Genomic DNA, 57,671 nt, shown 5'->3' on the forward strand with positions numbered 1-57,671 from the left:
ACTTCAGGATACGTCCCTAAAGACAAATCATTGCGTTTACCAATATAAGGGCGGGTATAATTAAATATCCAGTATTTGCTACCGCTAGAATCAATACGTAAGTAAAGATTACCCCCATCAGGAAGCTTATACATTTTATCAGGATTAGCTTTTGCTTTTTTAACCTGTAAAGCGGTCAGTTTATTGATTCCACGTGAAGTCATAACGCTATAAACAAAAAAAATGCAGCAAGAGATTATCTTACTGCATTTTTTACTACTTTATAACCGCTCATTGACGTACTGTGTCATAGCTTGCTATATCGTTTGCTTCTGACTTTAACCTTATAAGTCAATAACTTATACAGCGTTAAACAGTGTCAGAAACTTCAATGTGGCGGAAGCGGTGAGATTCGAACTCACGGAGGACTCACACCCTCGTCGGTTTTCAAGACCGGTGCATTAAACCGCTCTGCCACGCTTCCATGTGCGTAAGAATACAAAGCTTATTCATTTTATTCAAGAAAAATATCATCGCTTTGTGTTCAAGTGCGTATTGTTTCATCAAATATTACAATCGAGCAGCTAATTCTGCTCCTTCTTTGATCGCACGCTTCGCATCTAGCTCCGCTGCGAGCTTTGCACCACCAATAATGTAGTAGTTCGCTATAGTCGACTCACCTTCTTTTGGCATCAAGTCTTTTACCGACTCTTGACCTGCACACACCACAATCGTATCGACACGTAAAAGCTGGTCTTGACCATTGTGCTCAATCCAAAGCCCTTCATCAGTGACTGCTTTATATTGCACACCACGGAGCATACGCACGCCATGCTTTTTAAGCTGTGCGCGATGTACCCAACCTGAAGTTTTACCAAGGCCAATACCTAGAGGTGTTGTCTTACGTTGCAGTAAATAAATCTGGCGAACTGGAAGTTCAACTACTGGTGGTTGCATACCACCTTCAGAAATATAGTTTGGATCTGGGTCTACGCCCCATTCACGTTGCCACTCGGCTAAAGGTTGAGGCTGTGGTTGATGTGGAGGTTTAAGTAAAAACTCTGACACATCAAAACCAATACCACCCGCACCAATCACTGCAACTTTTTGCCCAACTTCTGCACCTTTTAAAACCTGAGCATAAGAAAGAACTTGTGGTGCGTTGCTACCTTCAATTTTTAATGCGCGAGGGATTACACCAGTTGCAACAATCACTTCATCAAAACCTTCACGTTCAAGCTGCTCACGGTTCACGCGAGTATTTAAACGTACATCCACCCCAGTTTTTTCGAGTTGGACTTTAAAGTAGCGAATCGTTTCGTGAAACTCTTCTTTACCCGGCACCACTTTGGCAAAGTTAAACTGACCACCCACATCTGAAGTCGCTTCAAACAAAGTGACCGCATGACCACGGCTTGCTGCAACGGTTGCTGCCGACATTCCTGCCACTCCACCACCTACTACCGCAATACGTTTAGGCTGCTTGGTTTTTAAATAGACCAGTTCAGTTTCATGACCTGCACGCGGGTTCACTAAACAAGACACTCGCTTATTTTTAAAAGCATGGTCTAAACAGGCTTGGTTACAAGCAATACAGGTATTAATTTCATCAACACGGTTAGTCGCTGTTTTATTTACCCAAAAAGCATCGGCCAATAATGGACGTGCCATTTGAACCATATCAGCTTTCCCTGTTGCCAAAATTTCTTCGGCAGTTTCAGGCATGTTAATACGGTTTGAAGCAATAATCGGAATAGAAATATGTTGTTTTACATGAGCCGTGTAATCGACAAAAGCAGCACGAGGTACAGACGTTACAATGGTTGGTACACGTGCCTCATGCCAACCAATGCCCGTATTTAATAACGTTACGCCTGCCTTTTCTAAAGCTTTGGCAACAATCACGACTTCTTGCATGGTGTTACCGTCATGAACTAAATCGAGTAAAGACAAGCGGAAACAAATAATAAATTTCTCGCCGACTTTGGCACGAATCGCTTTAACAATCTCGACCGGAAAACGCATACGGTTTTCAATGTCACCGCCCCAACGGTCAGTACGCTGGTTCACGTGACTACTTAAAAACTGGTTAATTAAATAACCTTCAGAACCCATAATTTCGACACCGTCATAGCCAGCTTTTTTGGCAATGTCAGCACACTGTGCATAATCTTCAATTGTGCTGAGAATATTTTTTTCAGAAAGCTGGCGTGGTTTAAACGGCGAAATTGGAGATTTAATGGCGGTTGAAGACACAACAAACGGTTGATAACCATATCTGCCCGCATGCAAGATTTGCATTAAGATTTTAGAGCCATGTTTATGAACAGCATGAGTTACCAGACGGTGCTGAGGAACATCAAATAGACTGTTCATGGTTCCGCCAGCAGGTGCTAACCACCCTTGACGGTTCGGTGAAATACCGCCAGTCACAATCAGGCCAACCCCACCTTTGGCACGCTCTTCAAAATAAGCAGCCAATTTTGGGTAATTATAGAAACGGTCTTCTAAGCCCGTATGCATGGATCCCATCACCACACGGTTTTTAATAGTGGTAAAGCCTAAATGTAATGGTTTTAATAGATTGGCGTAACTTGTCATGCTGCGTCCCAATAGTTTTTGCAACTTGTTGCATAGTACTTTAATACTTTTTTTTCGCTTTTGGATGACCCAGTAAAGAAATTTATTGGAGCTTATGGTCAATCCATCAAAACCAATCGTATTACTTTTATTTAATTACACTAATGAAATCTGGTTCTTTCTCCAATTTACATAATAAAAACTGCATAATCACCCCAAGAATGATGACACTTCATATTCATCCTATTTTCTTTTTAAGTCATTAAAAGTCTTTTCTTATTTGGACAACAATACTTTGTTCAACTCTTATCATTCTATAAATACGCTTAGATTTTTTATCAAATTAAAACTTCAAATCAGAACAAGTGAATTAATGCTTTTTTTGCCAAAAAAAGCACCATGAATAGTGCTACAATAGCCGCCATTCAGAATTCTCGAGACCACCTACACGGGGTCTTTTTTATAAATGTTAGGATTAGCAATGACTGATAATGCAACTATCTTGCAGCATGTACCAGTAGGCAAAAAAGTTGGGATTGCCTTCTCCGGAGGCCTAGACACTTCAGCTGCTCTATTGTGGATGAAACAAAAAGGCGCAGAGCCTTATGCATACACTGCAAACTTAGGCCAGCCCGATGAAGATGACTACGATGCAATTCCAAAGAAAGCAGAACAATACGGCGCTGTAAAAGCTCGCTTAATTGACTGCCGCTTACAACTTGCGCTCGAAGGTATTGCTGCAATTCAGTGTGGTGCATTCCATATCAGTACAGGTGGTGTTCCTTATTTCAATACGACTCCATTAGGTCGTGCAGTAACAGGTACAATGTTAGTTACTGCAATGAAAGAAGATGACGTAAACATCTGGGGTGACGGTTCAACTTATAAAGGTAACGATATTGAACGTTTCTATCGTTATGGTTTGTTGACCAACCCGAATCTTAAAATTTACAAGCCTTGGTTAGATCAAAACTTCATCGATGAACTCGGTGGCCGTGCTGAAATGTCACAGTTCCTGATCGACAACGGTTTTGACTACAAAATGTCAAAAGAAAAAGCGTATTCAACTGACTCAAACATGTTGGGTGCAACTCACGAAGCAAAAGATCTTGAATACTTAAATGCTGGTATCAAAATCGTTGACCCAATTATGGGCGTTGCTTTCTGGAAAGACGAAGTTGAAATCAAACCAGAAGAAGTGACTGTACGCTTTGAAGAAGGTGTACCTGTTGCATTGAACGGTCAAACTTTTAACAATCCAGTTGAACTTATTCTTGAAGCAAACCGTATTGGCGGTCGTCATGGTTTAGGTATGTCTGACCAAATCGAAAACCGTATTATCGAAGCGAAATCTCGTGGTATCTATGAAGCACCGGGTATGGCCCTTCTTCATATTGCTTACGAGCGTTTGGTTACTGGTATTCACAACGAAGATACGATCGAACAATACCGCATTAACGGTTTACGTTTAGGTCGTTTACTTTACCAAGGTCGTTGGTTCGACTCTCAAGCACTAATGTTGCGTGAAACTGCACAGCGTTGGGTTGCTAAAGCTATTACTGGTGAAGTTACGCTTGAACTTCGTCGTGGTAATGACTACACCATCATGAACACTGAATCTCCGAATTTAACGTACGAAGCTGAACGTTTAACAATGGAAAAAGGCGATTCAATGTTCTCGCCAATGGACCGTATTGGTCAGTTGACTATGCGTAACCTCGACATTACCGATACACGTGCAAAACTTGGTATCTATACAGATGCTGGTTTACTTTCAATCGGTCAAGGTTCTGCTATTCCTCAATTAGACAGTAAGAAAAAATAATTTTCTTATAGCGTCAAAAAAGGCCACCTATTAAGGTGGCCTTTTTATTTTTTAAAATTCATTCAGGCAATTTCGGCGACTTGTAAAGGCTGATAATAAATCTGGTTACGTCCAAGCTGCTTAGCCCGATATAAAGCTTGATCGGCAGCATGAATTAAATTTTCTTGAGTTACTCTTAAGCCTTCTGTGTAAACAGTAAAACCTAGACTAATGGTCACATGCTTAGAAACTAATGATGCAGCATGAGGAATCGCTTGACGTTCTATAGCTTTATAAATATTGGCTGCCACCGCATATGCACCTTGAGCCGGTGTTTTTGGTAAAAGAACGACAAATTCCTCTCCACCATAACGGGCAACAAAATCAACATGACGAATAGAATTTTTAATTGCAGAGGCAATAGACGAGATGACCTTGTCTCCCATCTGGTGTCCATAACAATCGTTATAGTTTTTAAAAAAATCGATATCAATAAATAAAACTGCCAATGGACGTTGTTCTTGCTTTGCCCGATAGTAAAAAAAGTCGAACATCTCATCGAAAGTACGTCGATTAGAAATTTTAGTGAGCGCATCTTGCTGACTTAAATGAAGCAACTCAGATGCCTCAATACGTAAAATCTGTTCGTTAAGCTCAGCAAGCTCATTATTTAAAAAAAGGCTTCTTTCTCTAGACGTGAGCATCGTACTAATTGAAAAACCCAAAATACAGCTACCAAACAGCGCCCTTCCCAAAGCGATATAGTCACAATTTGCTTGCAATAAAATCAATAGAGAAAAAACACAAATTGCTGCGATCAAACCGACATAAAGCATATGTAAAGGCTTTATACCGCTCAAGATAAAGCCGAGCATATATAAAAAAGAAAGTAGTAACATCGACTGATTTTTAAGAGCGATATTTCCTACACTAAGAAGCAACATTGCATTGACAATAATGGTAAAAAATACAATCCCGCATGCAGCAATATAAAAATATTCAGAGAGTTTTTTAAACTTGGCAAATACCCAAAATAACAGTAGCGCACCCGCAATATTAATTGCACTTAATATGCAGTAAATAAAATCCCAAGTTATGTAAGGTACACCTATCACCAAATAGTCTGTGGGTAGCACTAGCAAAATAAAAATGAGATAGGTTAGAACACCACTTGCTAAAAATTTTGAGATATTTTGTTTTGTTCGCTCAAGATTTAAGCACCAGAATTTTTTTTCTAATTGATGAGGCAAAGGTGTATTGGCATAACGATGAGTATGTAAAGTTACCAGATATTCTATTTCTTCTTTTGCTTTGAGTAATTCATGTACATTTCCCCTATTTACCACTACCCGTTTCCTGCCTCTTACACATTAACAAAATATAACATTATTTTTTAACGCCTCTTGCGCTTTATTTTGCCATTTGTCCGTAATTCTCGTTACCATTTTCACACTTTATCGATTATCATTTGTTTTATTTCGAAGTTTGAACTGCCTTGGACTCTATTACCCTGCTCCAGCCAGATGATTGGCATGCACATTTACGTGATGGTTTAGCATTAAAACGTACCGTACCTGATTTGGCTAAACAGTTTGCTCGTGCGATCTGTATGCCAAACCTTGTTCCGCCAGTAAAAACTGTGGAAGAAGCATTAGCTTACCGTGAACGTATTCTTGCTCATGTTCCAGAGGGTCTCAATTTTGACCCACGTATGGTGCTTTATTTTACTGACTTCACCTCACCAGACGAAGTTCGTAAAATTAAAGAATCTGGGCATGTAAATGCAATTAAACTTTACCCAGCTGGCGCGACCACCAACTCTGATAACGGTGTAAGTGACATTCGTAAAGTCTATGCAGTTATTGAGCAATTAGAAGAGCATCAAGTTCCGTTATTACTTCATGGTGAAGTAACTCATAACCACGTCGATATTTTTGACCGTGAAAAACGTTTCCTTGACGAAGTACTCAACCCGCTTTTAAAACAGTTTCCAAAACTTAAAGTGGTGCTTGAGCACATCACCACAAGCGATGCGGCTCATTTTGTTTTAGAACATGACCGTAATGTTGCTGCAACAATCACGCCTCAGCATTTATTATTTAACCGTAATGACATGCTGGTTGGTGGTATTAAACCGCATTTCTATTGTTTACCAATTTTAAAGCGCCAAACACACCAAACAACTTTGCTTGAAGTTGCAACGAGTGGTAATCCTAAATTTTTCTTAGGTACAGACAGTGCGCCGCACTCGCAAGATGCAAAAGAAAATGCGTGTGGCTGTGCGGGCTGTTATAGTGCACCTAATGCAATTGAGCTTTATGCCCAAGCATTTGACCAAGTGGGTAAATTAGAACGCCTAGAAGGCTTTGCAAGCCATTTTGGCGCAGACTTCTACGGTCTACCACGTAATACTTCTACTATTACTTTGGTAAAAGAAGATAATCTTGTACCAGAATCTTTTGATTATTTAGATGATCAAAAAATTATCCCGCTGCATGCCGGGAAAACGCTGCAATGGAGAAAAGTGTGACACAAGAAACCTCTGTCCCGGTCATTGGCCAACGTTTTCGTGGCTTCTTACCTGTTGTTGTTGACGTTGAAACGGCAGGTTTTAATGCCCAGACAGATGCATTGCTAGAAATTGCGTGCATTCCAATTGTGTATGATGCTCAGGGGCAATTTGTCCCTGGTCCAGCATTTCATGCGCATATTAACCCGTTCGAAGGGGCGAACCTCGACCGCCGTTCGCTAGACTTTATTGGTATTGATCCATTCAATCCAATGCGTATGGCAATGGCTGAAGATGAACGAACTGCATTACGCCGTATTTTTAAATCAGTAAATGAAGTTCGTAAACAACAACATTGTACCCATGCAGTGTTGGTTGGTCATAACGCCCATTTTGATCTTGGTTTTGTTCAAGCAGCGATTGCACGTACAAGCACAAAAAACCAGAACCCATTTCATAGCTTTTCAGTGATGGATACGGTTACTTTAAGTGCTGTTATGTTTGGACAAACTGTCCTTGCCAAAGCCTGTATTCAAGCTGGAATTGAGTTCGATGGTAAAGAAGCACACTCTGCTTTATACGATACTCAGAAAACTGCTGAACTGTTTTGCTATATTTTGAACAAACTGTCTCCTTACCTACTTGACAGTTTGGTGGCGGCTTCTTAAGATACCGCCATCCTCAACGTCCCTATCGTCTAGAGGCCTAGGACATCGCCCTTTCACGGCGGTAACCGGGGTTCGAATCCCCGTAGGGACGCCATTATTCTATTCTTATAAAATTTCTTTCTATTTTCTTAACATTCTATTTGTTTTTCACCTTCCTTATTTCCAAATAAAATACATTTGTATTTAAATATCACTGATTCGGTATTTTCTTTACATAGTTTTACAATATAATAATTCTTATTTTTATACTGATATTTATTATCAAATAGGTTTTAAATGGATCTTAAGCTTAGCCTCCTCTCCCTGAGCATTGCTCAATTCTGCTGTTTATCAACTGCTTTTGCAGAAACAGATAGTTCTTCAACGACTCTTGCGACGATTAAAATTAAAGCCCAACAGACATCTGACCAAACTTATAAAGTCGATAGCTCGAGTAGCGCAACACGTAGTGAAATCGCATTAAAGGACACACCGCAATCGGTCAGTGTTGTAACCCAAAAAGTAATTGAAGATATCGGTGCAACGCGTCTTATTGAAGCTCTTGATTTAGCAGGTGGCATTGGACGAGCGAATAACTTTGGCGGTCAAGGCTTAACTGGTTTTAACCTTCGTGGCTTCACTAGTGGCGAATTTTATCGTAACGGATTCCCAATTAACCGTGGTTATCCAAATGCACCAGATAGCAACACAATTGAACGTATAGACGTTTTACGTGGCCCCTCTTCCAGCTTATATGGTCGTGGTGACCCAGGTGGTACGTTTAACTTAATTTCTAAAACACCGAAGTCTGAGCAACAAACCACTCTAGGTGCTCAGCTTAACAGTGAAGGTTTATACCGTACCACTGTAGACACCACAGGCACTATTCCAAATGCAGAGAATATCGGTTATCGCCTAAATGTGATTGCAGAAGGTGGTGATAGTTATCGAGACAATGTCGAATCTAAACGATATGGGATTGCTCCTGTCATTCAATGGCAAGCTTCTGACGCCACTAAAGTCACTTTTGAGGCCGATATTTTACGGAATCAACATCCGCTTGACCGTGGGCATACTCGTTATCCTACACAAAAGTCTTTTAATATTTCACCAGAAACCTATTTGTGGGAAACAGGTAAATATAACAACCGACTCTACAATGATAACAATATGACTCAATTACGAGTCGAACATGACCTTGGAAATGACTGGAAGCTTAATGCGGGTGTGCAATACTTAAATGGCAAATTATATGGCTATGCAGTAGAAGCAAATGGCATTCAAAATGACGGCGAAACTTTAGGCCGAAATTACAACTACCGTGAATTAAAATGGCAAGATACCGATGCCCAAATTAACCTAACAGGTAATTTCCAGCTTTTAGGGTTAGCACATACTTTAGTGACTGGGCTTGAATATGAAAACTATGATTACAAGTCATATATTATTCGCTCAAGTGGAGATATCGGTAGCTACCCTATTAATATTAATGATCCTGTTTTAGGACAAGCTCTACCTGAACTTAATCGTGTGACTACCCATGACCGTGAAAATTTAAAAACCACGGCCGTTTTTGTACAAGACCAAATCGATTTAAATGAACGTTTAAGTGCTTTATTAGGTTTACGCTTTGAGCACTATGAGCATGACTATAAGAATCTATTACCGAATACTACAAATTGGAATACCAGTCATGATGCCTTTATTCCTCGTTTAGGGTTAGTTTTTAAAGCCCGTGATGATCTTTCAATCTACAGTAATGCTGCAAAATCATTTAAACCAAACACGGGCGCTAATCGCAATGGAGAAGGTTTTGACCCTGAAGAAGGCATCGCTTACGAGTTAGGTTTTAAATGGCAAGCGCTAGACAATATGTTGTCGGTTGACTCTGCTATCTTTTATGCAGAAAAAGAAAATGTATTAACTATCGATCCTATTGATTCAGCCTATAAGGTTTCTGCTGGTGAAGTTCGTAGTCGTGGTATTGAGCTAAATATTGCAGGTCAGATTACGCCTGCTTGGAAAATTATTGGTGGATACGCATATACAGATGCTGAAGTGACTAAAGACAACACTTTGCAAAAAGGAACCGCTTTAGCCAATATTCCAAAGAATAGTTTTAACCTTTTAAATATTTATGAATTTCAGGGTGGAGCTTTACAAGGTTTAGGTCTAGGGTTTAATCAAAAATATATTGATAAGCGCGCAGGACAAACAGCTAATAGTACTTACACTATGAAAGGTTATGCAGTTACTGATTTGGTTTCTTATTATCAAGCAACACCAAAACTTCGTCTTAACTTAGACTTGAAGAATATTTTTGATAGAACTTATGATGAAAGTGCCTTTAATTTATATGCTTATCCGGGCGAACCACGTACCGTTCAGTTTGGTATGAGCTATACGTTCTAACTTGAAAAAAGTGCCATTTCACCCGTTGAAATGGCACTTCAGATTTATGCAGATTTACGTGAATTCACGCGACCTTTTACCACAGCTTTAATATTGCCTTTGGCATAATTAAAAAAGACGACTAGTGGTGAAAGTTTTGGATTTGGCTTTTTGCCTTTACCAATTGTTTTAAATTGAGCGGCATACCAAATAATTTCCATGATTGCCATTTTGTCGACAAAAGGTAGGCCTGTTTTAATTGGTTTTACTGCATAGCGTACGTCCTGCCCTGCAATTAAACGGTCTGTTAAATCAGTCTCAACTGCAAGCGGACGCGCAATACCAATAAAATCACAAGCCCCACTTGCGAGTGCTGCATTCATTCCTTCTACAGTACGGAATCCACCAGTCACCATGAGTTTACATTTAACATGTTGGCGGATCTTTTCAGCAAAATCTAAGAAATAAGCTTCACGCGCAATTGTACTTGTCTTGCGCTTGTCAGCTTTAGCCCCAGCCATGGCAGGTGCTTCATAGGTGCCGCCTGAAATCTCAATCAAATCAATACCAGCTTCATCGATCGCTTTAAATACGGAAATCACATCTTCTTCAGTAATTCCACCACGTTGGAAATCAGCAGAGTTCAGTTTGACTGAAATAATAAAATTCTCGGAAGTTGCTTCGCGAACAGCCTTATAAACTTCTAATAAAAAGCGTGTACGGTTTTCAACTGAACCACCCCACTGGTCTGTGCGCTTATTCGTTAAAGGTGATAAGAACTGACTAATTAAATACCCATGCGCACCGTGTAATTGCACCCCTTCAAAACCTGCTTTTTCACAAATACGAGCAGCGGTTGCAAATCGATTAATGATATCTAGAATTTCATCATGAGTCAGTTCACGTGGCGTTCCAAACATAGTCGCTAAAGCTGGGCTAAATGGTACTGCTGACGGCGCGACAGTCTCTTTATTTAATCCTTTTGGACACTGACGCCCAGGGTGGGACAATTGGATTAACTGCACCATTCCATATTTTTTACCTAATGCTGCCCACTCTTTTAAACGCTCTAAATCCCGTTCGGTTTCAATAACAACAACACCGGGTTCATTTTTTGCGCCCACATTGACCATGACGTTGCCTGTGATTGCACAGCCAAGCCCACCTTTTGCCCACGCCCCATATAAGCCTAAATGCAAGTCATTTGGTTGACCTTCATAATTTGCAAGCGCCTCACTCATTGCACCTTTAATAATTCGGTTTTTGAATGTGGTATTGCGAATTGTGATGGGTTGAGCAATCTGGTTCATGGTTAACCTCTTTTTAGTTTTTAGAGTAATTACTCTAATTTAGACGAGTTATAGGGCATGTCAAGTCATAATCAATAGCTGACAATAGCATATGTCAATTTTAAAGAATATAAAAATATGCAACTTTTTGCATAAAATTAAAAAACAAACTATTCCATTTAAAAACAATTGTTTAATAATTTATTTTAAAAATTTGCTTTAATTAATTGTCTTGTATATTCAGTTTTAGGCTTAGAAAACAACAGTTCGGTTTTCTGATATTCAATAACTTGTGCACGGCGCAATACCATGACTTTATGGCACAACGATTTGACTATATTTAGATCATGGCTAATAAAGATATAGCTCAAATGTTCAGTTTTCTGTAATTGTCGTAAAAGCTTAATGATGGCTTTTTGTGTAGTTCGGTCTAATGCAGAAGTCGGTTCATCCAAAATTAAAAGTTTAGGCTGAACCACTAAAGCTCTTGCCAAAGCAACCCGTTGACGTTGGCCACCTGAAAGTTCATGTGGATAACGATGTTGAAAATCTTCAGGCAGTTCAACCTTATTAAGCACAGATTTAATTTGATCTTGAATTTGACTGTTCAATACTTCTTTTACTTTTAAACCTTCAGCGATAATCTGCCCAACCGTCATTCGGGGGTTCAAGCTACCAAACGGATCTTGGAATACAAGTTGAAAATCAGATCTCGCCAAACGTAAAGCTTTGGGCCTCAACTGATTCAAATCTTGTCCTAAAAAATTAATCTGCCCTTCACTGTTAATGAGCCGCACTAAAGCCAGAGCCAAGGATGACTTTCCAGCGCCACTTTCCCCAACGACCCCAAGTGATTCACCTTGAGCAAGATCAAAACTTAAACCTTCTATTGCAGTCACATAGCCCTGAACGCGATTGAAAATACCTTTTCTAATTGGGAAGTGCACACTGAGTTGTTGAACGGACAAAACATTCTTTTCTATTTCAAGAGATGCTGCATTTCCAAAATCATGTTCTAATAATTGCTGTGTATAAGCGGTTTTAGGATTTTCAAAAATCTGGCTAAGCTCACCTTGCTCTACAACACGCCCACGTTGCAATACAACCAGTTCATCGGCATATTGACGTACCAAATTTAGGTCATGGCTAATTAAAATAAGTGCCATTCCATATTTTGATTGTAAAGATTTTAAGAGTTCTAAAATCTGGATCTGTAAAATTACATCAAGTGCTGTAGTCGGCTCATCAGCAATCAAAATTTTGGGTTGTAGTGCCAATGTCATGGCAATCATGACACGTTGCCTTTGACCGCCAGAAAGCTCATGTGGATAGCGTTTTAAAATCTTTTCTGGCTCACCAATTCCTACATCTGTGAGTAAATCGATAACTTGTTGTCGAACATCTTGTTTACTTAAACCTAATAAAACAAGGTTTTCACCTACAATCTTTTCAACCTGATGTAGCGGATTTAACGCAGTAGCAGGTTCTTGAAAAATCATGGCAATTTGTCGGCCACGTACATTGGATTGAGCTCTTTCATCTATCTCAAGAATATTTTGGGAACCAATCCAAACGTGACCTGTTATTTCTAATTTTTTTTGTAGTAACCCCATGATTGCTAAACAGCTAAGTGATTTACCTGAACCACTTTCGCCCACAATAGCCAGTGTTTCACTTTCATTAAGCTGCACATTAAGGTCTTCTAACAAAATCTTTTGATCTTTAGTTTGAATCGAAAGATGTTCAACCTCCAACAATGCAGGAGTAACATTTGTATTATTTTCTTGGGTCAAAAGCATCACGAGCAGCCTCCCCAATATAAATTAAAAGTGAAAGAACAATAGCCAGACTAAAAAAACCTGAAATCGCTAGCCATGGTGCATCTAAATTATTTTTACCTTGTAGCAATAACTCCCCTAACGATGCTGCATCGGGTGGTAAGCCATAGCCTAAAAAATCAAGAGCAGTTAAGGCACTAATATTAGTTGTTAAAATGAATGGTAATTGGGACAAGCTCGAACTGATTGCATTCGGCAAAATATGCTTAAAAATAATAACGCGATCAGTCACTCCTAACACTTGAGCAGCACGAACATAATCAAGCTGGCGAGCTTTTAAAAACTCTGCTCTGACAATTCCCACTAAAACTGTCCAGCCAAAAAACAACATAATGAAAAATAGCCAATATACGTTTGGAACAAACATGCTGACCAAAATCATGACCATAAATAACATGGGTAAGCCATTCCAGACTTCAACCAAACGTTGTCCCAATAAATCTACCCAACCGCCATAGTAACCTTGAATGGCACCCACAGTAATGCCAAACAAAGCGGAACAAAAGGTTAAGGCCAAACCAAAAAGTAAAGATACTCTTAAACCATAAAGAATACGGGCAAAAACATCTCTTCCCTGATCATCAGTTCCTAACCAATTCTGCTTAGAGGGTGGTGATGGCACAGGAACTGCTAAATCTAAATTGGGAGTTTGATATGAAAATTTAATAAGTGGCCAGACTGCCCATCCTTGAGCATGAATAAGTTCTTGCACAGCCGGATCTTTATAATCTGCTTCTGTTTCAAACACGCCACCAAACGTCGTTTCTGGATATGTCTTAAACACAGGCAAATAGTAAGAATCCTCATACTTCACTAGTAAGGGCTTATCGTTAGCAATCAACTCCGCAGCTAATGACAAAATCAAAATTAGACTAAATAAAATAAAGCTGGCCCAACCTAATTTATGTTGTCTAAAACGTTGTAATCGTGTCCGCACAATCAAAGACATTATTTGCCTCCTTGTGCGTCAAAGTGAATCCGAGGATCAATCCATTGGTACAACACATCACAAATGAGACGTAAGATTAGACTAAATAAAGTAAAGAAAAATAAGACGCCAAAAATAACAGGATAGTCCCGCTGGACAATGGCTTCAAAGCCCAACAGCCCCACACCATCTAAATGAAAAATAATTTCTACAAAGAGATTACCCACAAAGAAAATACCCGCTAGCACTTCTGGCAACCCTGCGAGTACGACTAAAATAGCATTACGAAATACATGCTTATATAAGACTTGCTGGCTATTCAATCCTTTTGCATAAGCAGCTAAAACATAGGATTTATTGAGTTCTTCTAAAAACGAATATTTGGTTAAATACGTTAAACTGGCAAAACCGCCTAATACCATCGTAATAAGTGGCAAAGTCATATGCCATAAATAGTCGGTAACTTTGCCCCAAAGACTGAGTTGATGAAAATTATCTGACACAAGATTTTGTAATGGAAACCATTGAAAATAAGAGCCACCTGCAAAAAAAACCACAAGCAAAATAGCGAATACAAAACTTGGTACAGCATACCCCACCACAAGTACTAACGAAGTGGAGCGATCAAACCATGAACCTTGCTGTCTGGCTTTCTTAATACCGAGCGGAATAGAAATTAAATAAATCAGAAAAGTACTTACCAGCCCAAGTGAAATAGAAACAGGCATTTTGTCCCATAACAATTGCACGACAGGTTTATCTTTAAAAAAACTCTGTCCAAAATCTAAAGTTAAATAGCCTTTTAACATTAGAAAAAAACGTTCTGGAGCAGATCGATCAAAGCCATATTGTGCCTTAATTTGTTCAACCATTTCAGGGCTTAAACCTTGAGCACCTTGATAATAAGTGTCTGCACTTAATGCACGTCCAATTCCCAAATCACCTTCAGCTTGATGTATTGCTTGCTCAACTGGCCCACCCGGTGCAATTTGCACAACCACAAAGTTAATCAATAAAATGACAAACAATGTGGGAATCATTAAAAGAAGTCGCTTGAGAATATATGAACCCATATAACAGGATTTCCTTTATGGCAGGTGCTTTTTATTGTTGATGTAAATATTTAGCAACTTTTTTGGCTTTGTTTGCATCACTCCACCAATAATCTATTCCAGACGAAAGTGCTGGTTTAATTTTAGGTTGTTGATACATATTCCAATAAGCATACCAGTTTTCACCTTTACCATAGGTCGGAATTTGATAATAACCAGCCCTTAGTAATCGATCGAGAATACGAGTAAAAATAATCTGTTGGTCACGGCTCTTACTCGCAACAAGTTTTGAAATCACTTGATCAATTACGGGGTTGCGAATACCCGCATAATTGTAATTTCCATCCTGCGCTGCGGCGATGCTCCCCCAAAACTGAGTCTGCTCATTGCCTGGATTAAGAGATTGCGGCAAATTCATGGTGGTCATATCAAAGTCATAACGGCGGGTGCGCTCTAAATATTGCGGAGCGTCGACTTGACGTAAATTAACCTGAACACCGAGTTTTTTAAGGTTACGGACAAAGGGCATTAATGTTCGTTGTTTGCCATCTTGTTGAATTAAAAACTCAAGCTGAACTTTTTTACCTTCAGGCGTCAACAACTGCCCATCTTTAACTTTATAACCAGCCTGTATAAGCAGCTGCCGCGCAATTAATAAATTTTGACGGTTAAATCCACTCGCATCCGACACTGGGTATTTCCAATCTGCTAAGACACCCTTTTGCATTATTGGAGATAACTTAGGCAGCAATGGTTTCAATATTGCTAATTCAGTTTTCGAAGGCTGACCCGTTGCAGCCAATTCGCTATTTTCAAAATAACTTTGAAGGCGTTGATATTGACCATAAAACAAAGCTTTATTCTGCCATTCAAAGTCATAGGCATAGGTTAAGGCTTGTCTAAAACGAATATCATTTAAGGGTTTTCGTCGTGTGTTAAAGACATAACTTTCAGTGGTGATGGGATTATGGTGACGGAACTTATATTGAGTAACTAACCCTGCTTTTACTGCCGGAAAACGATAATCTGTTACCCATTTTTTGGGGTTAGTTTCTTCATGCAAGGTGTATTGCCCAGATTTAAACCCTTCAAAAACAATATCCCAATTTCGATAATAGACATATTTTAAACGATCAAAATTATAGCGCCCCTTATTAATAGGCAAATCTTTTGCCCAGTAATTCGGATTTCTTTTATAACTAATGCTTCTACCTGCATCAACTCGTTCAACCACATAAGGTCCCGAGCCAATAATAGGTTGTAGAGTAATTCGGCTAAAATCTCTTTTTTGCCAATCTATTTTTGAATAAATCGGTAAGGTTGCCAAAATAAAAGGCATTTTAGGATTATGCGTAGACTTAAAACTAAACTTTACTTGATAGGCATTTATTACTTCTGTTTTTGCCAAATCAGCAAGGTACATCTGCAAACCTAAATTGGACTTAGTCTGATATGCATCAAAACTAAATTTAACATCTGCCGCAGTGACTGGCTGTCCATTACTAAAACGCGCCTTAGGGCTTAAATAGAAAGTAACAGACTGCGTTTTTTCTGGATCATAAGTAACTTTCTCTGCCAAAAGAGGATATAAAACCCCGACCTCATCTAGCGATTGGGTCATTAAAGTATCAAAAAGATAATTAACGCCTTCTGTAGCATTCCCCTTACCATTCATACTATTGAGGTTATCAAAAGTTCCTTGAGCCGCCTGACTTAACAAGCCACCTTTAGGTGCATTAGGGTTTGCATATGGCATAGCCAGCATTCCTAAATATTTAGGCTTGGAATGAATCGCTATATATGAGGTAGTTTGCTGTGCAGAAAAAACAGCATGAGAAACGACACTGAGCCCGACTAGCAGGCTCAGTTGAAAATATGATTTATGCATAAGTTACTAATTATTTTATAAATTAGGCACTTTAATGACATCGCCAATGCGAAGCTGAGTAGAAGGTGTCAAATTATTCAGCTCAGCCAAGAAATTGGTTTCTAAACCATATTTGCTTGCAAGGCCAATTAATGTATCGCCACGCTTCACTTTGTATTCCACAACAGTTTTTGGAATCACAATATTTTGACCGCGCTGTAAATTAGCACTCGCTTTTAATGCATTCATTTCAGCAAGTTCACGCACTGAAATACCCGCACGGCTCGCAATACTATTTAAAGACTCACCAGATTTAACAGTATATCTTTCAGTGTTTTTACCAGCCGCAACTATTTTAGTTGAAGACTTGGTATCAGCTTTAGCTGTCTCTACTGTAGGCACATCACCTGTTAGCTTTAAACGTTGCCCTACACGAACGCTACTGGTACGTGAAAGACCATTCAATGCAGCAAGATAATCCAACTGTAAGTGGTAACGGTTAGCAATATTACCTAAGCTATCACCAGATTTGACTGTGTAGATCTCAGGTGTTTCTTCTTTAGCATTTTTAGAAGGTTTACTTGGTGCTTCTTCAACTGTACCTGTGAGTTTTAAACGTTGGCCCGCACGTAAACCTGCTGTACGAGACATACCATTTAAGTCAGCTAAATAGCTTGTTTGTAAGTTATATTTACTAGCAATAGCATTTAAGCTATCACCCGACTGTACAACGTATTGTTCTGGAACAGTATTAGTAGCAGGAACTTTTAAAGTTTGCCCAAGCTGTACATGACTACTCGCTTTTAAGTTATTTAACTCGGCTAATTCAGCTAGGCTAATTTTTGATTTAGTTGCAATACTCGATAAAGTATCACCACGCTGTACTTTATAGCCTTCTGTTTTATAAGAAACACTTAGCGTCGCTTTCTCAGATTTACTAGCAGTCTTAGTTTCAGCAACTTCATCTACAGAAATATCTTGTGTAGGCACATTAATTTTTTGGCCTACCATCAAGTTACTACCCGCAGTTAAACCTGAAGTTAATTCAGCAAGTTCCTGATTAGAGAGCGCATAACGATCTGCAATCAATTTAAGGTATTCACCGCGCTTCACAGTATAACTTTTAGTTGCAATGCGTCGTGCATTTGCTTGAACTACTTTTGGTTCTGCTTTAGCAGTTGAACGGCTATTCTTCGGCTCTTTTAACTGTAGTTTTTGCCCAACAAATAAACCATCACTTACTGATAAATCGTTATATTCGGCTAATTGCTTTACTGACAAATTAAACTGGTTAGCAACACCGCTTAAGCTATCATTGGCTTGAACCACATACACATCTGGTTTAGCCGTACTTTTCGAAGTACTTTGAGTTTCTTGTGGTCTAGCATCATAAAGATAAAGACTAGTTCCTACAAACAAAGTCTTTTCTGGATCAATCTGGTTCCACTTAGCAACATCACGCCAGTTCACACCATTCTTCATGGCAATAACTGCTAAAGTATCGCCTGGTTGAATTGTATAAGTACTACGCTTACCTTTAGGCTGTACAACTACGACATCAGTATCAGTTTTGATATAAGGCTTATCTTTATTACGTTGCCCATCTTCAGAGTTAGCTACAGTCGCATCTTCAGCTAAAGTTTTTGGATAAGCAAAACCTCTACTTACCTCTTTACCTTGTTGCTCTGCAACTGACTGGCTCGTCTGAATTGCGGTTAACCTAATTTTGCCATCATAAGGATCGACAATTTCAGTTCCTTGCGGCGCAATTGCTTTTAATTCAGCAACGACTTGATCTTTCTCGGCTTGAGTTGCTTGCGGTTGTAAAGCTTGATCTACAGTTTCTTTTGCGCCTTCAGCACGAACTGCAGCTAAAATCTTTTCACGTTCAGAAGCCGAAATTGGTGGCTCCATCTTAACAGGCTGCTTAATATTAGCTGCATTAGTCACAGCTACAGGAATACGCGGCGCACTCGGTACATCTGCCGATGCGGCAAAGGCAGCTAACGCATCTGAACCACGTGGTGTAGATTTTGAAGGAGTTGAACTGGTCTTCACGGGTGAAGAAGGTTTAACCGGTTGAACTTGCGTTGTAGGAGTTGTTCTTGTTGTTACTGTAGTAGAAGGATTAACAGTTGTAGGTGTAGACGGTGACGTTGCATTTGCCCACCAACCTGAGCCACCACCCGTTTTTTTCCCTTTTAATTTATTATCAATTGAAGGACTTAAATCTGCTGGAATCAAAATACGCATTGGACTCGCAGGATCTACCGCTTCACCACGATATCCTGGGTTTAATGCATAAAGTTCTGCACGGCTTAATCCTGCTACAGAAGCAATTTCATTTAAAGTTAAAGGCGCAGATAAAGTCACTTCACGGAAATGGGGTCTATTTGCAATCGGTGGTAGTTCTACACCATAAGCCTTTGGATTTTTAATAATTTGAGCAACAGCCAAGAAACGTGGAACATAGTTCATTGTTTCTTGAGGGAGTTTTAAAGACCAATAGTCAGTTGGTAAACCCGCAGCTTGGTTGCGGTTAATCGCCTGTTGAATACGTCCCGGGCCAGCATTATAGGCCGCCAAAGCAAGTTCCCAAGAACCAAATTGATTATAGAGACTTCCTAAAAATTCATAAGCTGCGCGAGTCGACTCAACCACATCGCGACGCCCATCATACATACCTGTTTGCTTTAAGCCATAAATACGACCAGTGCTTGGAATGAACTGCCATAGTCCTGCTGCTGCTGCACTACTTGTTGCAGCTGGGTCATAAGAGCTTTCAATTACCGGTAATAATGCGAGTTCTGTCGGTAATCCACGGCGTTCTGCTTCTTTCACAGTATGGTACAAATAACGGCTGGCACGAGCACTTAAACGATCAAGGTAAGGCTGACGAGAAATAAACCAACTACGCTGAGCTTCAATACGGGAATCCCAATGATTCAAGTCCATTTTGAAACCAACGGACATACGCTTCCAGACATCACCATGCTTCAAAATAAGCAGACGATCACCTTCTACAGCGCGCATATCGGTTGCTGAAAGTAAGTCTTCCAAAGAGTCAAGACTACTCGCATCTAGATAACCTGCACCACTCACCTGTTTCGATTTAGAGGTTTTTGCAGATTGCGGAGTCGATGAACAGCCTGTTGTAATACCCAACGCAGCTAAAGCAGAGCTAAGTACGGTAATTTTGAACAATGATGCCGCAGATGGCTGCCACACAAATGTGGTTGGTTTATACATAAAAACTTCCAAACAACTCGCGTAATATTTTTTGGGGTCTGGCCACAAACCCTGGGTCTTCGATGCCATTGTATTAAAGCGTGCAAGATAGACAAGGCAATAATTTGATGTCATTTGCATGGAAATGTTACAAGAAATTAAAAAAACCTTGCTTTGTTACGATGGAACCGAACTTTTTGCGTATACAATACACCATATTCAGTTCTTTTTCTTTTAGTTTAGGTTTCGATTTATGTCTCAAACAATCACACTGTATGTTGATGGTGCATGTCGTGGCAATCCTGGTTTAGGTGGTTGGGGCGCATATGTCATTACCGAGCAGGGTGAACATAAATTATTTGGCGGTGAACCGGATACAACCAATAACCGCATGGAGCTCACTGCTGCGATTGAAGGCGTTGCATTTTGCCCAACCGATGCTCACTTAATTATCTGGACAGATTCAAATTATGTGAAGCAAGGCATTACTGAATGGATTCATGGCTGGAAAAAGAAAAACTGGAAAGATGTAAAAAATCCTGACCTTTGGCAAAAATTAGATGACGTCTGTGCCGGTCGAAATATTGAATGGCATTGGATTAAAGGCCATGCTGGACATGCTGGCAACGAAATGGCCGATGAGCTTGCAAATATTGGAGCTGATCAAACTGCCCTGCAAAAAAAAACAGTTCAAGCAACTGCCCTGCAAGATATAAAAAAGCCTGAAGAGGATTGGTTACTCGATGACCCTTTTGGGTTTGATATGGCAGAAGTAACCGAAGAAGATAATATTGATCTTGAACAGTCCGAAGAAGTTGAGATGATTATTGTGGAAGAAGAAGTTATTGAAGTTGAAGCTGCTAAGCCAGAAAGTAAACAACCCATTAATAATATTCATCCTCAAATTGTTGTGACCGAAGCCAAATTACAATTACAAGGGCCTCGACAACTGATTCTTGATACAGAAACCACTGGTTTCTATTTCCAAGATGGTGACCGCATTATTGAAGTCGGCGCCATTGAAATGATTAACCGGAAACTCACCGGTAGCTCAATTCATATTTATATTAACCCGCAAAAACCAGTGGGCGACTCAGAAAATATCCATGGTATCAGTGATAATTTCTTAAAAGATAAACCGCTCTATGCAGACATTGCAGATACGCTCTTTGATTATCTAAAAGGCGCAGAGATTATTGCCCACAACGCGACTTTCGATATGAACTTCCTTGATATGGAGTTTAGACGCGCAGGCCTTCCTGCGCTTTCTGAAGTATGTGAGGTAACAGATACTTTAGCTTTAGCAAAAAGCAAACATCCAGGACAAAAAAACTCGCTTGATGCCCTTGTAAGACGTTATGAAATTCCAGCACGTGACCGTACTTTCCACGGTGCATTACTCGATGCTGAAATTCTTTCAGATGTTTATCTAGCAATGACAGGTGGGCAGGTTTCTTTTGATATAGATGCCTTATCTCAAAGTGAAAATAGCCTGAACACAGCAAATAAAACCAGAGTTCAAATTGAACTACCAGTTATTCTTCCTTCCGAAGAAGAGCTAAATAGACATGAGACTTGGGTCAAAGAATTTGAGAAAAAGCATGGAGAACCTTGCCTTTTTGCAAAATAAATTTTTGATTCTTTAGCGTTTTTAGCTTTTCCCCTTTGTAAGTTAAGTTATATTAGTCACATAGATTTTTAGCTCAAATTACCGAGCACTACGAATATAACAATTGATTTTTTTGCAAAGGGGAACGTTTATGTCTGAGCATACTTCGATTCATTTCGATCCAACAGCTTTACTCATCATTAAACATGAAATTGATCGTTCAATAAAACTGGTTGAAGGCGCAGTAAGTACTTTAATTGAAGAACAAACACTCCCTTTCGGTATTGATGATGCATTAGAACAATTTAAGCAATGCACTCAAGTCCTCCGTTTAATTGATATCCCCTATCTTGCAAAAATCACTCAATATTCAACTGAGCTGATGCAAAAAATTATTGCGAAGCCAACACAAATTAACACCAATGATGTCGTTGCACTGAGTGAAGGCACGACCATGGTAAAACGGTATATTGAGTTTATCTGTTTGCGTGAATTACAAGTACCTCAGTTTCTTCTTAATACCTTAAACAATTTAGAATTAGCTTTAAATAAACCACTGACCTCTTCTGGACAAGCGATTGCTCCTTTACTTGCAAATACTGCACTTGAACTCCCATTACCAGAAGTATTGATTAATGAAACAACTCAGTTTATTCATCAACTCTATAAGCTATCTCTACATCAATTTTTAAACAAGACAGAAGCTAATCATAATTTTCAAGCTTTTAAACTTGTTGGTACCTATTTGGTCAGCATGGCAAACCACCAGCCAAGCCAACAATATTGGCAACTCGTAAATTATGCTTTCGGCCATATTGATAACCTGCTTTTAAATGATTCGCGCCTACGTGTACTCATTAATATTGAAAGTTATATTGGTCAGTTCTTAGCAAGTCCTGAAACTTTTAAGCCTGATTTGGCTGCACTTGCAGATATTTTAAGTATAGTTATCGCTCAAGAAGATAAGGTTGCTCACCATATTCGCAACCAACTCCATATCGGTGAAGAAATACCTACAGATACTCAACTACTCGTTTTAAGCCGTCATCTTTATGGGCCTGACTTTGACACCATGCACACAGTCAGCCAATTAATATTGAGCGAAATGAACAAAGTGCGTAATGATATTGAATATAACTATCAAAATATGTCGACTGAAAAAGCACAACAATTACAAACGAGTCTTTTGCAATTAGCCTATACATTTAAACTGCTTAATCTTGATGAAGCTGCATCTGAACTATCTCAACAGGCAAATAGTTTAAGTCAGCTCAATATATTAAGTAATGAAAACTATGCTCAGCAGCTTATGGACAGCATTTTGTCTGCCATGAACTCAATTGGTATTTTGGTACGCCAATATACGTCTAGTCGTTTACAGCTTAATGTGAACAATACAAATATTTCTTTAGATCGCCTTGATGAGGCACATCAAGCCTTACTCACCGAGACAAAAAATTTAATTGATTTCATTTGTCAGAGTCTTACGTTGTATGCAAATGATCAGACACAAAATATTGAAGCAATTGCAGGTTCATTAAAAGAGCTAGCTGGCGCAGCCGAATTTCTAGGAAGTACACTTCAACAAGATGCTTTACTTCAAACTGCTCAATTTGTTCAACAACAACTTGAACAAAACCAGCCGTTTAATACAGACCAAATTCACTGTATTTTTAATGTATTAGCAGGCCTTGACATGTTGGTTGACAATTTAAAAAATAAACAACCTGTTCTACAATCCATGTTTAATGTAGCATTGTCGAGTAGTCAACAACTTCAAAAAAAGGCAGCTTAATGTCTGAATTATCACTTGCTTATATTTTCCATCATCAACAATTACTGGTTGATCAAAACCTTCAACTACCCAAAGTCGAAAAGTTAGCAAGTGATTTACTTTTCACTCATGATGAGCAGGTCATTGCACGTGACTTGCTTGCTGAGGAAGCTATACCAGAAGGCTTACAACTGGTTCCAATTCGCCAACTCATTACAAGTTGGTCGAAAGAACAGTTTTTGCAAGCGAGCCGTGCCGTACAGTTACTTGAATGGCGACGCAATCATAAGTTTTGTAGTCACTGCGGACACCCGACAGAAGTTCATCCAACTGAATATGCAATGGTGTGCCCATCTTGTCGCTATCATCAATATCCTCGCGTAAACCCGTGCATAATCACCGTCATTACTCGAGGTGATGATGAAATCTTACTGGCGAAGTCAGTCCACAATAAAACCAATATGTATGGTTTGATTGCAGGTTTTGTTGAAGTTGGTGAAACTCTTGAAGAAGCGGTACAACGTGAAGCTTTTGAAGAAGTAGGCCTAAGACTCAAAAATGTTCAATATATGTCAAGTCAACCTTGGCCTTTCCCGAGTAACCTTATGGTTGCGTTTAGAGCAGAATATGAGTCTGGTGAAATTAAACTGCAAGAAGAAGAAATTGCAGATGCACAATTCTTCAAAATTGATCAATTACCTGAAATTCCATTTAAAGGTAGTATTGCTCACTCAATGATTATGCAGATTACCCAAGCTGGGTAATCTGTTGTGTTTTAAACGATATTCTCGTTTAAAACACTTCTTCAAGAAAATGTAAAATAGTTCTTTTAGTCCTAAAATAATGACTAATGAAACTAGAGAGACTGGCCAAAATTGTAATATGTCCAGTTTTAGGAATCACGGCGATATGGCTGTGGTTACCCTTCTCTCTAAGCGCTTGATCCATATCTAAAGTATTGTGTTTTTTTACAATCTGATCATTTTCAGCCATCAAAAGGTAATGTTTAATATTATTTTGATTAACGAAATAATATGGCATGACTTCTTTATAAGAGGTGCTTTGATCAAAAGCATCTTCGGCCAGTGGATCACCTTTATAGTCAAAATGATATGGGCCAGCTAAACCGATTATTGCCTTAATTTTCCCTAAACACTCAATTTTAGTTGAATCAGGGTGATAAACAGCAGACATCACATTAAATGCCCCTGCCGAATGCCCCATAAGTACAATATTTTCTGTAGAAATTTCCAGTTTTCCCTGATTTTGATGCAAATAATTCAATGCCTGAGTTAAGTCATCAACAAAACTTGGGAAAATATTTTTAGGTGCTAACTGGTAGTTAATAACAGCAACGTCATAACCTTCTTTGGCAAATGTCTCACCAATAAAAAGATAATCTCGTTTATTACCATGCTGCCAAGCCCCGCCATGCACAAAAACAATAAGAGGCTGATGAGTTAGCTTTTTAACAGATCGGTAAACATCCAAACGGTGGCGAGGCTTTAGGCCATAACGAACATTTGGAACCTGTTCAAAACCATCTTTTGGCGTAAAACGGTTTAAAGCAAAACTCCCCAAATCATACAGGCGGAACTCTTTATAGAGAGTTCGCGCCTGTTCAATTTTGCTTTGTAGTTGTTCAATCAGATTCATATATTACTGTGCAGTCGAAGCAGGATCTGTTTGGTCAGGATCAATTGCAACAGGTGTTTGAACTGTTGGTTGAGCAATGACGTTATTAATAATCGGTGTAGTTGTTGCACTACCCGTACTTGCAGCTGGTGCAGGTGCCAAATCAACATTATCAATTAAAGTGACAATTTTGGTAACGTTACCGACGTTTTGTAAGACACTATTTAAATCATTAATTTCAGCTGTATTTAAACGTCCCATTACATAAAGTACGCCGTCTTCGGTATGTACCAGAACCTTACTATCAGAAACTACAGGTGCCTTCATTAAAAGAGCACGCGTATTTGCTGTTACACCCGCATCTTGCATGATGGTGTTATAGCTAACTTTGTTACCCACCGTAATATAGTTATGTACAGCTTTCACATCACTCATGGCTTTAAGATTGTCTTCTGCCAATTGTTTCAAGTACGGGTCTGGCACTTGGCCAGTTAATAAAACTGTACTATGGAAGCTTTCGATATTAATACGTGACTGCTTGAAACGTTGATCAAGTTTATAAATGTTGATATTAGCTGTACGTTTAATTGAAGAGTCAATGAATACTTGGCCTAGACTGCGGACCCCGCTATCTGTGCCCACTGGAGCTGTGCCTGTTCCACCAGAAATAAAACTTGCGCAACCTGATAAACTTGCGACACAAAGCATTGTTACAGCAATACGTTTTAACACTCCACCAGACTCCTATCAATTTCTTGGCTTGATCATAAAGCATCAGACTTAAATTTGCTCAAAAGAGTAATGAACTCTTAATCCAAAGTAAATGCATTTTCGATCCATTGCAGATCATAATGGAATTTTGAAAAGTCATGCTGTACTGTTTTTGCAATTTTCTGTGGAAAATCAAAACAAATCACATCAAAACGACAATAAAAATCCTGATAAGATGGATAGCGCTGTAAAAAACGCATCGCAGTTTTGATAATTTTCTTCTGTTTTGCCCACGTTACCATTTCACAAGCCTGTCCATAATTTCCTATAGTGCGTGCTTTTACTTCAACAAAAACTAACTCTTGCCCTCTTTTGACGATTAAATCAACTTCGCCACGGCGTGAATGGTAATTACTTGTGACCCACACATAGTTTTGTGCTTGTAAAAGGTTTAACGCAGTTTGCTCTGCCCATTTCCCCAACTGCTGTGCTAATAACATTTTTATTCCCCCAAAGTAAAAAGTAGCTCTACATGTTTTTATGTGTCAGTTATTTTCTTAAATTCATCTGCTATCTCAGATCTAAATTGAACAAATGAGAATCAGATCATTTTCGAAAAGCTCAAGCTGGCAGACATTGTTCACGCCCAAATCATAATTTCGGGTAAACTACCCCATTAAAATTGTTTATCTGTACGGAGTAAAACCAAATGAGTGCTCAGTTATTTGTAGTAGCCACCCCAATCGGGCACTTAGATGATATGACTTTCCGTGCAATTGATATTTTAAAATCAGTTTCTATTGTAGCTGCCGAAGATACTCGCCAATCAGCACAATTATTTAAGCACTATAATATATCGACTCAACTTACTGCATGTCATGACCACAATGAAAGCAATAAAATTGAGCAGTTAGTTCAAAAACTACTTGCTGGCGATAGCGTTGCTTTAATTAGTGACGCAGGTACACCGCTCATTAGTGACCCAGGGTTTAAATTAGTTCGTGCTGCTCAAGAGCATGGTATTAGAGTCGTTCCTGTGCCGGGTGCGTGTGCAGCGATTGCTGCTTTAAGTGCTGTAGGTTTACCGAGTGATCGTTTTAGCTTTGAAGGTTTCCTTCCATCTAGAGCCTCACAACGTATTTCTCAATTAGAAAAACTAAAAAACGAAACACAGACCTTAATTTTTTATGAAGCACCTCATCGTATCTTAGAGTCTATTAAAGATATGGCTCAAGTATTTGGTGAAGACCGTCCTGTTGGGTTTGCACGTGAAATTACTAAAACCTTTGAAACCATCAAAAAAATGACCTTAAAAGATTTAGTCAGCTTCATTGAAAATGACCATAACCAAGAAAAAGGTGAAATTGTAGTCGTTGTGGGTGGTGCAGCTGCAAAAACAGATCTAGAGCAAGAAAAACTAGACGAGCTTTTAAAGCGCTTACTCCAAGACTTATCTGTTAAAGCAGCGTCTCAACTTGCAGCCGATTTAACAGGAATTAAGAAGAAAATCGCTTATCAACGTGCGTTAGAGTTAACACAATCGTAATTTTTTAATTAAGTATGGTGATGACACAGAATATTTGTCATCACCATCCGTTAATTTTGCATAATAAAATATAAGAATAAGAGTATTGATATGACTGAACAAATTGGCAAACTTGGTCCTCATGAAGGGCAAGAGCTAGAATTATTACTTTCAGGCGAGAAATCTATCGCTTATTTTTATGAAATCCTACCCGTCAGTTTTTTAAAGCATCTCGAACAAGGTACTTTATCTATACTGAGTAAAGATATTGAAACCTCTCTGCCTTTACCCTTTTCAATTATGCTGATCTATAAAGATGCAGCTTTAGCAGATTTAAATGAACTCATGATATGTATTGAAACTTTATTTAAAGAAACTAATTTTGAAAAATGTATAGAACTTGAACGAAGAGTTGGACAGCTTTTAGGTTACTCAGAACAAGATATAGAGTTTTATATTCAGCATATTTCGAATCTTCATTTAAGAAGAAAGATGTAAAGACTATCTCAATATGTGTTTCGCTGACTGCACAATTGTCTCTGTCAGTGCATCTAACTGTTTAGACTGCCTTTTCCAATGGTGCCAATATAATGGAATGTCGAGCTCAGCTTCGGGTATAACATCCACTAAAGTTCCATTGGTTAACAAAGATTGCACCTGTAGTTCAGGAACCATGCCATATCCCAAACCTAATTGAATCGCTTTCACAAAGGCATCTGTAGCTGGAATAAAACTGTAAGGATAGCTCTGCAAAGGCAACCCATAATATTTCAGTAATACCTCTGAATGCATGAGATCTTTATGGTTAAAAATTACAGCTGGTGCATTTCTTAAAGTTTCTCTGGTTACGCCATGTTTAAACCAATCAGCAGCAAATTCAGCCGAAGCCAACATTTTATAACGCATTTTTCCGAGTGGTTGAGCTAAACAGCCTGACATGACCTGCTCTTCTGCCGAGATACATGCGTTGACTTGTCCTGTTTCTAATAAAGTATGTGTATGCGATTGGTCATCAATTTTTAGTTCTAATACTATTTTTTCTTTAAAAAGCGTTTGCTGAATAGTAGGTAGTAACCAAGTTGCTAATGAGTCTGCATTTGAAGCCAGAGCAATTTTGTAGAACTCTGATTCAGATGATTTACCCATCAAACCTTGTAATAAGTTTTGCTCCATTAATCGTGTATGACGTAAATGCTGTAGTAGCGTTTGTCCAGCTTGCGTGAGTACACATGGGCGTCCGCGTATAATTAAAATTTGGCCTAAATACTTTTCTAAAGCCTGCACGCGTAAGGATACTGCCGAGGGAGTAATATATAAATGCTCACCTGCTGCATCAAAACTTCCAATTTCTGCTACTGCAAGAAAGGCTTCACATTGTTTGCTATCCAACATATCAAACCTAAATTTTTTTTAGCTAAACCTAAATATTCTTAATTTTACTTATTTTTTAATAAAAAGTCAGATAATTCCCACATCTGATTTTTTCACCTTACTGTTATGTTCTCTCTTAGTATATTTTTTAAAGGTTTCGGTATTGGTAGTGGCCTAATTGTAGCAATTGGCGCTCAAAATGCTTTTGTTCTAAAACAAGGGCTTAAACAGCAGTATGTATTTTGGCTATGTTTAATCTGTGCGCTGTCCGACTCGATTCTAATCGCTTTTGGTGTATTAGGTTTTGCCGAAATCATGACAGCATCACCAATTTTAATTACGGTCGCTAAATATTTAGGGGCAACGTTCTTATTCGTCTACGGTGCGAAAGCATTCTATGCGGCCTTAAAAACCACTCAAAGCATGGAGCTTGATAGCAGCCAGAAACAGACTTTAACTCAAGCCCTAGTGACCTGTCTTGCCTTTACTTGGCTTAACCCACATGTCTATTTAGATACCATCGTTCTGATCGGTTCAGTTGCAACCCAGCTAGAAGACAAAGTTAGTTTTGCTTTGGGTAGCATTGTTGCCTCTTGGATTTTCTTTTTCAGTTTGGGCTATGGCGCAAGATTATTAAAACCATTATTTATCAATCCTAGAGCATGGAAAGTTTTAGATTTCATTATCGGTATTGTCATGTGGAGTATCGCAATATCGCTTCTCATCTAATGCATTCAAACAGTAAAAAGTACCATGTTTGAATGGTACTTTTTATGTGCTCAAAATTATGCTTGAGAACCCAACACCAGCTTTGACTGTTTTCTTTCTTGCTGTGATTGCTTTATAACAGCATAACCAGAAGATACACCTAAGTAGGCAATGACAAAGGCAACAAATAAATCGGGAAATACACTGCCTGTTCCAAATACCCCAACCGCCGCTAAAATTACAGCAACATTGGCAATAGAATCGTTTCTGCTGCACAACCAAACAGAACGCATATTGGCATCTCCATCACGGAACGCATAAAGCATCAGAGCGACTGAAACATTCGCAATTAAAGCCATCACGCCAATTGCCCCCATCACCATAGGTTCAGGTGGAACACCATGAAAATATGACCAAACCACTTTTCCAATGACAAAAACGCCAAAAGCTGTCATCGTTATTCCTTTCATTAATGCCGCCGTTGCCCTCCAATATAAGCTCATCGAAAGAACAACTAACGATAACGCATAGTTTGCTGCATCTCCGGCAAAATCTAATGCATCTGCCCATAGTGAAACTGATTGGGCTTTGTAACCACCCAAGATTTCCACTACGAACATCAATGCATTAACGATAAGTGCAATCCATAGCGCTTTTCTAAACCGTGGACTCACCTTCTTTGAAGGAGAACATGTTGAAGCACAACCACATCCAGCCATTTTATTTCCTCTAAAACTCTTTTATAGTCATTAAAAACCCTTGAGTAGCTCCAGAGTCAAGCCTTATGAGTCTTTCTATTGGTCAATTATCAAAAAAAGCGGATGTCCCAATTGATACTATCCGTTATTACGAAAAAGTAGGTGTACTTGATCGTATCCAACGTTCAGAAAATAACTATCGTGTTTACACCGAGCAAACACTTAGCGACCTACTGTTTATTAAACATTGCCGTGAATTAGATATTTCACTCAGTGATATTAAAACGTTAAAAGAAATGAAAACTCAGCCTAAACAGGCATGTACGAAAATTGATAATTTAGTAGATAAATACTTAAATGAAGTATCCGAAAAAATTGAACGATTATTACTTTTAAAAGAATCTTTAATTGATTTAAAACAGCACTGCTCTACCAATCGAACAGTAGATGAATGTGGGATTTTAAAAGAACTGCAAAGCTCTCTTTAAATCTATTTTGATAAATTCATACAAATAAAAAAGCACCACTCATGTGATGCTTTTTTAAGATTAATGGTCGCTATGTTCATCAGGAGGAACTTCGGTAATTCTCCCACCCCGAGCTAAAAATGCAGCGATTTCATCTTCCAGCGCTTGGCGCTGTTTCTGTTTAGCAGTGACAGTCAGCGTTTCTGCCTCAGCAAGATCAGTATCACTCATACTGCCTGCTTCTTCATCAGCTGCACCGCTTTCTGCTGCTTTCGCTTCATCTTCATCTACAGCAGAATCTTCTGCATCTTCATAATCATTGATATCTGACATTTCACACTCCCCAGAATGATTTTTATTGCATCATTGCTATGGTCCCAAGACCTCAGAAATTTAGCAACCTCTTTGCATTTAGCAAAGAGCCAATTTGGTCAATTCCGTATCTTTTATGACCAAATTGGTAATGATATATAAATGATTGTTCAAAAAATATCTACTGGCATTTAATTCGCTTAGTAGAGTATAGGCCCAGTAAATATTTTAATGCCTATAGCGGGTACTTTGTAAAGCCCCTAAACCATTTGCTTGTTGCATAAATTTATCTTTTAAAACCGGAATCTGCTCAACTTGCTTAAGTCCCATATTGCGAGCCCAAACTATTGGGAATAATTCACTACTTTCGAGCCAACCAATTGCCGACATGCTATGCATCATGGCGTCATTCTGACCTTTACGGCGATGCTCATAGCGCATTAAAGTTTGTTCATGTGCCCATACACCACGGCTTAAATCGTGAAGCAACACGTCACACAGTACTGCTGCATCAAGACAGCCAATATTTACCCCTTGTCCAGCAAGTGGATGAATCACATGTGCGGCATCACCAATCAAAGCTAAGCCTGCTTTTACGTATTGTTTTGCAGCGCGAGCTTTCAGCGGGAATTGTGCTCTGGAACGAACGTCTAACACCTCACCCAACATGTGTTGGCTTTCTTGAGTTAAAAGCTGCATAAACGCAGTATTGTTTAAAGCTGAATATTCATCGGCATAATCATCTGGTAGTGTCCAGACAATTGATTGCCAGTATCCGTTTTCAGTTTCTTCAAGACTTGCCATAGGTAAATATGCCAAAGGTCCTGTAGGTAAGAAAATTTGACGGGCAACATAATGATGGGGTTTTGCAGTTTTAATGGCACAGCTAATGGCTGCTTGTTTGTAATCCAGTACATCGAGGTCAATAAAAGCCTGTTCACGTACAAATGAATTAGCGCCATCTGCACCAATCAGCAGTTTAGTTTTAAGCGTAGTACCATCTGCCAATTGAATATGCCAACATCCAACACCCTGCTCAATACGAGTAACACGCACTTGGGTACGGTAATCTGTTAATTGCTCTAACATTTTTTGTTGAATGGCAACATTTAATACACTCGGTTCAACCATAGAACCTAACGCTTGTTCCGGCATCGGTCTTTGTATGGACTCATGGCCAAAATTAATTTCACCATAACCATTAAGATTCCAGACTTGCATGCCCGTATAAGGCATTTGACGCGCAAGATCATCCCAAACATTTACCGTTTTAAGCAAATGAATGGTCGCTTGGCTAAGCGCTAAAACACGTGGATTCATCACACTTAATGTTTTCTCAACATCAAGTACAGGAGCCGCATCAAGCACTGTGGGTTGTACGCCACCTTGCGCAAGTAATAAAGCAGTTAAACCACCAACCAATCCACCACCAACAATGACGACATCCAACACTTCACTCATGCTTTTAACCCCATTGCATAGTTAGCCACCAACGGTTTTACACCTGGAATGACGTCAAATGCAATTAATCCCGTATTACGAATTAATTTTAATAATGGATTTTGGTTACTAAAACCACGGACTACAGTGTCACAGAACTTAATCACCCGCTGCTGATCTGATAAACGAGCTTGTTCATAGGCAAGTAAATTATCAGGGTTACCCAAATCATCAGAAGTGCTTAGCTGGTTCACTAAATAACGCACCAAAACATCTGCATCACGTAGGCATAAATTAAAACCCTGTCCTGCAACAGGATGAATTGTATGCGCTGCATTACCCATTAAAATAACGCGACCTACAGCTTGTTTATGTGCAAGCACTTGTGAAAGTGGATAGCTGAAACGTTTACCCGTTTTTTCAAATTTACCCGCTCGGTCACCGTAAGTTTGTTGCAAGGCACTTAAGAAGTGTTGGTCATTTTCATCGCCCAGCCATTCATTTTCGGTGCCTTTTTTTACAGGCCATACAACCGAACGGCGATATTCACCCGGTAAAGGCAATAAAGCTAAAGGACCTAATGCACTAAAACGCTCAAAACCAACATGCTCATGCGGTTTCGATGTCTGAACCGTAGTGACAATTGCAACCTGATCATAATCATGAACATCCACACCGACGCCAATTGCCTGACGACAAAAAGAATCACGTCCATCAGCCGCAATTAATAATTTTGACTCAAGCTTTAAGATTTCATCACCACGCTGAGCCTCAATATGTACTTGTTCAGCATCTTGAGTTAAAGCTGTAACCTGTACGCCATCAATTAGCTCAATCAAAGGTTGCTGACGCACTTGAGTTAACAGAACACGACCAAGCCAAGCATTCTCAATCACCTGCCCAAAGCTTTCGACTTTTTCTTGTTCTGCTATTAAACGTGCTTTACCAAAACTGCCTTGCTCAGTAATGTGAACTTGTAAAATTGGAGTCGCATGTTGCTGTAATGCATCCCACAACCCTAGCTTCTGATAAATTTGCACACTACGACGCGATAAAGCCGTATTACGCGCATCAAAACTCGAATGGTAAGGGGCAACATTTTGATCATCATAGTTCGGGTATTTCACGGCTTCTAATAGCTTTACCGCAATATTAGCCTTCGCAAGCATGAGCGAAAGGCTCAACCCCACCATTCCCCCACCTACAATAATCACTTGTTGTTGCATCGAGTTTTGCTCCTTTGGCGAATACGTTTAATTATGCTTTAGCTTGCGCCATTAAATGTTCAATATCTGCAATATCTTTAACTACATTGGCAGTTAGAACTCGTGGACCTTTTGAGGTTGCGACCACATCATCTTCAATACGAATACCAATACCACGCCATTTTTCATCTACAGTTTCATCATCTGGTGCAATGTATAAACCAGGTTCAACTGTAACAACCATACCCTCTTCATATTGACGCCAGTCTTCACCTTTTTTGTAAGATCCAACATCATGTACATCCATACCTAGCCAATGACCTGTGCCATGCATATAAAACTGACGGTATGCTTCGGTTTTGATAAGTTCGTTAACATCACCTTTGAGCAAACCTAAATTAACTAAGCCTTCAGTTAAAATTTTGACTGCAACTTCATGAGGTTCACGGTAAGAATTGCCAATACGAACTGCGTCAATGGCTGCATATTGAGAAGCCAGTACAACTTCATATAAGGCTTTTTGTTCAGCACTAAATTTGCCATTTACTGGGAAAGTACGGGTAATATCCGATGCATAAAACTCATATTCACAAGCTGCATCAATCAAGACTAAATCGCCATCTTTGAGTGGCTTATTATTTTCAACATAGTGCAAAATACAAGCATTAGCACCACCACCAACAATACTGTTATAAGAAGGCACACAACCGTTTTGCCCAAATATATAATTCAGCTCAGCTTCAAGAGCATATTCCATCATGCCCGGACGTACCATTTGCATCGCACGCGTATGCGCTTCAGCACTAATATTTGCAGCAATTTGCATCAGCTCAAGTTCTTGTGGTGACTTAACTAAACGCATTTCATCGACAATACGGTCGAGCTGTACCAATTGAGCTGGAGCGCTCTCATGTCGGTGCTCGGCATCTGCTTGTTTAATCCACTGGCAAACTCGCGCATCAAACGCAGCATTGTGCCCAATCCGATAATAAAGACGCTCTTTATTTAATAACTTTTCAATAATCTCTTCATCAAGTAAATCAATTGCATATGCTTCATCTGCGTCATAATCTTCAATTGCACCATCAATGCCTGCACGGTAACCATTCCAGATTTCCATCTCACGATTACGTTCACGGCAAAAAAGACTATAGCTATAGTCATCGTCCTCGAAAGTTTCAATGACAGCAACTGCCTCAGACTCAGCAAAGCCAGTCAAATAGAAAAAACTACTATCGGCACGGAATTTATAATCCGCATCACGATTACGGTACATTTCCTCACGCGTTGCAATAATTGCAATACTGTTTGGACCCATTTTTTCTGCCAGACGGTCTCTACGATGTCGAAAATCAGCTTGAGGCAATTTCATAATGATCTACTTGATTTAGAATTTTAAAGTCAAAAAATAAAATACAACCAATAACACATCGCCTCAATTAGCTTGGGCGATGTGGAGTAAACATTTCTACAATAGTTTGTTCTGTGTCTACAGCAGCAGATTTAATTTTTGCATGAAAGTTTTTCAATAAAGAACTGTCAGCTACAGTGATTTTTTTTCTACCAATAGACAAGCTTACAGGGATTAAGCGTACAAATTCATACAATTCTTCGTAACTGCTTTCACCTTCCTCATCATTATCAGAGTCTTCAAATTCGACCGCTGCAATATCTTGAAGGTTCTCAATCAACTCACGTTCATCATCACGAATATGACCCGAAGCCAACCCAAAACCTAATACAACACCCGCACACCAATCTGATAATGCTTGTACACGCTCTTGAAGCGTGTGTTCATCATCAGGAAGCATTGGTAAATAATCTAATTCATCATCAGATATAGCGTGAACGACATCTTCTGCTTCATCAGTTAATAGTGCTAAAGCATCTTCACTTAACTCTGGCACATTAAGGGTTGTTAAAATTTGTGACCATTCTTCACGCGTTGGCGCTTCTGTCACACAAACAATACCTGTTAACAAACCATGTAACTCACTAGGGCTTGAAATTTCTTCAATTCCTTCAAAATGAGCGTTCCAATCTGTCCAGCCTGAAATATCGTCTTGCATTCGTTTATCCAATCTCTATACTTTGTATATATTACCTTTGATTGCAATTCTGTGCGACCTCGTTATGTTAGAACAATTACAGCGGCTACAAGCGCATATTAGCGTATTAAAAACACGCTTACATCATTTAGAGAGTGAACATGCGGCACTCTCAGAAGCTAAAGAACTGGCTGAAACAGAGCATCACGCACAAGTTGTGCAAAAAAATAGTATTATCACTAAAAAACAAGAGGAAATTGAGTCGGTAACTGAGCAACTATCTCAGTTAAAAGGTCAATTTCAACAATTGAATCAGGATGCTAACACACTTGCTGAACGTTATAGTCGATTAGAAAAAAGTACGACTGATTTAAAAAATCGTTTTCAAGAAATTCTTGCCGAACGAAATGAATTACGTGTTGCAAAAGAAAAGTTACAAGCCCACCAGCGTCAAACCCAACAAGAGCTTCATGATTTACAACAAGATCGTGATCGTTTGTTACAAAAAAATGAGCTTGCCAAATCAAAAGTTGAAGCCATTATTCAACGTTTAGGAATTTTAGGTACTGCCCAAGATCAGCATGCTCAAGAAATTCAGCAGCTTGCCCATCCTAATGCTGAAACTGGTGAGGAGACCCAATCATGAGTGAACAAGTCATGGTAGAGCTTAGGCTGATTGAGCAGACCTTTAGACTCGCGACTACTTTAGATAAAAAAGATGAACTTGAACGTGCAGCAGAACTTCTCAATGAAAAGTTTAATGAGATGCGTCGTAGTGCTCCACGTGTTGAGCACAATAAACTGGTCATTATGGTTGCTCTACAACTGACTCAAGAAGTACTGAGCCTTAATAAGTCTTTGCAAGAATACACTCACTGTGAACGTTTACTGCAAACGATCTTGGATGATGTTGAACAAATTGTTTAATAAACTATCCATATAAAAACGCCTTGCTCTATGAATAATAGATGCAAGGTGTTTTTTATTTAGACTATTAGGACAATTGAAAATTATTTTATGCTTGTTAGTGTACAAAGCTTCATCAAACGCAAACTAAGTTTACAGTTCCAGAGGTTTAGGTGATTGCCAACATGGTCAGATCGGTTATACTTAAACTGTCTCTGGGATGTTCGCCAGCGGGTCTATTCCCCTGCCGATACTTAAACTTATGGATGTGTTCTGTATATTTAGAGTGTATGCCTACCTTCGTGTAGGAAACCCAGCAAGTATACGTCGCCTCCACCTTGAACTCATCGGGTTCAGGGTAACGACACATGCAGCGGCATCTTCGGAGCATTTATTTAATTATAAAAACAACAACTTAAGACAAGAATCATCAATTTAAAAACCTATTATTTTCAACAAAATCAATCAAAAATAGGCTTATAGTAGGCTTCAAAAATATTGTGGTATATTGCTGCGTATCGTTTCGTACTTTTAAATCACCATGAGCCAAAGATATAAACTTACAAAAACATTTATCGATAGCATTCCCCTCGAAGAAACAGGAAGTAAATTTTATCGTGACTCAGTTACTATTGGTTTTGGTTTAATTGCAACTAAGTCAAAAACCTATTTTGTTGAAACGAGAATGCCAGACGGCCGCAACAAAAGGAAATCTATTGGTAAACATGGTGTATATACTCTTGAGCAAGCACGTACTGAAGCTAAAAAAATATTGTTAATGATGCATCAGGGCATTGATCCAGTTGCTCAAAAAAGACAATTAAAGAATGACTTTAAATCTGAAAAAGAAGCAAATGAATTAATACCAACGCTTGAACAAGCTTACGAAGTCTACAAAAGTAAAAAAAAGCTAAGTGCTAATACGATTGATGCTTATGACCGATGTGCCAATGATTATTTTAAAGATTGGAAAAACATCAAAATTACTGAAATTTCTCAGAAAATGACTTTAAACAAGCATATGGATTTATCTGTGCGAAGTTTAGCGCAGGCAAATCTTGCAATGAAGTTTTTATCAGCTGTCTACAACTTCAATGCCTCAATTCTATATAACGATAATGATGAAAAAATTATCATAGAAAAAAGCCCTGTCGGCATTATTTATAAAGAGAAGAAATGGAACAAGATAAAACGCCGTAAGGGGTATATTCGAGCAGACCAAATACATGACTGGTCACTTGCTGTATGTACAAATTGGTGGTCAGGCAACCAAAATTTAAATCATCGTGCATACACAAATCAGGACTTCTTACTCCTGTTGATCCTAACCGGATTTCGCAGAGAAGAAGGTGAAACAATGGAATGGACAAATGTTGACTTAAAATATGGAACTATAAAAATTCAGGATCCCAAAAATCATGAAGACCTTCTCCTACCGATGGGAGAAATGCTTTGGTATATTTTGGCAGAACGAAAAAAACTTGCTGGCAATAATAAATACGTTTTCGCTGGTGATACGCTTAATTCACATATCGTTGATAAACGTGAAGCTCGTTATACGATAACTGAAGCAACTGGCATTCAATTTACATTTCATGACTTGCGGAGAACCTTCGGAACAATCGCAAATAGCTTAGCGATAGGTAGTTACACAATTAAAAAACTTATTAATCACACAGTTGGTGATGATGATAATGATGTAACCGATGGGTATGTCCAAGTGACATTTGATGATCTTCGTAAAGCTATGAATATGATTGAAAATGTTGTGTTATCTGACGTTTCAAAAGCTTTGATTAAAAACAGATTCTACTTTGAACAAAAATCAATAAGGTATATGAAAGAAAAATGGGTTGAGCATAACAATATTATTATAAGCAGAAATTGTAAATAGTTGGACTGATTAAGGTGATCCTAAATATTAAATCACTTAATGAAAATTTGAGAATCAGCAAATGAAATATTGAGTCTATTTTTATATCGAGCACACAATTAAGTATGGTGAACCATTCTATAAAGAAGCAGGTTGCGACCTCATTAGAATCGAAAATCACAATGTCGCAGAACTGCAAAAAATATCATTGCGCAACTCAGCCCGTTACTGAATAAATTCTTTAGAGTATAATCACAAGATTTTTTAAGACAATCATGAAGGTTGGTAAAAATCTAATAGCTGTTGATATAAATAATTAAAAACTTGTAAACGTTTAAGGTGGTTTGAATCCCATACGATAGTTACAACCCTTATTTTTATAAATCAGAAATTGTTTCCCAAGCCAAAATTAAAGCCATAAGGATAATTAAAATACCACCCACAAGATTCACTGTTCTCATACCTTCAGTATTGGAAAAAAAACGGCTACTGATGATATGAGCAACAGCTACCCATATACAATCAATAAAGATACCTAATATTATAGGTACAAGCGAGTAAATCATTAAACTATAAGTTGGATTAACAAAATCATCACTTAAAAAACTCGGAACAATTACTCCAAACATAATGAAAGCTTTGGGGTTAGTCATTCCAACGATTATCCCCGCTGTCACAGACTTCTGACTATTTTTTGAATCTGATCTGGTATTAGATGTGATTGCTTTAGAAGATGCCTTAATATACTGAATACCAATCAATAAAAGTATGATTACTCCTAATATCTTAATTCCAGACAAAATAATATTCGACTTTAAAATCAGCGAACCAATTCCCAAGGATAAAATAACTGCAACACAAAACATGCCTATAGCATTTCCTATAACACTTCGTAATGCATTACTTCTCCCTTCTGTTAAGACTTGACTGATAAAGAACATAATACTTGGACCAGGAATAGCGATAAGTATGGAACTAGTGATGATCAATCCTACTAAACCACTAGATGGAGTATGAATTATCATTAAGCCTAATCCTCTATTATTAACCTGTTAAAACTATAAAATATGTGTGAATCTATCTTCAGCTAAAATTCCCACTTCTAGAATTTATTTTAATCAAAAATGTTATTTGTTAAGACTCTCTAAACTTAATGCTGCGATAGCGGATATCACAGCACAAGAATTTTCTTAAGAAATTGATATATAATGCTTAATATCAACTTCTTACCTGTTATTGTGAAGTATCTGATAACAGTGCTAATGTTGGCTGAATACTTAGCGCTTCAGAAATTTCATCTGCTGTCATTAGAGGGTAGCATTCGTCTATAAACTCTTCATAAACTGGTAATATACTTCTCCGTATTTCCAACCCAAGAGCACAAGAACATGCATTAAATGCCACATTCTTATATTGGTCAACATTAGTCTCTTTATCCACATAATCATCTAGATCCCAACGTCCTATGAGACTTTCTTGCATGTGAAATTCTTCTAGCTCAACTTCATTGTGATATACATGAAAAACTGGGTGGATGTATGCGCTTTTTGATGTATCAAAGTGATCAGCTGGAAGCGTAAAATAATGTGTAGGAATTTCTCCATTGCCATAACGAGAAAAGCCATACTCAAAAACAACTTCAATCCGTTTATTAACGCCCTTCCATCGCTCTTGGTTGTATTTACGAGGAAATGCCGGCCAAACTTGAGCTAAATAATTTTCAGTATCCTTTTTCTCAAAGGTGATCATACTTCCAAAATAGCTGTAAAGTTCGAATAAAGGCATTGTAGTACTAACCATTCCTACCAAGAATGTAGAGAGCGAGTCAATTCCATCTGAGGGATTATTGATAGATATTTCACATTCAAAGACAGGCTTTAAAGGCATGTCATGGTATAATTCTGCAATAATATGTCCTAATGCCTGAATATTGCATCTAAATCCATGAACAAAGCCTGAAGCAGCATCAGGATCATTAATACGAGTTGGAGCACCAATAAAATATAAATTAGGTATATTAACTGATTCCCACGATGAACTGAGCAAACAATATTTATCTCTTTCATCGCATTCAGGCTTAACTGTCTCCATGTCAAAAATGTCGGACATTGTGTAGTTAAAACCACAACATATAATTATTTCATCAATAATACCTGTCCTCCGCAGCCAACGAGGAGGGTTCCAATGGGGGCAAGGTGTTTCATATTGAATAAGCAATCTCCCCTCATCTTTACCACTTGTAATTCGACTCACTTCAACAATACGGTCACTAACAATATTGTTATTTGACTTTAACTGCATCAAGTCAAAAACGTCAGATACTTGTCCACGTATATCGTGTACGTTATGTGTTTGACGTGCAAACTTTGGTAAGGATCGTGTCATTACTCTTGTTTCAGCTGTTATATCAACTAAATAATGTGCGATCTCAAAAGCAGAGTTACCGCGCCCAAGTACTGCTACAATTTTATTTCTATATTTCACATTTGCTGTATCTGGATCAAAATTTTCATATAAAGTATATGTATCATCTGTTAATCCTTTAATATCTGGAATAATAGGCTCTGATCTTCCAGTACCACAAAAAATTCTATCAGCAGAAAAGCTCAGTGTATCTGATACATTGATAAAAAATTTTCCTTCTTTTTTTGATATGTTTCTAACTCTTGAATTTGTAAGTATTGAGGGCATTAGACCCATGGCTTTAGCAACATATTGAAGATATTTTTTGTAAGTCCTTGCTGATGGCCAATGTTCAGAAGTCCATTCTGTAAACAATAAATTTGGATCTTTTTTTACATCTTCAGCACTTATAGTACTAAGTGTATGCCAATCGTAGCGCATTCGATAAGTATGTGCATCTCCAGGCACATATTTTTTATTAAGGGAAATTAGTTGTCCGCATACGGGTAATTTATCCCACTGGCCTCCTACTGTTGGGCTAGCTTCAAGTAAAAGATAATCAATACCTCTCTTATCAAACTCAAGCGCTAGATTAAGTCCAGCAGGACCACCACCAACAATAATATTAGAATAATGTTTGATCACAATTAAATCTCCTTATTAGGAAGTTATGAGCAATTATTTTTACACTTCACATAAGCTCTAAGTGCCTTATATATTTACAAAATTAGAGTTCTTTAAAAATTTATTAATAAATATAATGTGTTTATAAGACTTTAATTAATAAAATATTTGTATCTAAAATATTTAACATTAATCAATTTTATAAACTAATTAGTTTTAAGACTTCTTGCAATCTATTAAATCAAAATTAAAGACTTCTAATAATTGCTCAAAAAGCATACATTTATTTTTATATTTATAATCTATATTTTTGTAAGGATTTATTATGAGTAAATATTTTTATTTAAAAGTGTAAAATATTCAACCATGTAAACCACAGCAGAATGCGTATATTGAGCGCTATAATCGAACCATGCATTATAGTTGGCTAAGCAAACATTTATTTGATACTTTGGATGAAGTACAAGATTATGCATTGAGATCGAGCACACTCCCCCGTCAAAAAAGCAGATTGTTGCCAGCCGATCTTTTGGCGGTCGCGTAACTGAGCTAACTGACTTAAAAGAAGCTATCTCAATGTATGCTCAAGATGCATGTAAAAGGCTACGTGATGAAGAGCTTTTATGCGGATGCATGATTGTTTTTGTACAGTCAAACCCTTTCGATCCTAACATGCCGTTTTACAATAAATCTATTACAGGCTCTTTTTCAGAACCAACGGACTGCGCTATTGATTTTGCAAACGCTGCGACAAGGATGGTGGCTGAAATCTATAAGGAAGGGATTAAATATAAGAAGTGCGGTGTTGTTCTAACAGGTCTTGAGCCCAAATCTGGACATACTTATGACCTTTTAACCGACTTTAAGCACATAGAGAAAAAGGAATGTTTAATGCAGGCAATGGATGGTATCCATAGCAAGTTTGGAAAGAAGAAGTTAGGAATCGGACCGTGTTTTGTTCCTGGTCGAAACTGGTCGATGTCGCGGGATAAATTGAGTAGAAATCCTTTTAGATGGGATCAGTTAACAATTGTTAAGTAATTTATAGAAGAATACTAAATTCTTATAAACTTTTAATATCCTGCTTTTAAAGTATTGATATTTATATTTCTAAAAGATAAGAGTTTTTTGTGTGACAATAGAAATATAAAACTTTCTCTATCTAGATAGTGTATAATTACAAATTCCAAAAAGTGGAATTTAAAAAAATGATCATCACTAAACTATATGTAGACAATTGGTATAGCTTTGTTGATTGTGAACTTGACTTAACTTATTCAAGAAAAATTAATGATTCTACAATTTCATATGAGTATTTACCAAATTTTGAAAATATAAGATACAAACGAGTAGTAATTTTAACTGGAGCTAATGCAACTGGTAAAACATCTTTGGCTAAAATTTTAGTAGCTATAAGAAGTTTTATTAATTACAAAGAAGTTAATCACTTTTTTAAGGAAGGAATGCATCCAGATAAAAACGAGTTAGTTTTTAATATTGAATTTATTGATAAAGCGCCTTCAACAGAACCTGCAGTAATAGGTGAGAATTACTATAGTTATATTCATTCTTTAAAAGTTAAAGTATTATCAAATGAAAACAAAGAAAGAAGTCGTTTTCATTTTACGTATAAGGCCGTTGAAATAAAAAAATCTGACAATATACAGAAACTAAGAGATTTATTAGAAAAATTAGATGAAAATTTTTCTTTAAAAGGTAGAGAATCATTTTACTTAAGTAATTATGATGAGGATTATTCTAGTGTTAGGTTCAAAGATGCATTATTTATCTTTAATAATTTAGAACTTAGTATTGGATGGAATTTTCTTTACAACGACCTTTCTGATGATTCTAAGTTTAAATTTAACGAATCTCATAGTAAAGAAATTTTAAGTGCTGTATTAAAAACTTTTGATCCAAGTATTGTTTCTGTAAATGAAGCATTAGAAAAGGGCGAAAGTGAAACTAATGGTTTCTTTATTAATTTTTATAATAAAGATAAAATTTACATAAGTAATGATGGGAAAATTTCTACCGACAAAAGGCATCTACTTTCATTAGGTACTTATGAAGCTATAAAAATAGCTAGTTTAATATCTAGTATAATCAGTTCTAAAGGTCTAAATGGTTGTACATTTTTCTTGGACGAAGGCATGTCACATGTTCAGTCCGAAATTGAAAGGGCGATTATTGCTTTAATTATTGAAAAGATGAATAAATATAGTCAATTTTTCTATACTACTCATAATTATGATATTTTAGATATGAATCTCCCTATACATAGTTATCTGTTTATAAAAAGAGATAGCAATCATAATTCCATTTTTATTAAAGCTGAAGACAACTTTAATAAAAATGATCGATCTATTATTAATTATGTTAAAAATGATGTGTTATGTACTTTGCCAGACACATATTTAATAGATGAGCTCATGATGGAAGATTAATATTATGAAAAACGATATTAATATCTATTGGGTTGAAGGTGAATGTGAGATGATTTTTATTAAGTCATCTCCATTTTTAGGTAAAGCTGAAAAGGTAGATTTATGTGAAATTCCTCTAAATAAATTAAGATCAAGAACAATTAAGCTTCCAGCAAATAAGAAAAAACTTTTGCTTTATATAATATTTGATACAGATGTATTAAAGAACTTCCCAGCAAAATTAGATAATTTTCTTCAAAATTTAAAGTATTTAGAAAATAATGGATATCAATTAAGACTCTTACAACAAGATATTGACTTTGAAGATGAAATAATGAAGTGTAATAATATTAGCTCATCAAAGTTTAGAGAACTTTTTGATATTAGAAACCAAAAAGAGTTCAAAACCAAAATGTTGCGTGAACATCAAATGCATAAAAAGATTATAGAAAAAATACCAAATTTAAAGCTTTGGGAAAGTGAATTATTTTATAAACTTAGCACTCATATAAACAAGCAATCATCCTACAAAAAACTGCCAACATCTTAAAACAAAAGCCCTAATCAAAGGGCTTTTACACAAATGCCTATATTCACATTACTATTGATCGTATGAGCTGTGCATCCTGATAACAGAATGCACAGCAATATTAAAGCTTTCATGACATCCAACTTTTAATTTTAGCTAAATTGGTTTTACGATCATCTAAGCCATTTGTACCACCATTGATACGGCGCGTGATAGTCAAAACATCATCTCGATCAGAAAGTTCATTTAATCCATTGTTAACCCAAAATTTGCAGGCAACCAGTAAACCAATACTTGGAATAGCGACAAGTTCGGGGTGTGATTCAAAATCAATGCCCAATGCTCGACCATATTTTTGATAGTTTTCTCGTCCAGTCAACTGGATGGGACCACGCCCTTTAAAACGCACTCCATCGCCAGCCATAATATTGCCCAAGTCTTTACGACCTTCATAAGCTGCACCACTTGCGATTTCTTCCATATATCGAAAATTACCCGATTCATGTGCAAGCTGTGCAATGAAGTGAGCAAAGCGCAACTCATTGTAGAGAATCGCATAGTCTTTGAAGTGTACGTTAGCTGCTAATGCCAGTTCTTCAGCTCGGCTTTGATTTGCGCCTAGCTTCTTAAATAAGGCTGTAAGAGTGCCGCGCCCTATCTTCCCGTCAATTGCAACACCAAGTGTTCTTTGTAAATTGATAAATTTCATTTCTCTTTTCCTAAGGTAATAAAAAACCGCCCGAAGGCGGCATTAACTGTTTTCGATGTCTCTTTTGGCTTTCTTAACTTCTTGGATAACTTCGATAATGGTCTTACCTTCCTGTTTATCAATGAAGTTAAAGATCCACCGGACTAGAGCCCATCCGGGTAAACCGCAAATAAAGAAGAAGCCACCGAGTGCAATCATCCCCCAAATATCAGTAACCCATTCATGAAGCCCCCACTTCACGATAATGAATGAACCGCCTGCCAAGCTTGATACAACTGTACAAATCAAGCCTACGGCCCACTCTCTCGGTGAGCGAGGCATACGTGTCATTAAAACAACTGCTGCAACTAATGCGATTGCCAGCGTAATCATGATTGCCGCCCCATAAAATTTTAATAGTGCAGTTAAACCGCTAGTGGAAACTGGTTCCATTTATTTCTCCAGAAAATGAGATAATAAAAAAAGCCCTAAGCTTTTAAGCAAAGGGCTGATGATTTATTGGATAAGAATAGAGTTGCAAGTTCTTAAAGTTAACTGCTCCTCCGTTTGTTTAAGCTTTCACAGTGTAAGCTCAAAGATTTTCCTCATACAATCTTTAATGTCACGATTGTGTTTGTGGTTAGGCTAGCAGCAGTCAAGTTCTGATGATACAAGCGAACATTACCATTTGAGATAACTTCTGCCCACATTCTACTAGATGCGCCCAATGAAGGACTTGTACCTACTATTACTGGTGCTCCTAATGTAGAACGCTCTAGTGTTATATCCGTTGACTTAATTTCATTAGCTTCTAGTGTGTTGCTGTATGGAACATTACGTCTACCAATGGCGTTAATATCTCTAACTGATGGAGCAAGCATAAAACCAACAGGAACAGAAACGGTACCAGTTGTTAAAGCTGACGTACCAGAAACTATCAACTTCTTAGAGTAAGAACCATTTTCATAAACTCGACCGACAACATCATATTGTGAGGAGTTCAAAGTTATTCTAGAACCAATACCAACCCGACTTACAACATTTGAAGTTGACGTATCAATTGCATTAAAACCTACAATATTTAATATAGCATTTGACGCAATATTATAGCGAGATGAATGAGTATGTCCTCTTGACACAATTAAGCCATCTGAAACAAAAGCTGTTGCTGTATTATAATGTGCTCGAAATACATCATTTGTTTCAAATGTACCACCAGTAGTATCACTGACAATCCATTCATTACCTAAATCACCAACTCTTGGCTCATAATCAGCATATGTTGGCATGAATGGGACTCCACCTGAGTATGCTCCAATATGTTCAATTTCAACTTGTGAATTTGCTGGAATAGTAATAGTAACATTACCCTCCGACGCATTTTCAGAAGTGATCTCACATGCTGCCATTTTCCATCCATTATTATAGTCATACATCACTTCACCAAGTGAAATACGTTCATTTGATGAGTTAACCCAGGCATTAGATTTTAAGTTTGCATGATTAAAATTCCCTAAAATAGATCGATACAACATGCAAACTTTTGTTTGAACTGATTGAGTATTAATAGGAATAACTATGTCTATTGATGAAATTGTAGGGTTAATTAATCTGATTCCATATTTAGTTGTAAAGCCTGTATGGACTGACTGATATCGTAAGACATCATATATCAATTCATTACTCGATACTGCACAACCATATAAGCCATACTTAAAGTCTGCTTGAGGAAAGAATTTAAAGAAATTGGTAATCAGGGATGCACCTGCGCCAAACTCAAAGCCAGAATGATTTAAATACTCGTTATTTTGACGACCACTTGTAAAATGTCGGCTTGGAGTTCGAACACCTGTGGCTGGATCGAAAGTGCTATATGTGTTAGGAACGAAGCGGACACAAATATCTTCAGGATGCTTAAATAGATGACTAGCATCAAACTTGAAACCGTCGAAACGCTCTTGCATTTCAAGATCAAATAGGATATTGAACCATTCAGAATATCCTCCACCCCAATATGACCCATGACAAGCATCATATATTAGCGCATTAATCATATTCTGCTGATTAGGCGGGGCGATGTTGAAGCCGTTAAAGCTTGAGCCAGCACCTTTATTGATAACCATGTAATCAAATTTATGTTTACGCTGAACCCCTACAATATTTCCTCCACCAACAGTCAAATTAGAGGCTTGTAATACGTTAGATGTATTATAAAAGCCTTGGATACATTCTTGGATTGCAACGTTTTCAACAACGTTCTCATAAAAGTTTCCTATACGTTTACCATTTGTCCAGGGTGAGGTATCAATACCATATAATGAAACACCATTATCAAATCGTTCAATAATTAGATTTTCAAGCCGCCACTTGTATGCGTTACCACCATCAAGACATTTTCCAGCATGTAGTGTTGCATCAGACACTCTTGAAACATTACCAATCATGATCAAATTGGAAATTTCTACCATGCCAATGGTTTGCGTATTCCAGCCTGTGCTAATTTGATAGGCAGCCGCCATTTCTTCTCGTGGAGTTGACCACATATCCTTTTTTGAGCTTGGGTTAAAGAATAATGTGGAATTATTGCCCTCAATTTTTGTATTTGTTCTAATTGGCAATGTATCTGTGATGTAATATGAACCATGTGGGATCTCAAATGTATATTTACTATAAATATTTGAGGAAATAGCTTTACTGATATTTGTATGAATAACGTATTTATTCATATTAAGCATGTTCTTAAACGCTTGGGTGTCATCATGTCCAGATGCGTAATCAAGTACCTCTGGTGTTGTAAACACTAAATCACCATACGCTCCAAACATGTAGGGATTTAGCACATTACTTGCTAGCTGACGAACCCATCCATTGAATATAGTTCCACTATCATTTTGAGTAGATTTTGCTGAATCATAAATAAAGTGGCCACCACCTCGACTTTGCCCTGAATAATAGGATTTCACATAAACAGTTTGCCCATTTACAGGATTTTGAATATTCAATAATTCACTGATAGATTCTATAACATCCATTCTTAGCTACCTTAATTAAAATTAATAGGGTTAAAGTCATTTATTCGAATATCACATTTAGATTGAGTTAATTTAAAAAATTACAGTCACTCACCAAATATAGCTGATAAAAAAGCACCAATATGGGTGCTCTAAGTTCTTTTAAAGTATTAAAGGGTTTGTAAAATTTGTCCTCCATTAATCAATTGAGTTGTCAGTGGCGCAATTCCAATAATTGCAGATCCACCAGCACCTGGTTGGCCTTCTGTTGTTCCGTGGTAATTCCAGTTCCAAGTACCACTATTTGTAGACTTGGTGCCACGCTGTCCCCATCCGCCACCATCACCAGATAAAGGAGATCCATAGCGGTCATTTTGAGTTCGGTATCCTTTACCTGGTATCACAGCCTCCGCATCAGTGACTTTTACAACCATCAAATACCCGCCTTCAAAATACCAACGCCAGTCCTGAGTATCGTTGTAAATTGGCTGTCCAGTCATAATCCGACCAAACGGTGCGCCAGCTCCACCGGGAATTCCTTGAACTCCATAGCTAAGCTCAGTATAGATACCACTCGGTGTAGCACCACCACCTGAACCACCTCGAGCCAAAGTTCCACCATCGATAATAAGATTCAATTTGCTATGCCGGTTCATTAAACCTGGGGCACCTTGACATCCATCACGCCGCGTTCTGGTAAAGGTATAATTTGGATCACTAGACCAGGCACCAAATGCCAAATGTGGCAAACCGCCATCACCGCCACGCCCAACCACTGAACCTTTGATCGTAAGATTTACGATAAGATCGGAAGGAAATACTCCTGTATCGATGGCTGGTAACTCTGATGCAGCAGGAACAATAAATTCACGCGTAACTGAATTATTATCAAATTTATAAACCATTCTGGTTTCCGGTCTAAGTGAACTAGAACTCGAAACCAAAGCACCGGCTTCAACAATAAAGCTAATTTCTCCAGTTGTTGGCAAGTCACCTCTTTGCATCTGATATAGACGTGCAAGATTAATATCTAGCTGGTCATAACGGATGTAAATCGGAGAATCATCGACTGGTACATCAATAAAATCTTTATCGTTGAGATAATACCGAACATCGTAATTTACTGCCGTAATGGTATTTGAGAACTTATCAACTGGATCTTTTTTAGCAACCAAGTAAGGTAAGGAGTCCTTTGTATCATCATTAACTACCGTATAAATGGTATTAACAAAATCATCAGAACTTAGCTTTAGAGCTCCATTTGGTAAGCGTCCTAAAACCACCTTGTTCTTAGCAGATCCAGCGGTGATAGGAATAAGATCAACAGAGCCATCGCCCATTTGTAAATAAATTACATAGCTCTTGCCAGCAATAAAATCAACATCATGGCTCAATGTAAGAATTAAGCCCTCTTGCTGAATTACATCACCGCTTTGATGAATGCCATTGCGATAATCCGCTACGGCAATACGGTCACGTAAAACCAGTAATTCAGATTCTGGTGCTGCATCAAAGGTAATCGACTTACGCTGAAACCGGAGCTTGTTCCATAGCCGGTACGCATTAAAGTGAGCTTGCCACTTGTTACGCACACCTACCGATTTCACCTCTTTGGGGTTCTTGGCTCCTTTATCCGGAAGATAAATATTGATACGGCTATCATCTGTCGGATCCGTGTATTCATAGATCAGCCCATCGTAGTCATCTATTACGCCGAATGTAAGATCATGCTTATAACTATCAGGGATGATATTCCTGAAGTTAAATAGCAACACCGAGTTATCTGTTGGTCGTTCGAAGTAGATTTTTAGCTTATTGTTTTGCCGATATGCTGTACAAAAGACCGCATCACAAAGGTTGGTAACCAGCTCCTCAAACGAAAGATTAGTATCATCAATGGTGGTACAGAATTCTGCAGCTAAAGGTGTACCGAAATAGTCCACTACGTCGTTATAAGTACGGTAGATGTTTTCAATATCAATCTCATCAATCATACGGCGACCAATCTTGTCATCCAGAGACATGGAGACTAGTGCATCGGCAAAACTTGAGGTTGGAAACAACTCCGTCGTCATTGAGCCATTTTTATAAGTCGGCAACATCCGCTGAAGCTCAAAATTAATCTTACGGGATTTAACCGACAATGCTCCAGTCGTTGCATAAGTACGTGCACGGAAAACCGTTTCATGCTCATACGTTGTGCTTTGCAATGGATATGCACCGTATAGCGCTTGCCACTTCACATCATCAACAACAGTTGTGACTGCAGGAGTTGGAGTTAAACGGCGAGCACGCACACTACAGCGGCCCTGAAATGTGACCATATCCAGCGTTGCCCCAACCGTTTGCCGTGACTTCGCTGAACCTTTTAGAATGATCTGTTTCAGCATTGGATTGCCAATAGCTGTGCCAGACTCATTTACAGGCGTGACTTCAACCTCAATTGTCACGTTTACCGCTGCCTGATTACCTCCAGATGAAACGGTATAAAGTCCATTTGTGGCCACAAAATTACAAAGCACCCGACTACGTTCAATATTGTCCAAGATGAATGGGCCAATCCATTTTTCTCCAATAGATGCAAGCTTAGGAGATGCGGCAGCTGTTTGCTGATTTGAAAGTTCTTTTAACTTTAACCAATTTGAATTAACGGCAGCAGGATTTGATAAAGTCATGCGGTCATCAGCAACGGATAAGACACTGTAAGTACCGTTTAAATCATAGCTTTGACCGTTATATGTGAATACAGCATTAGTGATTTCAACGCGATCATTGCTGACAAATTTAGTCGTTAAATCTGTATTGTTTGCTGCAGCTCGAAGGATCTCATTTGGATATGCAAAAGAAGGTAATTTGTTCCTTCTAAAGTTTGTGTGTCAGCTGGCCGTAAGACTTGACCATTAACAGAAGTTTGATGCTGTACTGTTAAAGGCGGTGTGGTAATTTCAGTACCAATCGAAAAGTAAGGTTCTCCTGAAACGATATCTACACCTGGTCGAAAAACCTCTACCGAAGCCCCAGCAATATCAACGATATTGGTTTCACCATCGTAAGCGCCTTTTATGTGATATTGACCACGGCCTATGCAGCCGACCATATGCTCAACTTCAATATTGTTTTCATAAACCTTGTAAGGCACGGCTATTGAATCAGGCGTATCCCAAGCAGCACCATAAATATCTGCAATGCGACCATTCACCCGGATCTTATTTTCACGATTTGAAAGTTCGTTATTTGCCGATGAAGATTGATTAATATTCTGAGTCGTCTGAGCCACCGATGGCGTAGGCATTAAAAATGCGATCGCAATACTAATTACAATCGAAACGATAGCAGCGACCCATTTGGGGTTCTCAATAACGATAAAAGTACCGGGTAAAAAATCGAGCTGTTTTAAGTCATATGCATTTTTAGGTGTTACTTCATTCGCAAAAGAGATTTCCGCATGATCCATATTGCTAGCAGTGTGAAAAATACGGATGTGCTCAGGCATGTAATCATATTTAGAAGTAAGCCATTGCCCTAGTGTGTTGGCATGCTCAACTGTCTTTTCTTCAGACAAAGCATCTTGCTTATAAATAACTTTAATCATAATAACTCACTCGACTAAACCCCATTCCCATTACAACCTCTTCAGGTAGATAAGTGACTCCACTCTCCATGAGGTGCAGAATCTTTTGTTCACGAAAAAGCCCCACATGCGGGGGCTTATTTCTTTGCCTTGGATGGAAGGCGACGATGCAGCCCTCCTTGGGCATGGGCAGCGGATTTAAAAGCTTTAAACGTGAAGTAAGGAAGGTAATATTTCCCTTAGGTTGCATAAAGAGTTCAAGCGCCTCACTACGATCTATTCCATATAGATCCATTGCAGCTTCGTGGGTAAAGTGAACACAGTTGTAATGCTCTTCGTCGTATTGCTTATCAAGCAAATGGTCGTGACTTTTCATACAGCCCCCTTGAGACCACTAAAACGATCAAGCGAGAAAATATCTCCGGTTTTATTTGTGTTGAGCCTTGGTGACTCTGCTTTAAATGTCACTGCTTTATGATTCATAGCGACACTAGCAAGCTGGAGGCCAATCAAATAAAACATTGGTGAATTGAGGTTATCCGAACTATAAAGACGGTAATTTACAGTCGGCTTTACATTAGAATATTGCCCCTCAATTACCCGCTCGAACTCATCAGGTAATACATCGCCTAAACCAGAAATTGAAACGGTAAGAGTCTGGTCCAGATCACCCAGCATTCCGGATCTTTGAATTGAAACTGGCAGGAATTCGTAATACACCTGACCAGCCCCTGCCTTATGCTGAACATAGACACCTCGATCATCATTACGGACAATTCGATAAGTGTTTAGAAAAGATGGGTGTGATAACTCAATACACTCCAGTTGATAGACATCGACTTTACGATTGAGAAAGAACTTTGCGTATTCGTTATCCATTAGACCTCCCAATCTTTAATCAATGCTGCATCAGCTGTTAGATTCGTCTGATTTTGAATAACTTCTAATTGAGCTGTTACCCGATATAGATTTCCATTCACCTCATTGGTCTTGAATGAGTTAGGAATAAAGTTGCATTGATATAGCTGGCGCGCTCCTTGGTCAATGACTAGATCCGCATAAAATGAAGCTGGCTTATTCTGGTAGACACGCCAAAAAGCCATCATTTTATTGAAATCGCTTTTACTTAAGTTCCAGTTCACTTCGACAATATGGCTATTACGTTTAACATCGATGTAATAACGTCCTCGGCCTCCATCCATCTGCTGACGCTTTACATCATCACCTGGTGTTACGCCATAGCCATTTGTTTGAGGATTTAGCTTTAACTTGTACATAACTTTCCTTCAGGCAATAAAAAACCGACCTTTAATTAGGTCGGTTTCTATGATTTTAACGCGAGTATTATGGTATCTAACTTCCATATAAATATGGGGATGGAGATCATTAATACTGATTTACCTACATCCCACCATGTATATTTATCTTTCATTGAACAACCTCAATAAGCTTGGCCAGAGCGTTAATGATGTTTGAAAACTGCCAAAGAAAAATTCCGAAAAAGATAGATCCTGTTACTTTTACAAAACCATATTTTTCCATAGTTACCTCTACATATTTTAAAATCACTGCTATAATTTCATGCATAGTAAGACTTCTCCTTGATTCTCGACGATTAAGTGGAACTAAAAACCTCAGTGCTACCAACACTGGGGTTTTTGCTTTTATGGAAGTTTAAATATTTCCAATGTGTATTACCTCCTGCGGTTTTTCCGCATACAGGCATAAAAAAACCACCCGAAGGTGGTCCTTTCATAATATTGGCTGTCAATAAGTTTTAGAAGAGACTAGGTGTATGCACTGTCAACAGCTCTTCTCTCCTTATACATACGACTTCAAATGGTTTTAGTTACATTCCATTAACATTTCTCTCATTATACGTGTACTTCTAAAACTATCGATTACGTCTTGCAGTTGTATTCTCAGTCATTGAGCGGCTAATTAGAGAATTTGGATTTTTAATATCCTCGCTTACCAATCGTGGTACCGCTTTTGGAAGTTGCTTATCAAGTTCTTCCTTTACGATGATCCGGACAGTTTTTTCATCCAATTGTTCTGCTTCAACAGTTGCCCCGCTGATCTGATTCACAACTTCAATTTTGAAATTGATCGTCGGAGATGATGGCTCAAATGAAGGCATAAACTCAGCTTGAGGGCGTGAAGACTGCCCCAAGGTAAAGTCCTGCACATCTTCAAGATTTGATCGATCCTGAACTAAACCATTTGATGAGAAGTAAATCTTTCCGTCATGGAATAGATCTGAGTTTGCCGAAGTAGTTGGATTGGCTGCACTAGTATTTCCCTTATAGATAATCTGATCATCTTGATAAGACTGATTAAAGATGTTCGAGATATCTCTACTTTGGTTAAATGCCCGTGAACTTTGATTTGCCCGATTCCTGATATTTTCGTAAGAGGTGTTATTTTGAGCATAATTAGAAATAAATGATTCTGGACTTCTAGCCCTCCTCAATTGTTCAACTTTCTCGACACCACCCCAATTTCTAATATCATCTTGTGACCAGACAATCTCATTTCTATGTACAGCGCCAGCTACATCATACTTTTTACCTCTGCCTGTATATCCTCCATTAGCAAAGCCCTTTGAACCATCCACGATAATCGGATTTGAGCTTAAATCATTTCTAAATACATCAACATCCTTTAGCAATTCTTTCTGAGCATTCTGAACAGTACTGTTTGAAACATTACTATTTAAGATTTTCGAGTTAGAGAAATTAGACAAGTTTGATTTATTGGCAGTAAGGGATTTACTACTTTGAATCGATTTATCTAGAACTTTGCTAAAGCTTGAGTTGTTCCCGGCATACTGGTTAGTAATGTTTTGAACATCTCCGAATCTTGACACCACATCTTTGCTTGGCTTGAGAGCATTAACGATAATCTGATTCTCTTTAGTAGGCTGATTAAAGATATTCGAGATAGTTTGATTGTCATTAAAAGCTTTTGAGCTAAGGAATGAACGATTAAAAACATTCTCTGCTGAAGTGTTGTTAGTGGCATGGTTATTAATAAATGCTTCAGGGCCTGAGCTCTTACGCATATTCTCAACCAAACCAACACCACCCCAGCGTTTAATATCTTCTTGGGACCAGACCACCTCGCCTTTATGGACAATACCTGCAGGTTCGTATTTACCACCAGATCCGGTGAAACCACCATCAGCAAAGCCTTGATCTTTAATTGCCCGGATATTCGCAATAATGCTGGCACCCTGTGCAACCGCCCCAGCAATTAAAGGTAAGTTATACGGAAAACCAACTTTTGCAGCTGCTGCAATATTTTGCTGAATGGCAATACCGGCAGCAGCAATTGCATAAGCTTTATCCGCAGCAAACATGAGCTTGTAGGCTTTAGATTGCTCACCAAACATAGAGCCAAACATCGATGTGACAGAACCCATCATTTGCCCACCAAGGGCAATCTGAGTGTTCAATCGATCTTGTTGATATTTGTCTTCAATATCCTTAGTGTTCTGGGCAAATTCATTGTAAATTTGACTTCGTTGCTCTTGAGCAGCTTGAATGATTGCGGTTTTCTGGTTCTCAAAGTCCTGTAGCTGAATTAGCCCAGCTTCCATCTGTGCATTCAGACCATCTAAACCACTTTGCTCACTAAGATCAGTTGCGGCATATTGACTATCAGCTAGGTCATTGGCAGCCCCTAAACGGCTGAACCGTTCCTGATCCTGTCTATAGAACTCACTGGAGCCATTCATATCAGCCTGAATACCGCCCCAGTTTTGAACAGCATTATTAACTTTGTCGCGTGTCTCTTTGTCCTGTGTGGCTTTAGATAATGCGACTAGCTTTTGCCGCTCTTCTATGGAAAGCTTTGTATTCTTAAGAATCTCCTCTCTTTCAAGTCTGTACCGCTCCTGCATAGCTTGAGTTTCGGAAAGCAAAGATAACCGAGCTTGAAATGATCGTTGCTCTTGAGCCAACTGCATAAGAGCGAGTTCTTGCTTATACTGTTCTTTGACTAATTCAACAGCCTGCTTTTGTTCAGATTTACTTAATTCAATATCATGAGCCGCGTTAAACTTTTTGCGATCAAAATTTTCTTTAAGTAGTTCAGCCTCAGTTTTCTGAAACTCCTTATAATCCTCTAGTTTGCTTCTAGTGGCTTGTTTGGCGATCGCAATATCATTATCAGCACGGCGTTGTAATTCTGCTTTAATTTCTTTAGTGCGTTCTGGTGAAAGGCCAGCTTTATCAACATCCTCCAGTCTAACCGTTAAATTATTCTGGATCCGCTGTACTTCAGTGGCCACTTCATTTTCAAGTGACCGCTGAGCATCTAGTTGACGATCAAGTTGTGATTGAATATCACCTGATGCTTTATCACTCCCTTTACTCGCCCCACCTTTAACCTTGCTTTGCATACTTGGTGACTGGTGAAGAAGTTTAAGTGTTACACCATCTTCAAAGATCACCTCACTAACATAGCCACCACCTTTGCTGTCATATCTTGTCTTGATATCTTTCACAGCGACATTGGTTGTTATTGGCGTACCTTCAGGCATTGAGAAATCAATACCCTTATGAAATGAAGAAGCCCCTTTGGTAGGGGCTTTTCGTGGACCGTAATTTGAACTGATCTTGTAGGATGACAATGGTTTACCACCCGCCTGCAATCGAGCCAGATGTTCATTAGAGACTTTCTGGCCAGACATTGAACCGCCATATCGAACATCAAGATGAGGGCCTGTGCCAATTCCTGATTGGCCTGACACACCGACTAGACGTTTCGATAGTTTTTGCTGTTTAGATAACTCATTCGTAGTTTCCTTTAAAGCTTTATTTTTGGCTTCAATTACCTGCTTGTTCTGTTCTTCAATATCCAGTACCTGCAGGCCTTTTTGAGCTATTTGATAGGTATATTCAACACCCTCCTTTCGAGCCCAATTAGCACTTTTAAGTAGCTCCTCAGCCTGTTTTTCGGAAAACCCCTTTGCTAATGCAAATTTCATAAAATATGCATCATATTCACGATCATAAAGAGAATCAGCATATTTCTTTTGTGCATTTTTAGCAGCTAATGCAGCTCTCTCATTTTCATTTAAGGACTTGGTATTTTTATCAACTCCGACAATGGCATTTTCAGCCCTATTGCCTGCAAGTATTACTTCGAAACCAAATAAACTATATGTCTGCTTAGTCTTTGCTGCAGTTTCTGCCGCTTCATCATAGGCATTCACTTGTTTAAGCAATGCATCCATTAAATCAGAAGGTATCTTCTGATTCTTTAATTGCTCAATCGCCTCTGTATATGAAATGGTGCCAAGTCTGGCCTTATTCGAAATTTCAGCAACTTTGGCATTGCCCACCGCATAGTTCTGGATATTGATCAATGCCGACCCGACCGCCAGTTCTTGCCGTTCTAGCGCCTTGTTTTGATCTTCAATTGTCGCTGCTAAATCACCTAATTTTTCCTTACGTTGTTCATCATTCAGGGCTTTAATTTCTTCCTTAGTCAACTTTGCAGCTTCAGCTTGCTCTTTTAGCTTTGCAGTGGCTTCAGCAGATTTACTTGAGAAATACATATAAGTAGCTGCCAAAGCAGTCACGCCTAATGTGATTGCCCCAATTGGACCTCCAATCAATCCCCATGCTCCGCTCAATAAACCTGCCATTGAAGCGCTTTTACCTTGAGCTAACGTAACGGCTTTAGTTGCTTTCTCAACATTATTAGCTGCAAGTACATATCTGGCACTAGCTGCACTTGCTCCAAATTTGGCTTGAGTTTCGGCATTTGTTGCTCTTACATTCACCAAATGTGCCTCAGCTTCTGCAAGCGCAGCTTTTGCGCTTTCTATCGCCTTTTGCTTTTGCAATTGTGATGCAGCATTGTCAGCAACTAAAGACCCTACTTTGGTATTTAAAGCTGATACTTGTGTTGCGATTGCTTTGGTTAGTAATGCAGTGCCTCCCAAAATAGCTACATAAGAGATTGATTCTAAATTCTCGGCTAGAACCTTAATTGAACCAGATAATACTTGAGC

The 57,671-nt window shown here is 38.4% G+C and carries 45 protein-coding genes, 2 tRNA genes, 1 other RNA gene and 3 pseudogenes (1 of these 51 running past the window's edge); 20 read left to right on the forward strand and 31 right to left on the reverse strand.

Annotation, left to right across the window (positions count from 1 at the left end; genetic code table 11):
* From RMB13_RS20330 to RMB13_RS20340, 3 genes are all read right to left on the reverse strand, one after another.
* Positions 1-203: Arm DNA-binding domain-containing protein (locus RMB13_RS20330; protein WP_311086189.1), on the reverse strand; the 203-nt coding region annotated here is incomplete at its 3' end.
* A gap of 170 nt (positions 204-373) precedes the next feature.
* Positions 374-463 (reverse strand) — tRNA-Ser (locus RMB13_RS20335).
* Positions 464-549: 86 nt separating this feature from the next.
* Positions 550-2,580 carry an NADPH-dependent 2,4-dienoyl-CoA reductase gene (locus tag RMB13_RS20340; RefSeq protein ID WP_311086190.1) on the reverse strand — a complete coding sequence of 677 codons (2,031 nt, stop codon included), beginning with the start codon at positions 2,578-2,580 and terminating at the stop codon, positions 550-552.
* 445 nt (positions 2,581-3,025) lie between these two features.
* Between RMB13_RS20340 and argG the strand changes: the two genes are divergently transcribed.
* On the forward strand, positions 3,026-4,384 hold the full coding sequence (gene argG, locus RMB13_RS20345) for an argininosuccinate synthase (RefSeq protein WP_311086191.1): 1,359 nt from the start codon (positions 3,026-3,028) through the stop codon (positions 4,382-4,384).
* A 62-nt stretch (positions 4,385-4,446) separates the two neighbouring features.
* Here the strand turns inward: argG and RMB13_RS20350 are convergent, their stop codons facing one another.
* Positions 4,447-5,709 (reverse strand): diguanylate cyclase, encoded by a 1,263-nt coding sequence (locus tag RMB13_RS20350; RefSeq protein WP_311086192.1) that lies wholly within the window; start codon positions 5,707-5,709, stop codon positions 4,447-4,449.
* 149 nt (positions 5,710-5,858) lie between these two features.
* Here RMB13_RS20350 and pyrC point away from each other — a divergent pair, with 149 nt between their 5' ends.
* From pyrC to RMB13_RS20370, 4 genes are all read left to right on the forward strand, one after another.
* Positions 5,859-6,893, forward strand: a complete 1,035-nt coding sequence (pyrC, locus tag RMB13_RS20355) for a dihydroorotase (RefSeq protein ID WP_003652801.1) — start codon at positions 5,859-5,861, stop codon at positions 6,891-6,893.
* A complete protein-coding gene (gene rnt / locus RMB13_RS20360) occupies positions 6,878-7,540 on the forward strand; it encodes a ribonuclease T (RefSeq protein ID WP_003652803.1) in 663 nt (220 codons plus the stop codon). The genes pyrC and rnt overlap by 16 nt, the downstream gene beginning before the upstream one ends.
* A gap of 18 nt (positions 7,541-7,558) precedes the next feature.
* A tRNA-Glu gene (locus RMB13_RS20365) sits at positions 7,559-7,634 on the forward strand.
* Between the two features lie 182 nt (positions 7,635-7,816).
* On the forward strand, positions 7,817-9,931 hold the full coding sequence (locus RMB13_RS20370) for a TonB-dependent siderophore receptor (protein ID WP_311086193.1): 2,115 nt from the start codon (positions 7,817-7,819) through the stop codon (positions 9,929-9,931).
* 44 nt (positions 9,932-9,975) lie between these two features.
* Here RMB13_RS20370 and RMB13_RS20375 read toward each other — a convergent pair whose 3' ends face one another.
* The 6 genes from RMB13_RS20375 to RMB13_RS20400 all read right to left on the reverse strand — a co-directional run bounded on the left by RMB13_RS20375 (position 9,976) and on the right by RMB13_RS20400 (position 20,133).
* Entirely contained in the window at positions 9,976-11,220 is a 1,245-nt protein-coding gene (locus tag RMB13_RS20375) for an NADH:flavin oxidoreductase/NADH oxidase family protein (RefSeq protein ID WP_004641875.1), read from the reverse strand.
* A gap of 185 nt (positions 11,221-11,405) precedes the next feature.
* Positions 11,406-13,001 (reverse strand): dipeptide ABC transporter ATP-binding protein, encoded by a 1,596-nt coding sequence (locus tag RMB13_RS20380; RefSeq protein ID WP_311086194.1) that lies wholly within the window; start codon positions 12,999-13,001, stop codon positions 11,406-11,408.
* The gene (locus tag RMB13_RS20385; protein WP_151799056.1) at positions 12,976-13,986 is read right to left on the reverse strand and encodes an ABC transporter permease; all 1,011 of its coding nucleotides are present in this window, start codon (positions 13,984-13,986) and stop codon (positions 12,976-12,978) included. The genes RMB13_RS20380 and RMB13_RS20385 overlap by 26 nt, the downstream gene beginning before the upstream one ends.
* Positions 13,986-15,038, reverse strand: coding sequence for an ABC transporter permease subunit (locus RMB13_RS20390; RefSeq protein WP_311086195.1), 1,053 nt, complete (start codon positions 15,036-15,038; stop codon positions 13,986-13,988). The genes RMB13_RS20385 and RMB13_RS20390 overlap by 1 nt, the downstream gene beginning before the upstream one ends.
* A 31-nt stretch (positions 15,039-15,069) precedes the next feature.
* On the reverse strand, positions 15,070-16,905 hold the full coding sequence (locus tag RMB13_RS20395; RefSeq protein WP_311086196.1) for an extracellular solute-binding protein: 1,836 nt from the start codon (positions 16,903-16,905) through the stop codon (positions 15,070-15,072).
* 15 nt (positions 16,906-16,920) lie between these two features.
* Positions 16,921-20,133, reverse strand: a complete 3,213-nt coding sequence (locus tag RMB13_RS20400) for a LysM peptidoglycan-binding domain-containing protein (protein ID WP_311086197.1) — start codon at positions 20,131-20,133, stop codon at positions 16,921-16,923.
* A 232-nt stretch (positions 20,134-20,365) separates the two neighbouring features.
* On the opposite strand from RMB13_RS20400, the gene dnaQ reads away from it, so the two are divergent.
* The 3 genes from dnaQ to nudC all read left to right on the forward strand — a co-directional run bounded on the left by dnaQ (position 20,366) and on the right by nudC (position 24,259).
* Positions 20,366-21,742, forward strand: a complete 1,377-nt coding sequence (gene dnaQ / locus RMB13_RS20405) for a DNA polymerase III subunit epsilon (RefSeq protein ID WP_311086198.1) — start codon at positions 20,366-20,368, stop codon at positions 21,740-21,742.
* Between the two features lie 130 nt (positions 21,743-21,872).
* Positions 21,873-23,516: a chemotaxis protein gene (locus RMB13_RS20410; RefSeq protein WP_311086199.1), complete on the forward strand. Its 1,644-nt coding sequence runs from the start codon at positions 21,873-21,875 to the stop codon at positions 23,514-23,516.
* On the forward strand, positions 23,516-24,259 hold the full coding sequence (gene nudC / locus RMB13_RS20415; RefSeq protein WP_004641863.1) for an NAD(+) diphosphatase: 744 nt from the start codon (positions 23,516-23,518) through the stop codon (positions 24,257-24,259). Before RMB13_RS20410 ends, nudC begins: the two co-directional genes overlap by 1 nt.
* 28 nt (positions 24,260-24,287) lie before the next feature.
* On the opposite strand, the gene RMB13_RS20420 is transcribed toward nudC, so the two are convergent.
* From RMB13_RS20420 to RMB13_RS20430, 3 genes are all read right to left on the reverse strand, one after another.
* Positions 24,288-25,151, reverse strand: a complete 864-nt coding sequence (locus tag RMB13_RS20420) for an alpha/beta hydrolase (RefSeq protein ID WP_004641862.1) — start codon at positions 25,149-25,151, stop codon at positions 24,288-24,290.
* Between the two features lie 3 nt (positions 25,152-25,154).
* Positions 25,155-25,862 carry a BON domain-containing protein gene (locus RMB13_RS20425; RefSeq protein WP_003652832.1) on the reverse strand — a complete coding sequence of 236 codons (708 nt, stop codon included), beginning with the start codon at positions 25,860-25,862 and terminating at the stop codon, positions 25,155-25,157.
* Positions 25,863-25,939: 77 nt separating this feature from the next.
* Complete coding sequence (locus RMB13_RS20430; RefSeq protein WP_231763878.1) at positions 25,940-26,341, reverse strand: YraN family protein; 402 nt, start codon at positions 26,339-26,341, stop codon at positions 25,940-25,942.
* Positions 26,342-26,550: 209 nt separating this feature from the next.
* Here RMB13_RS20430 and rsmI point away from each other — a divergent pair, with 209 nt between their 5' ends.
* Both rsmI and RMB13_RS20440 read left to right on the forward strand, forming a co-directional pair.
* Positions 26,551-27,387, forward strand: coding sequence for a 16S rRNA (cytidine(1402)-2'-O)-methyltransferase (gene rsmI, locus RMB13_RS20435; protein ID WP_003652836.1), 837 nt, complete (start codon positions 26,551-26,553; stop codon positions 27,385-27,387).
* 90 nt (positions 27,388-27,477) lie between these two features.
* Positions 27,478-27,864: a hemin receptor gene (locus tag RMB13_RS20440; RefSeq protein ID WP_311086200.1), complete on the forward strand. Its 387-nt coding sequence runs from the start codon at positions 27,478-27,480 to the stop codon at positions 27,862-27,864.
* A gap of 3 nt (positions 27,865-27,867) precedes the next feature.
* Here the strand turns inward: RMB13_RS20440 and RMB13_RS20445 are convergent, their stop codons facing one another.
* On the reverse strand, positions 27,868-28,758 hold the full coding sequence (locus RMB13_RS20445; protein ID WP_003652839.1) for a LysR family transcriptional regulator ArgP: 891 nt from the start codon (positions 28,756-28,758) through the stop codon (positions 27,868-27,870).
* Between the two features lie 105 nt (positions 28,759-28,863).
* Between RMB13_RS20445 and RMB13_RS20450 the strand changes: the two genes are divergently transcribed.
* Positions 28,864-29,466: a LysE/ArgO family amino acid transporter gene (locus RMB13_RS20450; protein WP_281835576.1), complete on the forward strand. Its 603-nt coding sequence runs from the start codon at positions 28,864-28,866 to the stop codon at positions 29,464-29,466.
* 56 nt (positions 29,467-29,522) lie between these two features.
* On the opposite strand, the gene RMB13_RS20455 is transcribed toward RMB13_RS20450, so the two are convergent.
* Positions 29,523-30,164 carry a cation transporter gene (locus RMB13_RS20455; protein ID WP_080026515.1) on the reverse strand — a complete coding sequence of 214 codons (642 nt, stop codon included), beginning with the start codon at positions 30,162-30,164 and terminating at the stop codon, positions 29,523-29,525.
* Positions 30,165-30,229: 65 nt separating this feature from the next.
* Here RMB13_RS20455 and RMB13_RS20460 point away from each other — a divergent pair, with 65 nt between their 5' ends.
* Positions 30,230-30,631, forward strand: a complete 402-nt coding sequence (locus RMB13_RS20460) for a MerR family transcriptional regulator (protein WP_311086201.1) — start codon at positions 30,230-30,232, stop codon at positions 30,629-30,631.
* Between the two features lie 60 nt (positions 30,632-30,691).
* Here RMB13_RS20460 and RMB13_RS20465 read toward each other — a convergent pair whose 3' ends face one another.
* From RMB13_RS20465 to RMB13_RS20485, 5 genes are all read right to left on the reverse strand, one after another.
* Positions 30,692-30,943 carry a hypothetical protein gene (locus RMB13_RS20465; RefSeq protein ID WP_003652849.1) on the reverse strand — a complete coding sequence of 84 codons (252 nt, stop codon included), beginning with the start codon at positions 30,941-30,943 and terminating at the stop codon, positions 30,692-30,694.
* A gap of 207 nt (positions 30,944-31,150) precedes the next feature.
* A complete protein-coding gene (locus RMB13_RS20470; RefSeq protein ID WP_311086202.1) occupies positions 31,151-32,383 on the reverse strand; it encodes an FAD-dependent monooxygenase in 1,233 nt (410 codons plus the stop codon).
* Entirely contained in the window at positions 32,380-33,588 is a 1,209-nt protein-coding gene (ubiH, locus tag RMB13_RS20475) for a 2-octaprenyl-6-methoxyphenyl hydroxylase (protein ID WP_198496270.1), read from the reverse strand. The genes RMB13_RS20470 and ubiH overlap by 4 nt, the downstream gene beginning before the upstream one ends.
* Positions 33,589-33,619: 31 nt before the next feature.
* Positions 33,620-34,939, reverse strand: a complete 1,320-nt coding sequence (gene pepP, locus RMB13_RS20480) for a Xaa-Pro aminopeptidase (RefSeq protein WP_311086203.1) — start codon at positions 34,937-34,939, stop codon at positions 33,620-33,622.
* 67 nt (positions 34,940-35,006) lie between these two features.
* Positions 35,007-35,636, reverse strand: coding sequence for a UPF0149 family protein (locus RMB13_RS20485; RefSeq protein WP_005042155.1), 630 nt, complete (start codon positions 35,634-35,636; stop codon positions 35,007-35,009).
* Between the two features lie 64 nt (positions 35,637-35,700).
* Here RMB13_RS20485 and RMB13_RS20490 point away from each other — a divergent pair, with 64 nt between their 5' ends.
* The 4 genes from RMB13_RS20490 (at position 35,701) to RMB13_RS20505 (ending at position 38,415) form a co-directional block, all read left to right on the forward strand.
* Complete coding sequence (locus RMB13_RS20490; RefSeq protein ID WP_003652857.1) at positions 35,701-36,261, forward strand: hypothetical protein; 561 nt, start codon at positions 35,701-35,703, stop codon at positions 36,259-36,261.
* A complete protein-coding gene (locus RMB13_RS20495; RefSeq protein ID WP_003652859.1) occupies positions 36,258-36,542 on the forward strand; it encodes a cell division protein ZapA in 285 nt (94 codons plus the stop codon). Before RMB13_RS20490 ends, RMB13_RS20495 begins: the two co-directional genes overlap by 4 nt.
* 188 nt (positions 36,543-36,730) lie before the next feature.
* Positions 36,731-36,914, forward strand: a non-coding RNA gene (ssrS, locus tag RMB13_RS20500) — 6S RNA.
* Between the two features lie 148 nt (positions 36,915-37,062).
* Positions 37,063-38,415, forward strand: coding sequence for an integrase family protein (locus RMB13_RS20505; RefSeq protein ID WP_311086204.1), 1,353 nt, complete (start codon positions 37,063-37,065; stop codon positions 38,413-38,415).
* Positions 38,416-38,771: 356 nt separating this feature from the next.
* Here RMB13_RS20505 and RMB13_RS20510 read toward each other — a convergent pair whose 3' ends face one another.
* Together RMB13_RS20510 and RMB13_RS20515 are read right to left on the reverse strand one after the other, a co-directional pair.
* A complete protein-coding gene (locus RMB13_RS20510) occupies positions 38,772-39,419 on the reverse strand; it encodes a LysE family transporter (RefSeq protein WP_311086205.1) in 648 nt (215 codons plus the stop codon).
* A gap of 208 nt (positions 39,420-39,627) precedes the next feature.
* Positions 39,628-41,442, reverse strand: coding sequence for an NAD(P)-binding domain-containing protein (locus tag RMB13_RS20515; protein ID WP_311086206.1), 1,815 nt, complete (start codon positions 41,440-41,442; stop codon positions 39,628-39,630).
* Between the two features lie 337 nt (positions 41,443-41,779).
* Here RMB13_RS20515 and RMB13_RS20520 point away from each other — a divergent pair.
* From RMB13_RS20520 to RMB13_RS20535, 4 genes and pseudogenes are all read left to right on the forward strand, one after another.
* A pseudogene (locus RMB13_RS20520) lies at positions 41,780-41,896 on the forward strand (integrase core domain-containing protein); the annotation flags it as partial.
* A pseudogene (locus RMB13_RS20525) lies at positions 41,893-42,462 on the forward strand (DUF4113 domain-containing protein); the annotation flags it as partial. The pseudogenes RMB13_RS20520 and RMB13_RS20525, both read left to right, overlap by 4 nt.
* A gap of 167 nt (positions 42,463-42,629) precedes the next feature.
* The gene (locus RMB13_RS20530) at positions 42,630-43,868 is read left to right on the forward strand and encodes an AAA family ATPase (protein ID WP_311086207.1); all 1,239 of its coding nucleotides are present in this window, start codon (positions 42,630-42,632) and stop codon (positions 43,866-43,868) included.
* Positions 43,869-43,872: 4 nt separating this feature from the next.
* A complete protein-coding gene (locus tag RMB13_RS20535) occupies positions 43,873-44,397 on the forward strand; it encodes a hypothetical protein (protein WP_311086208.1) in 525 nt (174 codons plus the stop codon).
* 109 nt (positions 44,398-44,506) lie between these two features.
* Here the strand turns inward: RMB13_RS20535 and RMB13_RS20540 are convergent, their stop codons facing one another.
* The 9 genes and pseudogenes from RMB13_RS20540 to RMB13_RS20580 form a co-directional block, all read right to left on the reverse strand.
* The gene (locus tag RMB13_RS20540; protein ID WP_311086209.1) at positions 44,507-45,085 is read right to left on the reverse strand and encodes a glycoside hydrolase family 19 protein; all 579 of its coding nucleotides are present in this window, start codon (positions 45,083-45,085) and stop codon (positions 44,507-44,509) included.
* Positions 45,086-45,127: 42 nt separating this feature from the next.
* Positions 45,128-45,517 (reverse strand): hypothetical protein, encoded by a 390-nt coding sequence (locus tag RMB13_RS20545; protein WP_311086210.1) that lies wholly within the window; start codon positions 45,515-45,517, stop codon positions 45,128-45,130.
* Between the two features lie 152 nt (positions 45,518-45,669).
* Positions 45,670-48,096 (reverse strand): hypothetical protein, encoded by a 2,427-nt coding sequence (locus RMB13_RS20550; protein WP_311086211.1) that lies wholly within the window; start codon positions 48,094-48,096, stop codon positions 45,670-45,672.
* 149 nt (positions 48,097-48,245) lie between these two features.
* Positions 48,246-51,667: pseudogene (locus RMB13_RS20555) on the reverse strand (host specificity factor TipJ family phage tail protein).
* Positions 51,660-52,022, reverse strand: a complete 363-nt coding sequence (locus RMB13_RS20560; RefSeq protein WP_311086212.1) for a hypothetical protein — start codon at positions 52,020-52,022, stop codon at positions 51,660-51,662. The pseudogene RMB13_RS20555 and the gene RMB13_RS20560 overlap by 8 nt, the downstream one beginning before the upstream one ends.
* Complete coding sequence (locus RMB13_RS20565; RefSeq protein ID WP_311086213.1) at positions 52,019-52,525, reverse strand: DUF1833 family protein; 507 nt, start codon at positions 52,523-52,525, stop codon at positions 52,019-52,021. Before RMB13_RS20565 ends, RMB13_RS20560 begins: the two co-directional genes overlap by 4 nt.
* A complete protein-coding gene (locus RMB13_RS20570) occupies positions 52,525-52,923 on the reverse strand; it encodes a hypothetical protein (RefSeq protein ID WP_311086214.1) in 399 nt (132 codons plus the stop codon). Before RMB13_RS20570 ends, RMB13_RS20565 begins: the two co-directional genes overlap by 1 nt.
* A 151-nt stretch (positions 52,924-53,074) precedes the next feature.
* Entirely contained in the window at positions 53,075-53,233 is a 159-nt protein-coding gene (locus RMB13_RS20575; protein ID WP_199943000.1) for a hypothetical protein, read from the reverse strand.
* A 307-nt stretch (positions 53,234-53,540) separates the two neighbouring features.
* Positions 53,541-57,671 carry the 3' portion of a tape measure protein gene (locus RMB13_RS20580; protein WP_311086215.1) on the reverse strand. The gene runs 960 nt beyond the window's last position, so only the last 4,131 of its 5,091 coding nucleotides appear in the window; its start codon lies beyond the right edge, outside the window — the gene reads right to left on this strand; the stop codon is at positions 53,541-53,543.

It is taken from the genome of Acinetobacter sp. V102_4 (assembly GCF_031799005.1).
In the GTDB taxonomy this organism is placed as follows: Bacteria; Pseudomonadota; Gammaproteobacteria; order Pseudomonadales; family Moraxellaceae; genus Acinetobacter; species Acinetobacter calcoaceticus.

Excerpts from the sequence above, each read along its gene's own strand:
- RMB13_RS20340 (WP_311086190.1), bottom strand. The coding sequence starts at position 2,580 with ATGACAAGTTACGCCAATCTATTAAAACCATTACATTTAGGCTTTACC.
- argG (WP_311086191.1), top strand. The coding sequence starts at position 3,026 with ATGTTAGGATTAGCAATGACTGATAATGCAACTATCTTGCAGCATGTA.
- rnt (WP_003652803.1), top strand. The coding sequence starts at position 6,878 with ATGGAGAAAAGTGTGACACAAGAAACCTCTGTCCCGGTCATTGGCCAA.
- RMB13_RS20370 (WP_311086193.1), top strand. The coding sequence starts at position 7,817 with ATGGATCTTAAGCTTAGCCTCCTCTCCCTGAGCATTGCTCAATTCTGC.
- RMB13_RS20375 (WP_004641875.1), bottom strand. The coding sequence starts at position 11,220 with ATGAACCAGATTGCTCAACCCATCACAATTCGCAATACCACATTCAAA.
- RMB13_RS20385 (WP_151799056.1), bottom strand. The coding sequence starts at position 13,986 with ATGTCTTTGATTGTGCGGACACGATTACAACGTTTTAGACAACATAAA.
- RMB13_RS20390 (WP_311086195.1), bottom strand. The coding sequence starts at position 15,038 with ATGGGTTCATATATTCTCAAGCGACTTCTTTTAATGATTCCCACATTG.
- RMB13_RS20395 (WP_311086196.1), bottom strand. The coding sequence starts at position 16,905 with ATGCATAAATCATATTTTCAACTGAGCCTGCTAGTCGGGCTCAGTGTC.
- RMB13_RS20400 (WP_311086197.1), bottom strand. The coding sequence starts at position 20,133 with ATGTATAAACCAACCACATTTGTGTGGCAGCCATCTGCGGCATCATTG.
- dnaQ (WP_311086198.1), top strand. The coding sequence starts at position 20,366 with ATGTCTCAAACAATCACACTGTATGTTGATGGTGCATGTCGTGGCAAT.
- RMB13_RS20410 (WP_311086199.1), top strand. The coding sequence starts at position 21,873 with ATGTCTGAGCATACTTCGATTCATTTCGATCCAACAGCTTTACTCATC.
- nudC (WP_004641863.1), top strand. The coding sequence starts at position 23,516 with ATGTCTGAATTATCACTTGCTTATATTTTCCATCATCAACAATTACTG.
- RMB13_RS20420 (WP_004641862.1), bottom strand. The coding sequence starts at position 25,151 with ATGAATCTGATTGAACAACTACAAAGCAAAATTGAACAGGCGCGAACT.
- RMB13_RS20430 (WP_231763878.1), bottom strand. The coding sequence starts at position 26,341 with ATGTTATTAGCACAGCAGTTGGGGAAATGGGCAGAGCAAACTGCGTTA.
- rsmI (WP_003652836.1), top strand. The coding sequence starts at position 26,551 with ATGAGTGCTCAGTTATTTGTAGTAGCCACCCCAATCGGGCACTTAGAT.
- RMB13_RS20440 (WP_311086200.1), top strand. The coding sequence starts at position 27,478 with ATGACTGAACAAATTGGCAAACTTGGTCCTCATGAAGGGCAAGAGCTA.
- RMB13_RS20445 (WP_003652839.1), bottom strand. The coding sequence starts at position 28,758 with ATGTTGGATAGCAAACAATGTGAAGCCTTTCTTGCAGTAGCAGAAATT.
- RMB13_RS20450 (WP_281835576.1), top strand. The coding sequence starts at position 28,864 with ATGTTCTCTCTTAGTATATTTTTTAAAGGTTTCGGTATTGGTAGTGGC.
- RMB13_RS20455 (WP_080026515.1), bottom strand. The coding sequence starts at position 30,164 with ATGGCTGGATGTGGTTGTGCTTCAACATGTTCTCCTTCAAAGAAGGTG.
- RMB13_RS20460 (WP_311086201.1), top strand. The coding sequence starts at position 30,230 with ATGAGTCTTTCTATTGGTCAATTATCAAAAAAAGCGGATGTCCCAATT.
- RMB13_RS20465 (WP_003652849.1), bottom strand. The coding sequence starts at position 30,943 with ATGTCAGATATCAATGATTATGAAGATGCAGAAGATTCTGCTGTAGAT.
- RMB13_RS20470 (WP_311086202.1), bottom strand. The coding sequence starts at position 32,383 with ATGAGTGAAGTGTTGGATGTCGTCATTGTTGGTGGTGGATTGGTTGGT.
- ubiH (WP_198496270.1), bottom strand. The coding sequence starts at position 33,588 with ATGCAACAACAAGTGATTATTGTAGGTGGGGGAATGGTGGGGTTGAGC.
- pepP (WP_311086203.1), bottom strand. The coding sequence starts at position 34,939 with ATGAAATTGCCTCAAGCTGATTTTCGACATCGTAGAGACCGTCTGGCA.
- RMB13_RS20485 (WP_005042155.1), bottom strand. The coding sequence starts at position 35,636 with ATGCAAGACGATATTTCAGGCTGGACAGATTGGAACGCTCATTTTGAA.
- RMB13_RS20490 (WP_003652857.1), top strand. The coding sequence starts at position 35,701 with ATGTTAGAACAATTACAGCGGCTACAAGCGCATATTAGCGTATTAAAA.
- RMB13_RS20495 (WP_003652859.1), top strand. The coding sequence starts at position 36,258 with ATGAGTGAACAAGTCATGGTAGAGCTTAGGCTGATTGAGCAGACCTTT.
- RMB13_RS20505 (WP_311086204.1), top strand. The coding sequence starts at position 37,063 with ATGAGCCAAAGATATAAACTTACAAAAACATTTATCGATAGCATTCCC.
- RMB13_RS20510 (WP_311086205.1), bottom strand. The coding sequence starts at position 39,419 with ATGATAATTCATACTCCATCTAGTGGTTTAGTAGGATTGATCATCACT.
- RMB13_RS20530 (WP_311086207.1), top strand. The coding sequence starts at position 42,630 with ATGATCATCACTAAACTATATGTAGACAATTGGTATAGCTTTGTTGAT.
- RMB13_RS20535 (WP_311086208.1), top strand. The coding sequence starts at position 43,873 with ATGAAAAACGATATTAATATCTATTGGGTTGAAGGTGAATGTGAGATG.
- RMB13_RS20540 (WP_311086209.1), bottom strand. The coding sequence starts at position 45,085 with ATGAAATTTATCAATTTACAAAGAACACTTGGTGTTGCAATTGACGGG.
- RMB13_RS20545 (WP_311086210.1), bottom strand. The coding sequence starts at position 45,517 with ATGGAACCAGTTTCCACTAGCGGTTTAACTGCACTATTAAAATTTTAT.
- RMB13_RS20550 (WP_311086211.1), bottom strand. The coding sequence starts at position 48,096 with ATGGATGTTATAGAATCTATCAGTGAATTATTGAATATTCAAAATCCT.
- RMB13_RS20560 (WP_311086212.1), bottom strand. The coding sequence starts at position 52,022 with ATGAAAAGTCACGACCATTTGCTTGATAAGCAATACGACGAAGAGCAT.
- RMB13_RS20565 (WP_311086213.1), bottom strand. The coding sequence starts at position 52,525 with ATGGATAACGAATACGCAAAGTTCTTTCTCAATCGTAAAGTCGATGTC.
- RMB13_RS20570 (WP_311086214.1), bottom strand. The coding sequence starts at position 52,923 with ATGTACAAGTTAAAGCTAAATCCTCAAACAAATGGCTATGGCGTAACA.
- RMB13_RS20575 (WP_199943000.1), bottom strand. The coding sequence starts at position 53,233 with ATGCATGAAATTATAGCAGTGATTTTAAAATATGTAGAGGTAACTATG.